Below are 54,970 nucleotides of genomic sequence, written 5' to 3'. Positions count from 1 at the left end.
GAACGTGATGAGCCTCCAGGACGTCTCCGCCCAGTCGCAGATCGTCGTCACCGGCGTTCTGCTCGTCGTCTCCGTGCTCGGCCCCCGGGTCGCACGGCAGATCTCCGTCGCGAGGGCGGGCCGACAAGCCGCCTCGACACCGACGTCGTAACCCGCTCCGTCCACCCTCGTAAAGGACTCACACCACCATGCGCAAGTCATCGCTGCGTCGCGCCTGTGCGACCCTCGCCGTCGTCTCCTCCCTCGCCCTCGCCGCCACCGCCTGCGGCGGCACCACCAAGGAGGACGTCAAGAACGACGGCGCCTCGGCCGCCGCCACCGGCAAGGCCGACCCGAACGCGGCCACCAAGAAGGGCCTGACCGTCGGCTTCCTGCCCAAGCAGGTCAACAACCCCTACTTCACCTCCGCCGACAAGGGCGGCGAGGCGGCCCTGAAGACGCTGGGCTCCAGCTACAAGGAGGTCGGTCCCTCCAGCGCCACCGACACCTCCAGCCAGGTCTCCTACGTCAACACCCTCACCCAGCAGCAGGTCGACGCGATGGCCGTGTCCGCCCAGGACCCGGGCGCCCTGTGCACCGCGCTCAAGCAGGCCATGAGCAACAAGATCAAGGTCGTCACCTACGACTCGGACACCAACCCCGAGTGCCGCAACGCGTTCGTCTCGCAGGCGTCCGCCGAGGACCTGGGCCGTACCGAGGTGCAGCTGCTCGCCGAACAGATCGGCTACAAGGGCGAGATCGCGATCCTGTCGGCCGCGCAGACCGCGACGAACCAGAACACCTGGATCGACTTCATGAAGGACGAGCTGAAGGACGCCAAGTACAAGGACGTCAAGCTCGTCAAGGTGGCGTACGGCAACGACGACGCCCAGCAGTCGTTCCAGCAGACCCAGGGCCTGCTCCAGCAGTACCCGAACCTGAAGGGGATCATCTCCCCGACGACCGTCGGCATCAAGGCGGCGGCCCAGTACCTGTCGGGCTCCAAGTACAAGGGCAAGGTCAAGCTGACCGGCCTCGGCACCCCGAACGACATGCGCACCTACGTCAAGAACGGCACCGTCGACGCGTTCGAGCTGTGGGACCCCTCGAAGCTCGGCGCGCTGGCCGCCCAGACGGCGGTGGCGCTCGTCTCGGGCCAGATCACCGGCGCGGAGGGGGAGACCTTCAAGGCCGACGGCACCACGTACACGATCGGCAAGGACGGCGTGATCAGCCTCGGCAAGCCGACCGTGTTCGACGCCAAGAACATCGACCAGTTCAACTTCTAGCCGGTTCCGGTCCCGGCTGATCCCTTCTGGTGGCCGGTCGGCTCACCCCCCCCACAGAGGAGCGGTACTTCATGCAGCGTGTCTGTTTCCTGCTCAAGGTCCGTCAGGACCGGCTCGCCGAGTACCGCGAACGCCATGCCGCCGTGTGGCCGGAGATGCTGGAAGCTCTCTCGGCCACCGGCTGGCACAACTACTCGCTCTTCCTGAGAGACGACGGCCTGCTCGTCGGCTATCTGGAGACCGAGGACTTCGCCGCCGCCCAGGCCGGCATGGAGGCCACCGACGTCAACGCCCGTTGGCAGGCGGAGATGGCCCCGTTCTTCGAGTCCCTCGACGGAGCCCGGCCCGACGAGGCGATGAAGCCTCTCACCGAGGTGTTCCACCTCGCCTGACACCCCCGGCTCCCCGCTGTCCCCACCGTCCCCCCGCTGCTGTTCCCCTCCGGTTCCCGCTCTCGCAGACGATGGAGTCCCCCGAGATGAGACGACGCACCCTGCTGGCCGGCGCTCTCCTCAGCGCCGCGGCGTCCCCCCTGCTCGCCGCCGGCACCGCCCGCGCCGCCGACCCCGGCCCTTCGGTCACCAGGAAGGCCACCACCCGACTCGACGCCACGGCCGTGTTCTTCGTGTCCTACGACGGCCTGGTCAACAACAACTCGTTCCAGAAGAACGGCCTGCTGACCTACAAGGGCTACCAGTACGCCACCTGGTACACCTCCACCGGCAACGCGGTCGTCGCCCGCCGCGTACTCGGCGGCACCGCCTGGTCGACCGTCACCCTCTCCCACGTCCTCAAGGCCAGCGACTCCCACAACGTCATCTCCATGGGCGTCTCCAAGGTCGACGGCAGGCTCCACCTGAACATGGACTCCCACAGCAACGGCTTCTTCTACGTGAAGTCGGTCGCCGGACTCCTGGACAACCCGGCGACCACCTCCTGGACGTCGTCCGTCTTCGGCGCCGTGCAGACCACCCTCGACGGCCTCACGCTCACCACCCAGTTCACCTACCCGCAGTTCGTCGCCACCCCCGAGGGCAAGCTCCAGCTGAGCTACCGGGTCGGCATCTCCGGCAACGGCCGCAACGCCCTCGCGGAGTACGACGGCTCCGGCTGGACGAACCTCGGCGAGTGGTCCAGCTCCACCGGCACCTACACCAGCGAGCACGGCTCCTCGACCGTGCGCAACATGTACCTGCACGGCATCGACTACGACGTCAACGGCCGGCTGCACTCCTTCTTCACCTGGCGCGAGCAGAACGCCGCCGTGATGTGCTCCAGCGGCGGCATCACCAACCACGACACCGGCTACGTCTACTCCACCGACCGCGGCCGCACCTGGCGCAACAACGCGGGCACCCTCGTCGGCACCACGGGCGGCTCCGACACGGTCGCCGTCACGGACGCCGGACTCGTCGTGGACGCGATCAACCCCGACCACTCCCTGATGAACCAGGAGAGCCAGGCCACCGACTCCACCGGCCTCCCGCACGCGATCATCAGCTACGTCCCCGGCCGCTTCGGCCAGTGCACCACCAACTACGTCAACGACCGCACCGCCAACGGCCGCGCCTTCCACCTCCGCAAGAACTCCTCGGGGACCTGGCAGAAGACGGAGATCCCCGTCGTCCTCGGCTCCAGCCAGCGCACCAAGCTGATCCTGGACAAGTACGACAACGCGTACGCGATCTTCCCCTTCGGCCGGATCGCCGGGGCCTCCAAGGACTCCGGCTACACGGACTGGACGGTGCTCTTCGACGGCAGCGGCCTCAACGCCTTCGGCGAGGTCGTGATCGACGAACTGCGCGTCAAGGCCGACAACGTCCTGTCGTTCATGTACCAGGAGAAGTCGAGCGGGACGACCCCCTCGGCGCTCCACGTCGTCGACTTCGCACTGCCCGCATGACCCGTACCCGTACCCGTACCCGGACAGGGGTGCGGTCCGGTGACGGTACTGTGAAGGCCGTCCCGCCGTACCCCGTTCACCTGGAGGTCCCCGCCTGATGGCCCAGCCGGTGGGAATCAAGGACGTCGCCCGTGCCGCCGGAGTCTCCGTCGGCACGGTGTCGAACGTGATCAACCGCCCGGACACCGTCGCCACCGAGACCCGGGCGCGCGTGCTGTCGGCGATAGACCGGCTCGGCTACGTCCGCAGCGAGTCGGCCCGCCAGTTGCGCGCGGGACGCAGCCGGATCATGGGGCTGCTCGTCCTCGACATGGGCAACCCCTTCTTCGTGGACGTCGCCCGCGGCGCCGAGCGGGCCGCCCGCGACGCCGGACTCGGCGTGATGGTCTGCAACAGCGCCGAGAGCGTCGGCGAGGAGGCCGAGTACCTGTCGCTCTTCGCCGAGCAGCGGGTCAGGGGTGTGCTGCTCACCCCGGCCGACGCGACCGGCCGCAACATCGCCTCGTTCCGCCGGCACGGCATCCCCTTCGTCCTCGTCGACCGGGTGTCCGAGGGCACCTCCGAGTGCTCGGTCTCCGTGGACGACGTGGCGGGCGGCGCGCTCGCCGTACGGCATCTGGTCGACGCCGGACACCGCTCCATCGCCTATGTCAGCGGCCCGCCCGGTTTCACCCAGGTCCGCGACCGCCGCACGGGGGCCCTGCACGCCCTCGCCGAGGCGGGTCTCGGCCCGGAGTGCCTGCGCGAGCTGCCCACCGAACGGCTCGACGTGGCCGCCGGACGGGACGCCGGCGCCCGGCTGCTCGGCCTGGCCGACCGCCCGACCGCCGTGTTCTGCGCCAACGACCTGCTCGCCCTCGGCGTGCTCCAGGCGATGTACGCGGCCGGGGTGAACGTCCCGGAGGACCTGGCCATCGTCGGCTACGACGACATCGAGTTCGCGGCCGCCGCGGCCGTCCCCCTCACCTCGGTCCGCCAGCCCGCCGTCACCATGGGCGCCCTGGCCGCCGAGATGCTGCTGGAGGAGACCGAGGAGGGAGCGGCACCCGGACGTCACGAACACCGGCGGGTGGTGCTCCAGCCGGAGCTCGTGGTGCGCCGCTCCAGCCTCTCGGCGCGCTGAGCGGTGGTTCAGTAACGTGCTGAGCGCCCGTTCAGTAACGTGCTGAGCGCCCGTTCAGTAACGTGCTGAGCGCCCGTTCAGTAGCTGTTCATGATCCCCCGGGCTCCTGCACCGCCCGGACATGTGCTGAACTGGGACGCGGCCCGTACTCCGATCGTCCCGGGAGCCTCCGTTGTCCGTCAGCTACCGTCAGCCCGGCGTAGTCCTCACCGACCGCCGCTTCACCGTGCCGCTCGACCACGCCGACCCGGACGGGGAGACGATCGGGCTCTACGCCCGCGAGGTGGTCGCGAGCGAGAAGGCGGACCAGGACCTGCCCTGGCTCCTGGCTGCTCTATCTCCAGGGCGGCCCCGGCTTCGGCGCCAACCGGTTCGTCGGCAGGCCCGCCTGGCTCGGCCGCGCGCTGGAGGAGTTCCGCGTCCTCCTCCTCGACCAGCGGGGCACCGGCCACTCCACCCCCGCCAACCGCCAGACCCTCCCGCTGCGCGGCGGCCCGGCCGAACAGGCCGACTACCTGACGCACTTCTGCGCCGACTCCATCGTCCGCGACTGCGAACTGATCCGTCACGAGGTCACCGGCGGCGCCCCCTGGACGGTCCTCGGCCAGAGCTTCGGCGGCTTCTGCACGGTCACGTACCTCTCGACCGCCCCCGAGGGCCTCGCCGCGGCCCTGATCACCGGTGGTCTGCCGAGCCTCGACGCCCACGCCGACGACGTCTACCGCGCCGCCTACCCGCGCATGGAGCGCAAGGCCGCCGCGCACTACGCCCGCTACCCGCAGGACGTCGACCGCGTGCGCCGCATCGCCGACCACCTCCTCCACCACGAGGTCACCCTCCCGAACGGCTACCGCCTCACGGTCGAGGCCTTCCAGACGCTCGGCATCCTCCTCGGCGGCGGCGAGGGCAGCCACCGTCTGCACCACCTCCTCGAAGAGGCCTTCGTCCCCACCCCGCACGGCCCGGCGCTGTCCGACGCCTTCCAGGAGGAGACGCAGGGTCTCCTCTCCTACGCCGGACACCCCCTCTACGCCCTGCTGCACGAGGCGATCTACGGGCAGGACGGCCGCCCCACCGCCTGGGCCGCCGACCGGGTGCGCGCCGAGTTCCCGCAGTTCGACGCGGCCAAGACGCTCACCGGCGACGGCCCGCTGCTGCTCACCGGCGAGACGATCCACCCCTGGATGTTCGACACCGACCCCGCGCTGCGCCCGCTCCGCGAGACCGCCGAACTCCTCGCCGCCCGCACCGACTGGCGGCCCCTGTACGACCCCGCGCGCCTCGCCGCCAACGAGGTCCCGGTCGCGGCGGCGATCTACCACGACGACCTGTACGTCGACACCGCCCACTCCCTGCGCACCGCCGGCGCCATCCGCGGCCTGCGCACCTGGGTCACCGACGAGTTCGAACACGACGGCGTCCGGGCCGGCGGCCCCCGCGTCCTGGACCGGCTGCTCGCCCTCGCCCGTGACGAGGTGTGACCTCCTGGTCACCGACTAGTCTGCGGGGCATGACCGAGCCGACGATCCCCCAGCTCCAGCCCATGCCCGAGGACTGGCGGCGCGCCCTGGCCGTGGTGGCGCACCCGGACGACCTCGAATACGGGTGCTCCGCGGCCGTCGCCGCCTGGACCGACGCCGGCCGCGAGGTCGCCTATGTACTGGCGACCCGGGGCGAGGCGGGCATCGATACCATGGCGCCCGCCGAGTGCGGTCCGCTGCGCGAGCGGGAGCAGCGGGCCAGTGCCGCTGTGGTGGGCGTGTCGAGCGTCGAGTTCCTGGACCACCACGACGGCGTCGTCGAGTACGGCCCCGCCCTGCGCCGCGACATCGCCGCCGCGATCCGCCGGCATCGCCCCGAACTGGTGATCACCCTCAACCACCGCGACACCTGGGGCGGCGTCGCCTGGAACACCCCCGACCACGTCGCGGTCGGTCGCGCCACCCTCGACGCGGCCGGGGACGCGGGCAACCGCTGGATCTTCCCGGAACTCGTCGAGCAGGGCCTGGAGCCGTGGAACGGCGTGCGCTGGGTCGCGGTGGCCGGCTCCGCGACGCCCACCCACGCCGTGGACGCGTCGGTGGGACTGGAGCGGGCGGTGGGCTCGCTGCTCGAACACCGCGCCTACATCGAGGCGCTGACCGACGAGGAGCCGGAAGGCTACGTCCGTGGGTTCCTGACGGGAGCGGCGAACTCGGTGGGCGAACGGTTCGGCGGCAGACCCGCGGTGGCGTTCGAGCTGTTCAACCGCTAGTCCGCCAGGTCAGTAGGCTGGGCGGCATGCAAGACAACACGGTGGACAGCACCGGGGCGGACCGGGCCGGGCCGGACGGAACCGGGGTGGACAGGGCCGGACTGCGCGGCGACTGCCAGAACTGTTTCGGTCTGTGCTGCGTGGCCCTGCCCTTCGCCCGCTCCGCGGACTTCGCGATCGACAAGCCCGCGGGCAAGCCGTGCCTCCACCTCGGTGCGGACCACCGCTGCGGGATCCACGCACGCCTGCGCCAGAGCGGCTTCACCGGCTGCACGGTCTACGACTGTTTCGGCGCCGGGCAGAAGGTCTCCCAGCTCACCTTCGGCGGCCGCGACCGGCATACGGCCGCGCCCGACGAGGCCCGCCGGATGTCCGAGGTGTTCCCGGTCGTCCGGCAGCTCCACGAACTCCTCTGGTATCTCACCGAGGCGCTCGGCCTCCCCGCCGCCCGCCCCCTCCACGGCGATCTGCGCCGGACCCTGGCCAGGACCGAGGAACTCACCCGGCTGTCCCCGGACGAGCTGCTCGCCCTCGACGTCCCGGCGCACCGTCAGGACGTCAACGTGCTGCTGCTGAGGACCAGCGAACTGGCCCGCGCCGGAATCCGCGGGCGCAAGAAGGAGCGGCGGGGCGCCGACCTGATGGGCGCCCGTCTCCGGGGCGCCGACCTGCGGGGCGCGAACCTCCGGGGTGCCTGTCTGATCGCCGCCGACCTGACCGGCGCCGATCTGCGCGGAGCGGATCTGATCGGCGCGGACCTGCGCGACACCGGTCTCGCCGACGCCGACCTGACCGGCGCGTTCTTCCTGACCCAGCCGCAGCTGAACGCGGCCCGGGGCAGCGCGGGCACCCGGCTGCCGGAGTCAGTCACCCGCCCGGTGCACTGGGCAGCGCGGCTCTGAGCCCGGCGCCGGCGCCCCCTCGTCGGACGGGCCGCCGGTCACCGGCGTCCGCCGTTCCAGATGGAGCCGCAGGCCGTCCGGCATCAGCGTCAGCCGTTCGGTGACCCGCAGCCGGTACGCGGGGTCCGGCCGCAGCTCGTAGCGCCGCAGCAGCAGTCCGAGGACCAGCGTGGCCTCGTGCAGCGCGAACTGCCGTCCGATGCACGCCCGCGCGCCGGTGCCGAACGGCTTGAAGGTGTGCGGGGCACGCGCGCGTACGGCGGCCGCGTCGAAGCGGTCCGGGTCGAACCGGTCCGCGTCGGGCCCCCAGGCCTCGGGGTCCCGGTGCAGCATGGCCGTCAGGATCAGCGCCCAGGCGCCCCGCCGCATCGGGTGCTCCCCGCCCAGCACGGTGTCCGTCCGGGCCTCGCGCGCGAACGCGGGCGCCGTCGGCCACAGTCGCAGCGCCTCGTCGAGGACCCGGCGGACGTAACGCAGCTTGGCGACCTGCTCGTACCCGGGTACGGCCGCGTCCCCCCACACCCGGTCCACCTCGGCGCGGGCGCGGGCCGCGACGCGAGGGTTGAGGGACAGGTAGTGCAGGGCGAAGGAGAGCGCGCCCGAGGTGGTCTCGTGGCCGGCGACCAGGAAGGTGACGACCTGACGCCGTACGTTCTGCGCCGACAGCCGTTCGCCCGTCGTGGGGTGGGCGGTGTCGAGCATCCGGTCGAGCAGGTCGCCGTCCCCGCCGCCGCCGTCGCGACGCGCCCGGACCAGGTCGTCGACGGTGCGGTTCAGATAGGCGATGTCGGCCTCGTTGCGGCGCGTGGCCCGTCGCAGCAGGGCGGGGGAGGGCACGGTGTTCAGGCGCTGCGCATAGGTGAGGGTGCCCACCATCGCGGTCACGAAGGGGTGCGGCCGGGCCCGCTCGAAGGACGCGAAATCGTGCCCGAACCCCGTGCGGGCGATCGTCTCCAGGGTCAGTTTGGTCATGTCGCCGGGCACGTCCACCGCCCGGCCGGCGGCCAGCTCGCGGTCCCAGTGGCCGGTGAGCCGCTCCGCCACGTCCAGCATCATCGGGTGGTAGGCCGCCATCGCCTCCCGGCTGAACCCCGGGGCCAGGACGTCGTGCGCCAGCTGCCAGTTCGGCTCGTGGTTGTACGCCGTGAACAGGGCGTCCCCGACGACGGGCCGCAGATTGGCGATGCCCAGCCCCACATGCTTGGCGAACCGCGTCTCGTCCGCCATGTCGGCGGCCAGCGCGGAGCCCCACACGAACACGAACTCGCGGTGGAACGCCTTGCGGCGGAAGATCGGCCCCAGCTGCCCGGCGTACCGCAGGGAGTCCTGGAGGGGGGTGCGCCGGCTCGCACCCAGGATGTCGCCGAGCAGGGGGAGCCGGCGCGGCGGATGCGGTATGCGCTCCAGCTCGGGCCAGCCGAGTTCCGCGCTGCGGAACCCCTTCGGCAGGGCGTCCGCCGCTGCGGTCCCCGTGGTCCCCGTGGCGGCCGGCTCGCCCGCCGTGCCTGCCGTCCCCGTCGTCCCCGTCGTCTCCGCCATGACGCGATCTCCCTTGATGCAGCGGCAGGTTGAGCATGTTGTACGTGGGTTCAATAGCGGGCTCAGTCTGGTGCCGCTGTTGAACCGGCGTCAAGTAAAGTGCGGGCATGGCCGCGAACCAGGGGGAGCGCGCCCGGCGCCGACTCAGCACCGGGGAGCGCAGGGAGCAACTTCTGTCGGTCGGCGCGCGGCTGTTCTCGGAGAGCCCGTACGACGACGTGTGGATCGAGCAGGTCGCCGAGATCGCCGGGGTCTCCCGTGGACTGCTGTACCACTACTTCCCGACCAAGCGGGACTTCTTCGCGGCGGTCGTGGAGCGCGAGAGCGACCGGATGCTGCGCATGACGGCGGCGGTCCCCGGCATCCCGGTCCGCGAACAGCTGGCGTCCGGCCTCGACACCTACCTGACGTACGTGGCCGCCCACGCCCACGGTTACCGGGCCTTCCACCGCGCGGACGCCTCCGGCGACCAGGCCGTGCGCCGGGTCTACCGGCGGGCGCTGGCGGCGCAGGAGCGGCAGATCCTCGCGGCGCTCGGGGCCGATCCGGAGTTCGGCCCGGTCTTCGAGCGGCGCCCCGACGTACGGCTGGCGGTGCGCGGCTGGCTGGCGTTCACGACGGCGGTCTGCCTGGAGTGGCTGCGGGGGTCGGACCTGTCGCGGGAACAGGTGGGGGAGCTGTGCGCGCGGGCGCTGCTGGGGGTCATCTCGTCCTCGGGGTGATCGTCGCGGGGGAGAATGGCACATGACCACCGCGCCCTCGCTCGCGAGCGTCGAAGAAGTGCACGCCCCGGGCAGCTGAACTCGATGCTGAGACGGCTCGGCATGTACGGGGGCGAGGGCGCTCTGTGGGCGACCTTCGCGCACCTGTCGTTCGTCGAGCGCGACACCGACGCCTGGCGGGAGCAGTGGCGGGTCTGGCTCGACCGTTCCCGCAGGAGCACGGGAGTCAAGGGCGTCTTCCGGGACATGTCGCCCGGCCGCCGGGCCGAGGACCACGATCTGGCGTCGGTGTACGCGGAGTTCGCGCGCAGGCGCGGCTGGCTCGAGCCGGACCGGATCCTGCGGACGGCGGACCACACGCGGGTGCGTGAGCGGGCGCGGGCGTGGGCGGCCGAGGACCGCACGTGGTCGGAGGTGACCGCGGAGTTCGGGGAGCCGGCCCTGCTGCTGGGCGGGACGAACCCGTACTACGGCAAGACCCTCGGCTACTTCGGGCCCGATCTCGCGGAGCCCGTGGTGTGGTTCCACCTCCACAACGGCTCCGGGCCGGACGGGGAGTGGCCGCCACGGCGGGCCGAGCCGGTCCTGCTCGCCGTGCGCTACGGCGACGACGGCCCTCTCGACCACACCTCCACCTTCACGCCGGAAGGTCGTCGGCTGCTGCCCGGGCCCGACGGGTGTGGCCACCACGGTTGGCGCGAGGACGGAACTCCTATAGGTTAGGCAAGGCTTACCTAAGGAGGATTCGGGATGGGTGACAGCCAAAGCTGGGCGGCCGTGCCGGCCGCCGCCGAGCGGGCCCGCTCGGTGCTCGCGGCCTCATGGTCCTGCGCGGTGACGGCGGACGGCGGGCGCGAGGAGTTCGTCGGCTCGCACACCGTCGACGCGGACGGCCGGGTGATCCTGCACGTGCCCGAGGACAGCGCCCTGCTCACGGCAGCGATCTGTGCGCCCCGGGGCGAGCCGTCCGCCGTGCTGGAGTTCGCCGACGTGGCGCCCGTTCCCGTACGAGGCCGCATCCGCGCCCGGCTCTGGCTGGCCGGCTGGTTCACGCCCGAGGACGGCCACCTCGCCTTCCACGCCACCCGCGTCGTGCTCAAGGAGCCCACCGGCGCGGTCGTCGTCGACCTCGAGGAGTTCGCCGGCGCCGAGCCCGACCCGCTCGCCACCGCCGAGGCGCACCTGCTCACGCATCTCGCCGACGCCCACCCCGACGCGGTGGAACGGCTCGCCCGGCTCGTCCGGCGGGACAGCCTGCACGGCGCCGTCCGGGTCGCGCCGCTCGCCGTGGACCGGCACGGCCTGACGCTGCGCATCGAGCGCGTCGGCGCCCACGGCGACGTACGCCTGCCCTTCCACGCGCCCGCCGACGACGTGGGCCGGCTCACCGAGCGCATGCACGTCCTGCTCACCCAGGCGGCCGCCGCCTCCTGCCCCCGGGCGCTACAGCGGCAGCGCACAGACGGCGACAGGTGACGCGAACGGCTCGCCCGCGAGCCGCAGCGTGCCGTCGCCGGCGCCCACCCGGAAGACGCTGACCGTGCCGGAGCGCTGGTTGGCGGCGAACAGCAGGCCGCCGTCCGGCGAGAGGGCGATCTGCCGGGGGAAGTCGCCTCCCACCGGCACCGTGCCGAGCAGCCGCAACCGGGCCCCGTCCGCCTCCACCGCGTAGCGGGCGAGGGTGTCGTCCCCGCGGTTGGCGAGGAAGGCGTACGCGCCGTCCGGCGTGACCGCCAGCTGCGCCGGGTAGTTGGTGTCCGCCTTCGCGCCGGTGGACTGCGGCCGCCCGATCGTCAGCCGGCCGCTCGTCGGCTCGTACGCGCAGACCGCGACCGTGTCGTCGGCCTCGTCGGCGAGGTAGGCGTACCGGCCGCCGGGGTGGAAGGTGAGATGGCGCGGACCGGCACCGGCCCGGGTGTGCGCCTGCGCGACCTCCGTGAGCGTCCCCGCCCGCTCGTCCAGGCGGTAGCTGTACACCGTGTCCGTGCCGAAGTCGACGGCGAGGACATGGCCGCCGTCCGGAGCGCTGATGAACTGGTGCGCGCGCGGTCCCTGTTGGCCCGACCGGGGCGCCGGACGGCTGTGTGTCACCCGGTCGGTGCGCTCACCGAGCGCTCCCGACGCGTCGATCGGGTGCACGGCCACGCTGCCCGAGCCGTAGTCGGCGCTCAGCAGCCACCGCCCGCCCGGATGGACCGAGAGATGGCAGGTGTTCGCCCCGCCCGTCGGCCGGCTGCCCAGCACCTTCTCGTCCGACAGCCGTACGGCGGTCACCGCGCCCCGCGTCCCTTCGTCGACCGCGTACAGCGTTCCGCCGTCCGGGTGCACCGCGAGATACGACGGGTCCTGGACACCGGTGATCGTGCCCCGGCCGGTGATCCGCCCCGAGGCGGGGTCGTACGAGGCCACCCCGATGCCCTTCCCGCCGCCCTCGGCGGAGGTGTAGGTGCCGAGGTAGAGGGGGCGGGGGCCGGAAGAACTCCGCGACGGCCCGGGGGCGGCGGACGCGGACGTCGACGGCTGTCCCGGCGCCGCGCCCCGCGCCGAGTCCCGCACCTGGGGGTCCCGGGCCTCGGACGTGCCGCCGTCGGCGTCGCCGCCGCACCCGGCGAGGGCGGGCGCGGCGGACACGGCGGCCGCGCCGCCGAGCAGACCGACGAACCGGCGCCTGCTCCAGGATCCGCCGAGCTCCCGGCCCCGCCCGGGCCGGGGTGACCCCTCGTGCGCCGCTTCCGTCCCACTGCCCATGCCCTCACCTCAGGTCGTCGTACGCCTCCGCCGTGACAGCCCACCTTGACCCGGGCGGGCCGTCGAACGCAAAAGCGGACCCCCGGCTCGTGCGGGGAGCAGGAGGCTGCCCACGCGGCCACCGGCCGCCTCCGTGACGGGCGCCCTCCGTGAGCCCCGGCGCGGGCCCCCGTGACCACGCCGCCCTAGCGAGAACGCCCGCTGATCCCCGTACGGTCCTGCCACAGCCGCTCTTGCACGCCCAGGCGCTCGCGCAGCCGGGTCAGGCGCGGCGTCCGGTCGCGGTCCTTCCCCGACACGCGGTCCAGTTCCTCCAGGAGGCGGCGGGAGCGGTGCTCGGTGTCGAGCTCGTCGATGATGCGGGTGGCCTCGGTCAGCATCGCGCCGTGTAGCTGCCACTGACGGGCGTCGTTCTGGAGCTGCTCCAGCAGCAGCTGGGCGAGTTTGTCGCGGGTGGCAGCGGCCTGCCGCAGCTCGGCGGTGAGCCGCTCCTCGGCGGCGTCCGCGTTGAGACTGACGCTCGTGGTCACCAGCACCGCGAAGCTCACCACCGCGTCGGCGATCTCGGACAGCAGCCGTTCCACCACCTCGCCGGTCCCGGCCGGGAACAGCGGCTCCGGCTCGCGTTCCTTGGCGAGATCGGTGAGTGTCCGGGCGAGCACCCGCAGCACCACCGTGCAGATCTCCACCGTGTCCAGACCGGTGCGCAGCACCACCCGGTGCAGCAGCCCCTCCCGCACGCGGGGGTTGAACCGCAGGCTGTCCTCGGCCTGCCGCAGCGCCGCGTCCACCTCGACGATGTCGTGGTCCAGGCGGCGCGCCTCGTGCAGCCGGGCGGCCGCCTCCTCCACCGGCGTACGGCCCGAGGCCTGCTCGCCGATGCGCAGCATCAGCTGGCGCAGCCGTCGGGCCAGCCCTTCGATCGACTCACCCGCCTCCTCCACCCAGACGGGGGGCGGCAGCAGCAGATTGCAGCCGAGCCCGACGAACGCGCCGATCAGCGTCTCCACCACGCGCGCCCACGCCGTGTCGCCGACGGTGGTCACGCCCAGCACCAGCATGGCGCTGATCGCCACCTCGGGGACGTACTCGTCGACCCGCACCAGATGCCCCACCGCCAGCGAGGACACGATCAGCAGCGCGAGGCTCCACCAGGTCAGACCCACCAGGAGGCTGAAGGCGATGGCCACGAGCACGCCGGCCACCACCGCGTTGACGCGGCGGATCCCGTTGGTGAGTGTCGCGTACAGGGTGACCTGGACGACCAGCAGCGCGGTCAGCGGCGCGGTCAGGGGCAGCGCCTCGGGACTCAGGCGCAGGGCGATGACATAGGCGATCGTCGCCGCGGTGGCGGACCGCAGTGCCTGGACGACGACGGGTTCCCGGTGGCGCTGTACCAATCGCACGAGCGGGGCCGCTCGCTCACGTACTTCTTCTTGCATCGACAGTTCAGTTCCCCTTACCCGGCGGCCTCGAACGTTTCTTCCTCACCTCGCGGCCCGCGGCGGACCATCCGATGCGGCGATCGGCTGTATCGAGGACCGAAACTGTCCGCAAGGAAGCCTGGATTGTTCTCGTCAGCCGGGAAGACGCCGGGGTGTGTGGGACAGCGGGGGAGGCTCCATGGTGGACAAGGCGGCGGGGACCGAGGAGAGCGTCACGACGGGCCGGGCCGACGCGTCGGGCACGCCGGGCACGTCGGGCACGTCGGACACCGAGGTCCTCACGAGGGCGCACGCGTACCTGCGTGAGGTGGTCGCGGCGGTCGGCGACGAGCAGTGGGGCGCGGCGACGCCGTGCGACGGCTGGACGGTGCGCCAGGTGCTGAACCACGCCCGCATCGACCAGCAGGGCTACGGCCTCGCGCTCACCGGCGGGCAGCCCGACAGCGACCCCTTCCACCCGGCCGACGCGCTCGACGGCGACCCGGTGGCCGAGCTGGCGAAGGTGCTGGACGCGGTGGCCGAGGCGTACGCCGCGCTCCCCGCCGACAGCGAGCAGGTGCCGACGCCGCTGGGCCCGCTGCCGCTGCCCCTCGCCGTCGGCGCCGCCGCGATGGACGCGGCCGTGCACGCCTGGGACATCGCCGTGGCCACCGGCCAGGACCGCCCCCTCCCGGCCGAGACGGCCGAAGGGATCGGCCCGACGGCCGAACAGCTCGTCGATCACCTGCGCGACGCGTTCAAGGTCTTCGCCCCGGCGCGGGAGACCCCGGACGCCCACGACCGTTCGGCGACCCTGCTGGCCTTCCTCGGCCGCGACCCCCACTGGTCCCCGCGCACGTCCTGAACGAACGGCCGACCCAACGGCCTCCGTCACCGCGCGCCGTCCACGACGTCACCAGGAGGCGGGGGTGAGGGCAAGGGCGGCGGCGGGGGCGGAGGCTGTCCGCACTCCGCCGAGCAGCTCGGGCATCCGAGCCTCGGCCGGAGGCCGCGGGGCGCGCTTCACCCCTGGACGGGAAACGCCGCCTGCCAGGCCAGCCGCAGGTCCGCGCCCTCACCGACTTCGGTCAGGAACTCGTCCAGGTCCAGGAACTCCTGCCAGACGGGCCGCCCGCCGGCCCGCGACAGTTCGGCCACCACCAGGTCCTCCAGGTCGGTCACCCGCTTGTTCTTCCACACCTTGTCGGCCAGGCTCACCAGCAGATCCTCCAGGGCCACACCCGGCTTCCCCCAGGAGGCGTGCGTCCCGGCGAACCGTGCCGTCTCGGGCCGCACTCCGTGGGTCAGCAGCAGTTCCCGCCCCGCCTCCTCGTGACGGGCCCCGGGACCGGACAGCTCCTCGGGGTGCAACGCCTTGCCGATGTCGTGCGTGGCGGCACCGAACAGCACCGCCTCGCGGTCCACGGCCGACGCCGGGCAGTGCCGTCCGACCCAGTCGACGAGACGCACCGCGACGTCGTGGACGGCCCGGAGATGCGCGACCAGCCGCGGCGGCGCACCGACCTCGGCCAAGAGCGCCGCCACCCCCACGGGCAGCGGGCGCAGCGGCGGGTCCGAGGTCTCGTCCAGGGCGATGGACAGCACGGTCGAGGTGGCGGTCATCGGCCCAGCCTAGTGACGCGTCCCCTGCACCCGCGTGGATCACGCTGAAGCCCCGTACGTCCTCGCGGCCGGGGCCGGTTGACGTCACGGCGGGTCCGACGAGGTGCGGCGGTGGTCGGCCGCCGGAGCCCGCGGGACCGGTGCGGGGACGGTTTTCCGGAGCGCGCCGGGCCGTTCGGGAGGTGTCCGTACCCTGTGCCGGGTGCGTCGGCCGGCGAGGGCGGCACGGGTGCCGGGGCGGAGGGCAACGGGCTGCTCGTGGAGGCCGTAACGCCGAGGTCGTTGACGTGCACGTGGACGACCTCGGCTGACCGGAATATGGTCGCCCCGCAGCTCGTGGCCGCGCCGGACGGGATCGAGTCCGCGGACGTCTCTTAGCTCACATCGTGAACTAAGGGTTGGAGGAATGTCGCGTGCCGCCCGCCACAAGGGTATGTTGCAGGTCGGGCAGGGTGCGAAGGGGAGCGACATGACGGGGCGGAACGGGCGCACGGTACGCGACCTGAGGCGGGCCAACCGTACGGCCGTGCTGCAACGGCTCTACTTCGACGGACCGCTCAGCCGCTTCGAGCTGGGCCCGGTCACCGGCCTGAGCTCCGGCTCGGTCAGCAATGTCGTCGCCGACCTGGTCGCCGACGGGCTGGTCGAGGAGGCCGGCAGCGTCGACTCCGACGGCGGCCGCCCGCGCATCCTGCTGCGCGTCGTCCCCACCAGCGGCCACATGATCGGCGTGGACGTCGGCGAGACCCGGGTGCGGATCGAGCTGTTCGATCTGACGCTCACCGAACTCGCTCGGGTGGAACGGCCGTTGGAACAGCGGCGGTACGAGGTCGACGGGATCGTCGGGCACATCCGGGACGGCGTCGCCGAGGTGCTGGGCGCCGCGGGCCTCGGTCCGGAGCAGCTGCTGGGGGTCGGTATCGGCGTCCCCGGCATCATCGAACACACCCCGGGGCAGGGCGCCGTCGTGCACGGCCAGACGATCGGCTGGGACGCCGTCCCGCTCGAGGCGCTGCTGCGCGAGGGCTCCCTCCTCCCCGAGAGCGTGCCGTACTTCATCGACAACGGCGCCAAGACCCTTGGCCAGGCCGAGATGTGGTTCGGCGGCGGACGGGGTGCGCACAACGCGGTCGTCGTCCTCTTCGGCTCGGGTGTGGGCGCCTGTCTCGTCACGCCCGAGGTGGAGCACGGCCGGGCCGTCGAGTGGGGGCACCTGACCGTACGGGTCCGGGGCCGCCGCTGCCGGTGCGGCGCCCTCGGCTGTCTGGAGGCGTACGCGGGCGCCGAGGCGCTGCTGGAACGCTGGCGGGAGCAGGGGGGCCGGCCGCCGGAGGGCGCGGACGAGGAGAGCGCGCTGACGGCGATGCTCGGCGCCGCCTATCCCCGGGAGAGCGCGGAGGCCGCCGATCCCGTGGCGCTCGAGGTTCTGGAGGAGACGGCCGAGTACCTCGGCGCCGGCCTCTCGGACCTGATCAACCTCTTCCAGCCCGAGCGCATCCTCATCGGGGGCTGGGCCGGACTCCAGCTCGGCGCCCGCTTCCTGCCCGCCGTGCGGCGCCACGCCACCGCGTACGCGTTGCGGCACCCCGCGCAGAAGGTCACCGTCGAGCTCGGGCGGCTCGGCCCCGACGCGGTCACCGTCGGCGCGGCGATCCTCCCGCTCGCCGACTTCTTCGCCCGCGGCGGCCGCCGCCCCGAACCCACCCCCGCCGGCCCGGCCCCCGCCTGGCGCACGGTCCTGGAGGAACGCGCCCCCCGCTGAGAGGTCCCGAGCCCGGGCCGAGCCAGCCCGGGCCGAGCCAGCCCCGGCCGTGCCGGCGCCGAGCCGAGTCCGCGCCCCCCCCGCACGGTCCGCGCCGCCGGGACCTGCCTCCGCACACCTGCCCCGCCCGCAGCAAGCTCCCTCCGCACACCCGGCCGCGCCGCCACGTTTCGCTGATCACCACAGAGGTACTCGCTTCCGCGTCCGGACGATCGCCGCCCGGTCGAGTCGCCCGCGTCCGGCGCGGCGCGACGGTGAAAGGAGGACGTCGTGTCCGCACAGCGCCCCGAAGGCCCCGGCGAGAGCGGCACGCCGATCCCGCGCGATCCGCCGGACCAGCAGGCCGACGGGGGAGAGGATCCCTGGGACGTCGACACGCCCGAGCAGTCCGGCCGTTCCGGCGGGACCGGCGGCTCCGACGGATCGGCGGAGGAAGCCGAAGCGCAGGACGTTCCCGACACCGACGAGTCGGGCACCGGCCGGCAGGGCGCGCCCCGCGCGGGCAGCGGTCAGTCCGACCACCCCGTACCCGAAGAGCCGTCCGCCTGAGGAGCAGCTCTCATGGGCACGGCAGACCGCATCCGCTCATGACCCGTCCACCGTCAGCTCACCGGTAGCGACCGCACCGCCCGGGGAAGCGCCGCGAAATCCGCGCGCACCGAGCGGCTGCGGCCCCGCACCGAGACCGCCGACCGCGTCGTCCCGTCCGTCTGCCCGTGCTGCGCCGTCGGCTGCGGCCGGCAGGTCTACGTGAAGGACGACCGGGTCGTGCAGATCGAGGGCGACCCCGCCTCCCCGGTCAGCCGTGGCCGGCTGTGCCCCAGCATGGGCTCGTGGCTGCTGTCGGCCTACGCGCCGGCGGCGGGGGCGGCCGCCTTCGCCGCGGTGACGGGCCGGCTGCCGCGGCTCGGGGGCGCGGCAACCGGCGTCGCCGCCGTCCTGGGCCCGCCGGTCGCGACCTACACCGCCGTCCTGGCCGCGGACACCGCGGTGCCCGCCTGGCACGGCGTCCACCGGGAGCTGCCCCACCTGTTCGCGGCGTCGGCCACGGCCGCGGCGTCCGGCATGGCCCTGGTGGTGTCCCCGGCCCGCGAGAACACCCCCGCGCGCCGCGCCGCCACCCTGGCCGCGCTCGCCGACGCGGCGGTGTCGAAGGCGGCGGAACGCCGGCTCGGCCTCGTCGCCGAGACCTGGCGAGAGGGGCGCGCGGGCACCCTGCTGCGGGCCGCCCGCGTGCTGACGACGGCGGGCGGGGCGGGGGCGGCGCTGCTGGGCCACCGGCGTGGCGCCGCCGTCACCTGCGGCCTCGCCCTCCTCGCCGGCTCCGTCTGCACCCGCTTCGGGGTGTTCGCCGCCGGAACCGCCTCGGCCCGGGACCCGAAGTACACGGTGCTGCCGCAGCGGCAACGACTCGACGAGCGCGCCGCGGGGACGGGCTGACCGGCGCGGCCGTCCGACGGCGCCCCGACCGTCGGACGCCCGGATCCCTCGCGACCGACGGGACCGCGACCGGGACCGACCGAGCGCCCGGCCCGACGGACGGCCCGGACCGGGGCCCGCCGACGCACGTCCACGCCATGACCTGGGAGGTAATCGACGCGCGCGGCTCCGGCCGGAAGCATGGACGACGTGCCCGGCCACCGCGTCCCGCCTCACCCCAGGAGAGCGACCCATGCCGTACTTCACGAGTCCCGTCGACGGCGCACGACTGCACCACGTCGATCACGGGCCCGCCGACGGGCCCGTGATCGTCTTCGTGAACAGCATGTACCTCGGTACCGAGATGTGGGAGTACCAGATGCTGCCGCTGGCCGAGGAGGGCCACCGCTGCGTGGGCTTCGACCGGCGCGGCCACGGACGCTCCGACGACGTGTGGGGCGGCTTCGACCTGGACAGCCTCGCCGACGACGTGCAGGGCCTGCTCGAACACCTCGACCTGAGCGGGATCACCCTCGTGGGGCACTCCCTCGGAGCCGCCGAGATCGTCCGCTGCCTGACCCGGCACGGCGTCGACCGGGTGGCCCGGGTGGCGCTGATCGCCGGCATGACCCCCGGCCCGGCCCGGTCGGCGAACCACCCCGAGGGACGCGACCCGCAGCTCATACGGGCGGGCACCGAGGCCTTCCGGCGCGACCGCTCCGCGTTCTTCGCCGACGGCGCGCACGCCTTCTTCGCCCTGGACCGGCCGGGCAACGACGTGTCCGAGGCGTACGTCGAGTCCATGATCCGGCGCTGTCACGGCGCGACGGCACGGGCCGGCGTCGCGCTCGGCGAGCTGATCGCCGAGCTGGACGTGGCTCCCGAACTGGCCTCGCTGGACCTGCCCGTGCTCGTCGTCCACGGCACCCACGACACCTCCGCGCCCATCGAACTGACCGGCCGCCGCGCCGCGCACCTCGCGCCGAACGCCACCCTGGAGGTGTACGAGAACGCCGGCCACGGCCTCTTCGCCACCCACGCCGACCGCCTCACGGCGGACCTGCGGAAGTTCGCGGCCGGGGGCTGACCCGGCGGCACGGGGCTACGCGAAGGCGTTCACGCCGGTCAGCCGCGCCGACAGCTCCCACAGCCGGGCCGCCTGCTCCGGGTCCGTCGCCCAGTCCTTGACGCCGGTCCGCTCGCCGTCCGCGGGGGCGGGCTCGGCGATGTCGCAGTCCTCCAGGTAGACGCCGCCCCTACCGGCCAGCTGCGGCGAGGTCGCCGCCCACACCTGGGTGGCCGCGCCCTGCTCCGGGGTCTTGAACCCCTCGGGGTTCAGCACGTTCCCGTCCTCGTCGATCCAGCCGCGGTCCACCATCTCCTGTGTCGGCAGGTGCCGCTGGAGGGGTGTGATGATGCCGCCGGGGTGGAGCGAGAACGCGCGGACCCCCCGGTCCCGGGCCAGCCGGTCGAGGTGGCCGGCGAACAGCACGTTCGCGGTCTTGGCCTGCCCGTACGCCTCCCACTTGTCGTAGCCGTCGCGCCAGTGGACGTCGTCCCAGCGCATCCCCGAGAAGTGGTGGCCACGCGAGGACACCGAGACGATCCGGGCGCCGCCGGGCTCGATCGCCGGCCACAGCCGGTTGACGAGGGCGAAGTGGCCGAGGTGGTTCGTGGCGAACTGGGCCTCCCATCCGGGGCCGACCCGGGTCTCCGGGCAGGCCATGATCCCGGCGCTCCCGACGAGGAGGTCGACGCTCCGCCCGGAGGCGAGGAACCGGTCGGCGAAGGCGCGCACGCTCTCCAGGTCACCGAGGTCGAGGGTGTCCGTCTCGACGCCGTCGAGGCCCGCGAGGTTCTCGCGGGCGGTGTCCGGGCGGCGCGCGGGCACCACGACCCGGGCGCCGGCCTTGACCAGCGCGCGGGTGGTCTCCAGGCCGAGGCCGGAGTATCCGCCGGTGACGACGGCCAGCTTCCCGGTGAGGTCGATGCCCCGCAGGACGTCGTCGGCGGTGCTCGTGGCGCCGAAGCCCGAGCCGATCTTGTGCTGTGCGGTGTCGCTCATGTCCGGAACGCTACGGATTGGAGTGCGCTCGAAGTCAAGTGCCCCGTGCCCGCACGGCGCGGCCGGGGGGCCCGCGCCGTGCGGACGGAGGAAAGCCCCGACCGGACGGGGGAATCACGGTCGGGGCGGTTCGAGTGTGGGCGCGGACGGCGGTCGCCTCTCGGCGAAAGGCTCCACAGGGCTTCAGCCGAACGATCGTCCCTGTGGGCAAAAGGTGAGGCCCGGGGACACTGTCCCGTCCGCACCCACGAATGGTTCAACGGGTAACTTCCTGCGGGTGTTCCCAGGTCCGCAGCCGTGCCCGGTGACGTGTGTCACCCGCCCCGACGGGCCCGCGCGGACCACCCGGCCTCACCGCGCACCACCCCGCCTCAGGCCAGCGGGCTGTCCGACAAGGACGCCAGGAGCTCGGCGGGGTCGGCGTAGACCGCCTCCGCGCCCGCCTCCAGCAGGTCGGCACGGGGGATGCCGCCGCACAGGACTCCCACGCAGCGCACCCCGGCCCGGCGGCCGGCGCGCATGTCCCACACGGTGTCCCCGACGAACACCGCCCCCTCGGCGGGCGCCCCGATCAACTCCAGCGCGTGTTCCACGGGCTCCGGGGCGGGCTTGCCCTCCTCCACGTCGTCCGCGCTCGCGGTCGCGGCGATGACGTCGTCGGCGTCGATGGCCCGCCTGAGGGCGGACAGTTCGGCCCCGCCGGCGGAGGTGGCGAGCACGACCGTCCAGCCGTCCTCGTGCAGCCTGCGCAGCAGCGCACCGGCGTCCCGCAGCGCCGGCAGCCGGTTGAAGTACTGCCCGTAGAGCGCCTTGTGGCCGGCACTGATCCGGGCGTCCTCGTCCTTGTCCCGGTCGTCGCCGAGCAGGTGGGCGAGGAGGTCGTCGGAGCCCAGCCCGACCGCCCGGTGCACGGCGTGCATCGGGACCCGGTGGCCCGCCTGCCGGAAGGCCTCCCACCAGGTGGTGACGTGCAGGTGGTTGGTGTCGACCAGGGTGCCGTCGACGTCGAACACGGCGGCGCGTGTCATGCACGGGTCCTTTCTCTCGAGCCCCCGGGTACCACGTCAGGCACCCGTCACGCCCGCCGGTACCCGTCTCTCCCGGGTCCAGGCCAGAAGGTCGGCCAGCGGCCAGCCGTTCACGATCCGTCCCTCCGGCACCTCGCACTCCTCGGCCCGCGCGCAGCCCAGGATCTGCCAGTCCAGCTGGCCGGGCGCGTGCGCGTCGGTGTCGACCGAGAACAGCGTCCCCGCCTCCACGGCCCGGCGCAGCAGTCGGCGGGGCGGGTCGAGCCGCTCGGGCCTGCTGTTGACCTCGACGGCGGTACCGGACTCGGCGCACGCGGCGAACACCGCGTCCGCGTCGAACTCCGACTCCGGCCGGCCCCGCCCGGTCACCAGCCGCCCGGTGCAGTGGCCGAGGATGTCGGAGTGCGGGTCGCGCACGGCGTTCACCATGCGGCGGGTCATCGCGCGGGACTCCATGCGCAGCTTGGAATGGACGGACACGACCACCACGTCGAGCCGCTCCAGCAGCTCCGGCTCCTGGTCCAGCGAGCCGTCGTCGAGGATGTCGCACTCGATGCCGGTCAGCAGCCGGAACGGCGCCCAGGTCGCGTTGAGCTCCTCGACCACCTCCAGCTGCCGGCGCAGCCGCTCGGGCGAGAGTCCGCGGGCCACCGTCAGACGGGGCGAGTGGTCGGTCAGCACGGTCCACTCGTGGCCGAGCGCGGCAGCCGCCCGGCCCATCTCCTCGATGGGGCTGCCGCCGTCCGACCAGTCGGAGTGGACATGGCAGTCCCCCCGCAGCAGCGCCCGCAACCGGGCGCCCGCGCCGTCCGTGAGCGGCCGGCCCGCCTCGCCCTCCAGCTTGTCCAGATACGACGGCACCTGCCCGGCGAGCGCCTCGCGCACCACCTGGGCGGTCTTGGGGCCCACGCCCTTCAACGACTCCAGCGTCCCGTCGGCCGCCCGCTGCGCGACCTCCTCCGCGGACAGCGGGGTCAGGACGCGGGCCGCGGTCCGGAAGGCGCGGACCCGGTACGTCGGCGCGAGGGACCGCTCCAGCAGGAAGGCGATCCGGTCCAGGGCTTCGACGGGCTCCATCGCCACCTCCTGGCTCCAGAGTTCCCCACCCGCGCGCGGACCGCACCAGGAAATCGGGTGATTCGTACCGGCAGATTCCGCTTTACCCTCTATGTCATGACCGAAATCGCGAGTCTCCGTATCTCCCACCCGCGGATCATGGTGCTCGGGGTGCAGCCGGGCCCCGCGCCGTTCCGCATCGTGGAAATCGATTCCGAGGTGGTCGGCGAGGCGAGGGACGTCACCGACGTCCTCGAGATCGCCGCCGCGTTCGGCATCACGGTGCACGACCTCGACGACCCCGACGTCGTGCGATGGGTGGGCGGGGACCGCTACACCTGGTCCCCGCGCTGACGGCCGTCAGACCCTCTCTCGGGCACCCCGTCGCAGGTGCCGTTCCCGTGCGTGCACCGCACGGCTCATCCGGCGGCCCACGAGCAGGTACCCGATCAGGGCGCCCGTGGTGTTGAGGATGACGTCGTCGATGTCGAAGGCGCGGCCGGTCACCAGCGCGCCCTGGGCGATCTCCACCAGCAGCATGACGATCGCGGTCAGCAGCAGCACCCGCAGCAGCCCGCGCGCCCGGGGCGCGACCACCGGCACCAGGACCCCGAAGGGCACGCCGAGCAGGATGTTCCCCCCGATCTGCTTCACCGCGTCGCGCAGTTCGGGCTGGTCGAGGTAGGCGCGCAGGGAGTCGCCCGGACGCAGGTTGGAGTGCACCAGCGCCGCGGACGCGGGCGACGGCTCCAGGGTGAGCCGGGCGAGCACGACGGCGAACGCCACCATGAACGCGAAGGCGAACAGCATCGCCAGCAGCCGGAGCGGAAGCGGCCACGGCCGGCGCTCGGCGCGCGCCGCCCTCTTCGACGAACCGGTCCTCGGGCCCGCTGTCGAGCGGGGCTTCGGAGCGGGCTTCGGGCCCGACTTCGCGCGCGGCTTGAAGGAGAAGCCGCGCCTCGGGCCCGGCTTCCCGGCCCCGTTCTCGGGCGGGGCGGGCTCCCGAGATCCGCCGCCGCGCGGGCGGAACACGGCAAGCGGACGTAGGGCTGCACGGGCCATCCGGTCCTCCAGGTCTTCAACTTCCCTGCGTGGTAGCGCGATTACCCCCGAACGGCCGAGGGATGCGGTCCGCCTCGCCGTGGCCGCGCCTGCCGCACCTCGCGCGGCAGGCGACGGACACCCCGCGTGGCCGCTCAGGTGTGGTACGTCACCTTCACCTCCTCGAAGCCGAGGGAGTGCAGCAGCCCCTGGAGCATGTCGGTGGTGTTCGTCTCGGCGCGCGCGATCAGCTCGCTCTCCTTCGCCGCCTCGCCGATGTGCTTGACCGCGAGCTTCTGCACGGCCTGCTCACCGCTCGGGTTGTCCGAGAAGAGGTCGCCGAGGCGGTCGAGGAGACCGCGCTGCTTGGAGACCGCGTAGGAGCGGTCGGGGTCCAGCGCCGGTTTGCCCAGCAGGGCGTGCGGCAGCCGGAGCGTCGCCGAGGTGCGGTCCGCGTCGACCGTCACGTCCTTGTCGCCGACCTTGCCGAGGTCGACATAGGCGTCCACGGTGCCCGCCCCGACGTACAGGGTGCGGGTGCCGCGGATCGCGTCGGGGAGGTACTTGGCGTCCTTCTCCAGGTCGACGACGACCTGGAAGTTGCCGGAGGCGGCGTCGTAACGGCTCATGTCCTGGATGGATTCCAGCAGGGCGGGGCCCGAGCGGTCATGGGTCTCGGTGCCGAAGAAGTCGCGTAGTCCCGGCAGCAGGCTCAGCCGGATCCCGGCGAACATCACGACCAGTACGACCACGACGGCGGTGAGCACCTTGGCCCAGCCGGGCATGCGCCGGGGGAGGCGCGTGGTGGGCTTGTCGGGCTTGATGGAAGTCGTCATGCGAACGGCCCTCCTTCCTGCTGTCCGGATGCCCGTCAATGGCCCGGTCAGACCGCGCTGTTGGCAACCTGTGACAGTGGGACACGGACGACGGACCCGCCGGGGTGGGCGCGCCGGGAGGTGGCCCCACGGGCCGCCGGGCGACGTCCGCGACCCGGCGGCCCGCCGACCCGGCGCCCGCGCCCCCGGCAGCCTGGCCACCCCGACGACCCGTCCACCATGGCGACCCGGCCCACGGCGACCCGGAGGCCGGCCGCCCCGGCAACCAGGCCACTCCGATGGCCCGGCCACCCCGCGCCCCAGTGGCCGGTGGCCCGGCCGTACCGACGACCCCGACCGGGTGGACACCTCCGGTGCGGTCGCGGCCGTCCACCCGGTTGGCCGCGCCGAGGGCCCCGGGGCCCGGCGCCGGGACCGGCCCGCTTTCCCCGGGGCCCCGGGGGGCTCCGGGCGACCGCGAGCGAGGGGGTGGGGCTCCCGCGCGGTCCTGAGGGTGGGCAAAACGGACCCGGTCCGTAGCATGAGAGCTCCCGCCCCAGCCGGACATGATCAGCGAGGAGCCGATCGTGCGAGACATCTCCGTGTTCAGCGGCAGTGCCCATCCCGAGCTGGCCGCCGAGGTCTGTGCCCACCTCGGCGTGCCCCTGAGCCCCACCCGGCTCAGCAGGTTCGCCAACGACTGCCTGGAGGTCCAGCTCCAGGCGAACTGCCGGGAACGGGATGTCTTCCTGGTCCAGCCCCTGGTCCGGCCCGTGCAGGAGCACCTCGTCGAGCTGCTGCTGATGTGCGACGCGGCGCGGGGGGCGTCGGCGGGCCGGATCACCGTCGTCATGCCGCACTACTCCTACGCCCGCTCCGACAAGAAGGACGCGCCCCGCATCTCCCTGGGCGGGCGCCTGGTCGCGGACCTGATGGCGGCGGCCGGTGTGCACCGGCTCCTCACCATGACCCTCCACTCGCCGCAGGTGCACGGCTTCTTCTCGATGCCCGTGGACCATCTGCACGCCCACCGGGAACTGGCCGCCCACTTCCGCCGCTACGACCTCACCCGCACCACCGTGGTCTCGCCCGACCTCGGCAACGCCAAGGAGGCCGCCGCCTTCGCCCGGATGATCGGCGCCCAGGTGGCGGCCGGCGCCAAGCAGCGGTACGCGGACGACCGGGTCAGCATCAGCGCGGTGATCGGCGAGGTGTCCGGGCGCGATGTCATCGTTCTCGACGACGAGATCGCCAAGGGCAGCACGGTCCTGGAACTACTCGACCGGCTGCGGGAGTTGGAGCCGAGGTCCATACGGGTGGCGTGCACGCACGGTCTGTTCGCGGACGGTGCCCTCAAGCGGCTGAGCGAGCAGCCCGACGTGCTGGAGATCGTGTGCACCAACACCGTGCCGGTGCCCGCCGAGGAGCACACCGACAAACTGCGGATCCTGTCCATCGCGCCCGCCCTCGCGGAGGCCGTACGCCGTATCCACAACGGTGAGTCCGTCAGCGCCCTGTTCGACGCGGCACGCGGTCAATAGCCGGGGACCGGTAAGGGGGACCCGGGGGCTGGATGGCCGGGGGCCAGGGAGCCGGGGGGTCGGGGCCGGCGACAGGCCGCTCGGCTACCGGGTGCGGGGTGCGGGGTGCCGGGTGTCGCGTGGTTCCGCGGTACGGAGAGGAGCGCGTCGAGCGCCGTCATAACGTGCCGGAGGTGGCCTCGGGCCGCTCCAGGGCCGCGTCCAGCGTCGCGGCGGGCGGCAGCAGCCGGTACAGCCCCGTGGCGCGCAGGATCCGCAGGGTGAGCCGATGGGTGCAGACGAGGTGCAGATGCCCGCCGTGGTCGAGGACGCGGCCGCGCGCCCGGTACAGCAGGCGCAGCCCGGAGCAGTCGAAGAACTCGATCCGGCTCAGGTCGATCACGATCCGGGGCGCCGGGCCGCCGGTCGCGTAGTCGAGGTGCGGGGTGATCTCGGTCGCCGCGACGATGTCGATCTCGCCGCGGAACTCCAGCACCGTGTACCCGCGGTCCTCGCGGACGCGCAGATGCGGGGTGTCCGCTGCGGGTTTCTCCAGCACGACGACATCGCCTCCAACCCGCTCCACCGGTCGGGAGCCTCCAACGGCCGGGGAGCAGACAGCAGTTCCCCGCCCCAGCAAGTTACCCCCGATCGAGTGAATTCCAGCATGTTCGATTGACATATGTCTTCGAAATGCAACCGACTCTGCCAGAGTTTTTTCTCGCCGTGAGCGAAGGGGTGCGCCGCGTGCTACGACAGTGCGTGCCACGCCTTCGTGAGCGCAGTGCGCAACTGCTCCGTCTGGTGGGCGGTGAGCTCCCGCACCATGCGCTCCTCCAGCTCCCGCACCGGCCCGGCGTGCCGGTCGAGCAGTTCGCGGCCCTCTGTGGTGAGCAGGATCAGCAGCTCGCGCCGGTTGCGGGGATTGCGTTCGCGGCGGATGAGCCCGCGTGTCTCCAGGGAGCGCACCAGGTCGGCGATGGACTGGGCGGTCACGAACGAGTCCCGGGCCAGCTGGGCGGCGGACAGGCCGTCGTGCCGTTGCAGCACGGTGAGCGCCGTGTACTGCAGGGCCGTGATCCCGGACGGCTTGACCAGCTCGTCCAGGTGGGATCGCACCACCAGCTCCACCTGCTTCACCATGTAGAGCAGGGACGGAGGTGCCTTGTGGGGCTGGGGTGCGGACGTTGTCTTGGTTGTCTGGGTGCCGGCCATGAGTCCGAGCGTAGACCATTGACAGGAAACCTGTCTGTAATGAGACTGCGGACCAACAGGAATCCTGTTGGTTGAAATCTTGGCGACGATGCTGAGGAGTGGTGATGACCACCTTCGAGATCGACCCCGGTCGACTCTTCATCGGGGGACAGTGGCGTGAGGCCGCGGACGGAGCGCGGACCGAGGTGGTCGACCCGTCCCGGGGCACGGTCGTGACCACCGTCGCGGAGGCGGGCGCCGCCGACGTCGACGCCGCGGTACGGGCCGCGCGGGCGGCCTTCGACACCGGGCAGTGGTCCGGACTGAGCGGCCGGGAGCGCGGCCGCGTCCTGCTGCGGGTGGCGGAACTGATCCGTGCGGAGGCCGACGAGATCGCCCGGCTGGAGAGCCTGGACGTCGGCAAGCCGATCACCCTGGCGCTGGCGGTCGACGCCACGAACGCGGCCAACGACTACGAGTACTTCGCCTCCCTCGCCTTCTCCCTGGACGGCGCGACCCGCGACATCCCGATGAACGCCCTCGCCTACACCAGGCGGGGCCCGCTCGGCGTGGTCGCCGCGATCACCCCGTTCAACTTCCCGCTGATCCTGGCCGGTTCGAAGATCGCCCCGGCGCTCGCCGCCGGCAACACGGTCGTCCACAAGCCCGCCGACGAGACGCCGCTCAGCGCCCTGTACATGGCGGGACTGTTCCAGCGGGCCGGCGTGCCCGACGGTGTGGTCAACGTCGTCACCGGCGCGGGCCCGGTCGCCGGTGAGGCGCTGCTCCGGCATCCCGGCGTGGACAAGATCGCCTTCACCGGCTCCACCGCGATCGGCCGGCACGCCGCGAGCGTCGCCGGTGGGAACCTCAAGCCGGTCACCATGGAGCTCGGCGGCAACGCCGCGCACATCGTCTTCGAGGACGCCGACCTGGAGAAGGCCGTCGGGGCGGTCATCAAGGGCTTCGTCTTCAACACCGGCCAGTTCTGCATGGGCGGCCCGCGGCTGCTGGTGGCCCGTCCGGTCTACAGCACCCTGCTGAACATCCTCGCCGAGGCCGTCCCCGGTGTGCCGGTAGGCGACCCCCGGCAGGTGGAGACCGTCGTCGGTCCGATGGCCGGGGAGAAGCACCTGCGCAAGGTCGAGGAGTACGTCGAGCTGGCCCGCAAGGAGGGGGCCCGCATCGTCTGCGGCGGCGAGCGGCTCGACCTCGACGGCGGCTACTACTACAAGCCCACCGTGATCGCCGACCTGGCGAACGACTCCCGGGTCGTGCAGGAGGAGATCTTCGGTCCGGTCCTCACCGTGCAGCCCTTCGACGACGAGGACGAGGCCGTCGCGCTGGCCAACTCCACGCCGTACGGCCTGGCTTCGGGCGTCCAGACCGGCAACCTGGCGCGCGCCCACCGCGTCGCCGACCGCCTCCAGGCGGGCATCGTCTGGGTCAACGACTGGGCGATGCTCGACCCGGCCGTCCCCTTCGGCGGCGTCAAGGACTCCGGCTTCGGCCGCGAGTACGGCCCCGAGGCGCTCAACGCGTACACCAAGGTCAAGTCCGTCGTCGTCTCGCTCGACTGAACGCGCCGCGAAACACAGGGAGTTCAACCCATGTCCATCACCACACGCGCCGCCGTCGTCGAGTCCGGCGGGGCCCCCTTCACCCTGTCCGACGTCGTCCTCGACGACCCCGCCCCGCACGAGGCGGTCGTCCGTCTGGTGGCGGCCGGACTGTGTCACACCGACCTCGGGGTGGCGAGCGGCGGGCTGCCCTTCCCCCTGCCCGGAGTCCTCGGCCACGAGGGCGCGGGCGTCGTGGAGTCGGTCGGCTCGGCCGTCACCGGGGTGGCACCGGGCGACCATGTCGTGCTGTCCTTCACCTCCTGCGGCGACTGCCGCAACTGCCATGGCGGCCACCCCGCCTACTGCGCCACCTGGCTGCCGCTGAACCTCCTCGGCGGCCGCCGCGCCGACGGCACCAGCACCATCAGCCGGGACGGCGAGCCCCTCGGCGGCCACTTCTTCGGCCAGTCCTCCTTCGCCGAGCGGGCCCTGGTCGACGAGCGCAGCCTCGTCAAGGTCGACCCCGCCGTACCGCTGGCGTCGATCGCCCCGCTGGGCTGCGGGGTCCAGACCGGTGTCGGCGCGGTCTGGAACGTGCTGAAGCCGGCGACCGGCAGCACGGTCGTCGTCCTCGGCGCGGGCGCCGTCGGCCTGTCGGCGGTCATGGCGGCCGCCCTCACCCCGGCCACCACGATCATCGCGGTCGACCGGGTCGCCGAACGCCTCCAGCTGGCCAAGGAGCTCGGCGCCACACACACCGTCGACGCGGGTACGGTCCCGCTGGGCGAGGCGATCGCGGAGATCACCGGCGGGCAGGGCGCCGACGGCGTCGTGGAGACCACGGGCAACACGGCCGTGCTGCGCCAGGGTGTCGACGCGCTCGCCGCCCGCGGCACCCTCGTCGTCGTGGGCGCACCGCCCTTCGGCAGCGAGGTCGCCCTCGACGTCAACGGGATGCTGGGCGGCAAGCGGGTCGTCGGGCTCACCCTCGGCGACAGCGAGACGCAGTCCTTCATCCCCGCCCTGGTCGAGCTGGTCAAGGCGGGGCGGCTCCCGCTGGACCGCCTGATCGGCACCTATCCGTTCGCGGACATCGACCAGGCGGTGCGGGACATGACCGAGGGCAGGACCATCAAGCCCGTGCTCCTGTTCTGATCCGACGGGCGGGTCCGTCAGTCGACCGTCAGGACCAGCTTCCCGGTGGTCCGGCCGGTGTCGCCGAGCGCGTGTGCCTCGGCGGCATCGGCCAGCGGGTACGTCCCCGCGATCGTGGCACGCAGCTTCCCCGTCTCGACCAGTTCGGCGATCGTCCGCATCCCCGCCCGGTCGGCGTCCACGAGCATCCGCACCGCCCGCACCCCGAGCCGCTCGGCCTCCTCGGTGAACTCCGCCGACCCCACCGGCAGGATCGACACCACGATCCCGCCCGGCCGCAGCACGCCCAGGGACCGCACGGAGGTGTCCCCGCCCAGCGTGTCCAGGACCACGTCGACGTCCTTCACGGCGTCGGTGAAGTCGCTCTCCCGGTAGTCGATCACCTCGTCGGCGCCGAGCTCCCGCAGGAAGTCGTGCTTGCCCGCGCTCGCCGTGCCGATCACGTACGCGCCACGCGCCTTGGCGATCTGTACGGCGACATGGCCCACGCCGCCCGCGGCCGCGTGGATCAGTACCCGCTGCCCGGCCTCGAGGCCGGCGTTCTCCACCAGGGCCTGCCAGGCGGTCAGCGAGACCAGCGGCAGCGCGGCCGCCTGCACGTGGTCGATCCCGGTCGGCTTGTGCCACAGGGCGCGGACGGGGGCGATGGCGTACTCGGCGTGCGAGCCGTGCCCGTAGGGGTACGGCAGCATGCCGAAGACCTCGTCGCCGGGGGCGAAGGCCGCCACGCCGATGCCGACCGCCTCGACGGTCCCGGAGAGGTCCCAGCCCAGGACGAAGGGCGGCTCGCCGAGGAAGCCGCCCGTCGCGCGGTGCTTCCAGTCGGTCGGGTTGACGCCGGCGGCGCGCACCCGGACCAGTACCTCGTTCGGACGCGGCGCGGGCCGCTCCACTTCCGTTTCCCTCAGGACCTCGGGACCGCCGAGGACGTTCTGGCCGATGACGCGCATGGTGTTCACAGTGCTCATGGTGAACCAGCCTGCCGGGCGGCACCCGGGCGGGAAATGGCAAGATTGCCAAGCTTCGATAGGATCGTGCCATGCAGGCACAGCAGCGCAAGCACCGGGTGGTCGTCCTCGCCCTCGACGGCGTCTACCCGTTCGAACTCGGTATCCCCAGCCGGATCCTCGGCGCGGCCGACGGCCACTACGAGACCCTGACCTGCACGGTCGACGGCCGTCCTGTGCAGACGAACGCCGACTTCACGATCGGCGTGCGGCACGGCCCGGAGGTGCTGGCCACGGCCGACACGGTCGTCGTCGCCCCGGTGGCGTCCGACTGGATCACCGCGGCGCTGCCCGACGGGGTCGCCGAGGCGCTCGCCCGGATCCGCCCCGACGCGCGCATCGTCTCCATCTGCACCGCCGCGTTCGTCCTCGCCGCCGCCGGTCTCCTCGACGGCCGCCGGGCCACCACCCACTGGCAGGTCGCCGAGGCGTTCGGCCGGATGTACCCGCAGGTCGACCTCGACCCGGACGTCCTCTTCGTGGACGACGGCCGCGTGCTGACCTCGGCGGGCGCCGCCTCCGGGGTCGACATCTGCCTGCACCTCGTCCGCAAGGACCACGGCAGCGAACTCGCCAACAAGGTGGCCCGCCGCTGCGTGGTCCCGCCGTTCCGCGACGGCGGGCAGGCGCAGTACATCGAACAGCCCGTTCCCGAGACCGGCCCGGCGAGCACGGCGGCCACCCGCGCCTGGGCCCTGGGGCGCCTCGACGAGCCCCTCGCCCTGGCCGACCTCGCCGCGCACGCCCGGATGAGCCAGCGCACTTTCGCCCGCCGCTTCCACGACGAGGTGGGCATCAGCCCCGGCCGCTGGCTGATCCAGCAGCGCGTGGTGCACGCCCGGCACCTGCTGGAGGCCAGTGACCTCTCGGTCGACCAAATCGCCGGCCGGGTCGGCTTCGCCACCGGAGCCTCGCTGCGCCAGCACCTGCACGCGGCCATCGGGGTCTCGCCCCAGGCGTACCGCAGGACGTTCCAGACGGCCCGCTGAACGTTTCGGATCGCTTCCGCGTCACAGGAGCGGACGCGAAAGGGCGTCCACCGGATGGCGGCGGGAACGGGGCGGGGACGGGTATGCGCGGACGAGTCGTGGTGTGGGGACTGCTGGTGGGACTGGCGGCCGTGGGATGCGGTGCCGGGGTGGACGGGAAGGACGTGGTGGTCGAGGGCACGCCCCCGGCGACGCCGTACGCCGGCCCGCTGGACATCGCCACGAAGGACCTGGACGCGAGCACACCGGAGGCCCTGCGCAGCGTGTCGGGCGCCGCGGGCCGGGCGCTGGAGTGCGACGGGGAGATCTCCTGGGGCGGCGGCCCGGACGGCTGGAGCGAGAGCGACGGCGGTGACACCCCGGAGGAGGGACTGCGGCTCTGGTTCGACCTGTTCGAGCCGACGGGCCCGCGCTCCGGCTTCCGGGTGGAACGCGCGTCGGGGGACCGGGTGCTGTACTCGTACGACGTGACCGGCCGGACGAAGGTCGCGGTCGTCGTCGCCCGGGACCAGGAGGACCGGCCGGGCTGGGGTCCGGAGACCCACGCCTCCTGTGATCCGGCCGAACTCCCCGCGAGCGTCACCGGCTCCGGTGACCCGGAGATCTGGACCGACCGGCACGGGAAGCGGGTCGCGACCACGACGGTGAGCAGCTACCCCGGCGCCGAGCACTGCGACTGGCAGTCGGCGCACTTCCTGGTGATGGGCCGCGGCGAGGACCGACGGCAGTACGTCCGCGACCCCGACGGTGTGATCGAGGAGAACCTGCTGACCTCGCCGTACGACGGTGACGCCGAGATGCCCGCCGACGCCCACGACACCGGGTACCGCCACGGCGAACGCCGGTTGTGGCTGACGGACGACGCCTCGACGGCGTACGTCCGCACCTCCGGCGGCGTCGAGGCGTGGCCCCTGGCGAAGACCACGGTGGCGTGCATGTGACCGCCGGTCAGCGGCTCGCGTGCAGGGCGACCAGCAGCTGCCACACCTGGTCGGCGATCTCGTGCGGGGTGCCCCCGAGATCGCCGTGCAGCCAGTCCGCCAGCACCCCCGCGAAGGTGGCGGCGACGGCCGAGGCGACCAGGGGCGCGTCGGCCGCGCCCGCCCGCTCCCGTTCCCGCAGGCTGTAGGCCCGCAGATCCCGGTGCAGGACGCGGCCGAGCGGCCCGCCGCCGCCCGGCGCGAGCAGGGTGCGGTACAGCGCGGCGTGCGGTGTCAGCGATCCGAAGAACTCGGGCAGCGCGGCCGGCGCCCGTACCGGGTCCGGTCGCCCCTGCCAGGCGTGCAGCGCCTCCACGGCCTCGCGCACGACGTCCGCGCAGGCGTCGACCGCGAGTGCCTCCAGGTCGGGATAGTGCACGTAGAAGGTGGCCCGGCCGACCCCGGCCCGCCGCACCAGGGCGGCGACGCCGACCTCCTCCAGGGGCCGTTCGGCGCATTCCTCGAGCAGCGCCGAACGCAGCCTCGCCCTGGTGCGGGCGGCGCGCGGGTCCTCGGGCTCGCCGCGGCTCACCGCGCGATCAGGACGGCGGCCAGGGCGAGCGCGCCGGGCAGGGCCTGCGCGACCAGGATCCGGCGGTTCGCCGTGGCCGCGCCGTATACGCCGGCGACGATGACGCAGGACAGGAAGAACACCTGCGCGCGGAATCCGGTCGGGTCGGCCGCGATCAGCCCCCACACCAGGCCCGCCGCGAGGAAGCCGTTGTAGAGGCCCTGGTTGGCGGCCAGCGCGGCGGTCCGTCGTGCCATCTCCGCGTCCAGGCCGTGGAAGGACATCCCCGGCTTCCTCTGCCACAGGAACATCTCCATCACCAGTATGTAGAGATGCAGCGCGGCCACCAGCGCGACCAGCACGTTCGCCAGGATCTCCATGGTCTCCCTCAGTTTCTTGGACAGGTGTCCACTATAACGGGACACCTGTCCAGGAAGTCCAGGTCTTCGGCGGCACGCGTGATCCCGGCGCGGAACTCTTGGTGCGAATCGGGCGGCGACGGCCACACTGAAACCATGACGCCAGCAGCCCCACGCCCCGCGAAGCAGCGCAGACTCGACACCCTCCACCGGCTGGAACACGACGTCGACGCCTGGGTCGCCACGGCCGCCGAGGGCGGCGCGGCGCCCTACCTGGTTCCCCTGTCCTTCGTCTGGGACGGCGCGACCCTGCTCTTCGCCACACCCGCCACGAGTCCCACCGGACGCAACCTGCTCGCCACCGGAGTCGCCCGCGTCGCCGTCGGGCCGACCCAGGACGTCGTGATGATCGAGGGCACCGCCACGGCCGTGCCGCCCGTCGAACTGCCGGAGGAGGACGCCGAGATCTTCGCGGGCAAGACCGGTTTCGATCCGCGCGAACTGGCCGCGCCCTACCTGTACTTCCGCGTCCTGCCCCGCCGGATCCAGGCCTGGCGGACTGCCGGTGAGATCCGGGGACGGGAGCTGATGCGGGACGGCACGTGGCTGGTGGCCGACTGAAACCGGGGTATCCGCAAGGTTCGGGGGGCGGGACTCGCCCGCCCCGGTCCGGATCTCGCGGAGGAGACGACGACATGGCATTGGTGAAAGCGGGCGTCGTGGTGCTCGACTGTGCCGAGCCCGAGAAGCTCGCCGAGTTCTACAAGGGGCTGCTGGACGCCGAGGAGATCATCGCGTCCGCCAACCGGGTGGAGATCAGGGGCGGCGACGGGACCCGGCTGGCGTTTCGGCGGGACGTGAACGCGACCCCACCGAGCTGGCCCCGCCCCGAGAACTCGTTTCAGGCCCACCTGGACTTCCTCGTCGACGACCTCGACGAGGTGGAACGCCGGGTCGTGGGCCTGGGGGGCCGCCCCCTGGAGACCAAGGGTGCCCCCGGCCCGCACGAGGAGCGCGGCTACTCCGACCCGTCCGGTCACTCCTTCACCATCCGCCTCGAACCCTCCACGGCACCGAAGCAGGGCTGAGGCCGGACACGGGAGCGGCCCGGCCCCGCCCGGATGGTTCCGGGGAGGGCCGGGCCGTCGCGGTACCGGCGGCGGCCCGGCGGGAGCCCCAGGGGGCGCCCCGGCTCATCACCGGCCGCGGTCGATCCCGGTCGGGCCGCTCAGTCGCGGCCACCCTTGTCCTGGGCCGGCCACACCCCCGTCGACCGCTCGATCGCCTTGGCCCCGGTGCGGTCCGCGGCGCTGCGGACCGCCGCGAAGATGGCGCCCTGCACCGCCGCGGCCAGCAGGATCTCGCCCCAGCCGCGGTCCCGGTCCAGAGCGTCCGGAGCGTTGTCCTCGTGTCGGATGGCCTTCCACGCCTTGCGGAACGCGGCTCCCGCCAGGGCGCCGCTCGCCCAGCCGAGCACGAATCCGACGGGCTTGTAGGCAAGGGGGAGCTTCTTCTTCTTGGCCACGTGTGTCTCACTCCTTCTTCCGGTGTTGCGTGGATGGGGCTCTCAGGGGCGTCCCCGCGCCGGAACCTCTTCGTCGGCGCGGACCGGACCCGGCGGTGTCCCGGTGCCGAAGGGGCGGCCGCCGAGCTCCTCACGGTGGTGGGGGGAGAGCCAGCCGGCCGGGTCCGGGCCGAGGGGGACGATCCGGGTCGGGTTGATGCCGGTGTGCACCTGGTAGTAGTGCCGCTTGATGTGATCGAAGTCGACGGTGTCGCCGAAGCCGGGTGTCTGGAAGAGATCCCGCGCATACGCCCACAGAACCGGATTCTCCGTCACCTTCCAGCGGTTGCACTTGAAGTGACCGTGATAGACGGCGTCGAAACGCACCAGTGTGGTGAACAGCCGGATGTCCGCCTCGGTGATCGCGTCACCCACCAGGTAGCGCTGCCGGGCCAGTCGGGACGTCAGCAGCTCCAGCCGCCGGAACACACCCGCGCAGGCCTCCTCGTACTCGTCCTGCTCACTGGCGAAACCCGCCCGGTACACCCCGTTGTTGACGTCCTCGTACACCTCGGCCATGACCGTGTCGATCTCGTCGCGCAGCCGGTCGGGATAGAGGTCGGGGGCGCCGGGGCGGTGCAGGGCCGTCCACTCGGTGGCGAGGTCCAGGGTGAGCTGCTGGTAGTCGTTCGTCACCAGCTCGCCGCTGGGCACGTCCACGATCGCCGGCACGCTGATACCGCCCCCGTGACCGCGCTCCCGTCGCTCGTACGCCTCGCCGAGACGGCGGATGCCGAGGACCGGGTCACGGCCGTCCGGGTCGAGGGTGAAGCGCCAGCTGCGGTCGTCCTGGATCGGGTCGGCGATCGCCATCGACAGCGCGTCCTCCAGACCCAGCAGGCGCCGGGAGATCACCGCCCGGCTCGCCCACGGGCAGGCGCGGCTGACCACCAGCCGGTAGCGGCCCTCCGCCACCGGCCAGCCGTCCCGGCCGTCCGCGGTGATCCGGTCGGTGAAGTGGCTCTTGGACCGGTGGAACGCCTTGTGGCCGTACGCGCTGTTGCCGTCGCCCCCGCCGCTCATGGTTCCTCCCGCTGACGTCGCCCGTCTCGTGCGTGTCCTGTTCCCGTGTACGTCCTGCTGAACGCGTTCCCCGATTTCCGCCGACGGCACGGTATGAGCGCGACCGGCCGGGGCAGTCGGCGAAGGTGACAGGGACATCCTCAGAGCGCCGCACCGAACCGACCACCGAATCGAACGCCGACCGCAAGACCCGCGTCACCGTCCTGGTGGCGCTCGCCGCCAACCTCGTGATCGCCGTGGCCAAAGCGCTGGGCGGTCTCTTCGCGGGCTCGCCCGCACTGCTGTCGGAGGCCGCGCACTCCGTCGCCGACAGCCTGAACGAGGTCTTCCTCCTCGCCGCACTGCGCCGCAGCCGACGCCCGGCCGACGCGCGGCACCCCTTCGGCTACGGCAAGGAACGCTTCTTCTGGTCGCTGCTGGCCGCCGTGGGGATCTTCGTCATGGGCGGCTGCTTCTCCTTCTTCCAGGGCGTCGAGGCACTCCGGTCGGGCGCCGACGAGGAGCTCAGCGGCTATGTGGCCGGCCTGATCGTGCTCGGCGTCTCCTTCCTCGCCGAGGGGGTCTCGCTGCTGCGGGCCCTGCACCAGGTACGCAAGCAGGGCGGTGGCCTCGCGGGCCTGCGCGACCCGGCCCTGCGCACGGTCGTCGCCGAGGACGGCACCGCCGTGCTCGGCGTGACCCTGGCCGCGATCGGCATGTTCCTGCACATGGTGACCGGGCAGGTCGTGTGGGAGGCCTCCGCCTCGCTGGCGATCGGCGCGCTGCTCGTCTACGTCGCCTACCGGCTCGGACGCGAGGCGCGTGACCAGCTCATCGGCGAGGCCGCCGACCCGGAGACCGGGACGCGGATCCGCGCGCTGCTCGACGCCCAGCCCGAGATCGACAGCGTGGAAGCGCTGTTCACGATGAAGATGGGCCTCGACGCGGCGCTGGTGGCCGCCCGGATCGACCTCATGCCCGGACTGGACAGCGAGCGGGTGGAGGAGATCGCCGTGCGCATCAAGCGCTCGATCGCGGCGACGGTGCCCCAGGCGGACCAGATCTTCCTCGACGTGACCGACCGCGGCGCGCGCGAGGCAGCAGAAAGCCCCGCCGCGACGGGGGAGCGCGGCGGGGCCTGACAGTCGGGTGCCCGGGGGGAGCACCGTCATGCCTCTTCTCGACAGATTTTTCTACGACACGATCGAGGAACCCTCGAAGGTCACTCGATCGCTCCCCGGAGAGACCCCCTCCGCACCCGGGCCGAGGGCGCCGTCTCAGCTGCCGGCGGAGGGTTCCACCACGAACACCGGGATCTCCCGGTCCGTCTTCTTCTGGTAGTCGGCATACGTCGGGAACGCGGCGACGGCGCGCTCCCACCACTCGGCCTTCTCCGCGCCGGTGACCTCACGGGCCGTCATGTCCTGCTTGAGCGGCCCGTCCTGGAGCTCCACCCGCGCATCGGCCTTGACGTTGAAGTACCAGACGGGGTGCTTCGGCGCCCCGCCCAGAGAGGCGACCAGGGCGTAGCGGCCGTCGTGCTCCACCCGCATCAGCGGCGTCTTGCGGAGCTTTCCGCTCTTCGCGCCCCGGGTCGTCAGCAGGATGACGGGCAGTCCCGTATCCAGCAGTGTCGTCCCCTCGGTGCCGCCGGAGCGCTCGTACCGCTCCACCTGTTCGCGCACCCACTGCGTCGGGCTGGCTTCGTACTCGCCTTCGAGAGGCATGGCATCCGTCCCCTTCGTCATCGCGCCGCGTCGCTCGCGTCACGTACGTCCGACTCGCAACCCCCTTCAACACCGGTGGTCGCGAGATTCATCCGCCTGGAGGCCGACTAGATCACCATCCGCAGCGCCAGCACCGTCATCACCCCGCTCGACACGAACGCCGTCGCCAGCCGCCCGCGGTGGCCGGTCAGTGCGCGGCCCAGCAGCGCGCCGCCGCCGGCGAGCGACACCTGCCAGCTCGCGGACGCAAGGAAGGCGGCGAGCACGAACACGGCTTGTTCCACGGGCCGTACGGGCTCGGTGGTGCCGTTGCCGAGAACGAGAGCGGCGAAGTAGACGACGGTCGTCGGGTTGAGGAGGGTGATGCCGAACAGGCTCAGACAGGCCCGGGCCGGACTCGGCGGTGGGGGCACGGACCGGGTGCCGAGCCGCCGGGCCCGGTACCGGCGTACGGCCGTCACCGCGCCGCGTGCCGCCAGCGCCAGCAGGACCAGCGCCGAAGCCCAGCGCAGCGGTGTCAGTACCGGACGCAGCACGGCGGCGACGGCGGCGCCCCCGGCGGTGGCGACCAGGGCGTAGACGCCGTCCGCGAGGGCGACGCCGAGCGCGGCGCACACGCCGGTGCGCAGGGAGGTGCGGGCGGTGAGGGAGACGAGGTAGGTCGCGACCGCGCCGACGGGTACGGCGATGCCGTAGCCCGCGACCATGCCCGCGACGAGCGCGGCCGTCACGGTCGCGCGGTATCGGGCCTCCGGGGACGGCCGGGCTGCTGTCGGCCGCACACCGTCGGAGCGGTGGCGGACGTCAGCGGCACGGGGGCGTCGAAGGTGGACATGGCCGGATCCTGCGGCTGAAGGCGGGGCCGCGGCAACCGGTTTTCCCGTCGCCGTCCCAAGAGTGCCGCTTCGGAGCGAGTGATTCCGGCCGGATCGCCCCATTGGTCGATCTGGCCGAACTGTGCGTCACCTCATAGATGCCCGGGGCATCTAATGGAGATCGGCAGGACGCACTCTTCGTCTGCGAGGCACCCATGACGGACACCACGGACACCACGGATACGACGGACACGACGGACGCCATCCACCCGGCGCATTCGGCCGACGCCGCGGAGGTGCGGCGAGAACCCGATCCCGTCGCCTTCCCCCAGGACCGCACCTGCCCCTACCGGCCGCCCGCCGCCTACGACCCCCTGCGCGACTCGCGCCCGCTGGCCCGCGTCACCCTCTACGACGGCCGGGTCGCCTGGCTGGTCACCGGGCACGAGGCGGCCCGCGCCCTGCTCGCCGACTCCCGGCTGTCGACCGACCGCACCCGCCCCGGCTACCCGGCCACCTCGCCCCGCCTGGTGGCGCTGCGCGACCGCCGCTCGGCCCTCCTCAACGTCGACGACCCCGAGCACCACGCGCAGCGCCGGCTTCTGGTCGCGAGCTTCACCCTGAAACGCGCCACCGCCCTGCGACCGGCCATCCGGCGGATCGTCGACGAGCGCATCGACGCGATGCTCGCGCAGGGGCCGCCCGCGGAACTCGTGAACGCCTTCGCCCTGCCCGTGCCGTCCACGGTGATCTGCGCCCTGCTCGGCGTCCCGTACGCGGACCACGAGTTCTTCGAGGAGCAGTCACGACGGCTGCTGCGCAGCCGGGTGCCGGCGGAGGTGAGTGCGGCACGCGACCGGCTGGCCGCCTACCTCGGCGCACTGATCGACCGGAAACTGGCGGCGCCGTCCGGCGACGGCGTCCTCGACGCCCTGGTCCACGAGCAGGTGCGCGACGGCACGGTGGACCGGGAGGAGGCGATCTCCCTGGCCATGATCCTGCTGGTCGCGGGCCACGAGACGACCGCCGACATGATCTCGCTGGGCACCTACACCCTGCTCCGCCACCCCGAGCGGCTGGCCGAGCTGCGCGCCGACCCGGCGCGGCTGCCGGCGGCCGTGGAGGAGCTGATGCGGATGCTCTCCATCGCGGACGGGCTGCTGCGGCAGGCCACCGAGGACATCGAGGTGGCGGGGACGACGATCCGGGCGGGGGAGGGCGTGGTCTTCGCGACCTCGGTCATCAACCGCGACGAGAGCGTCTATCCCGAACCGGACACCCTCGACTGGCACCGCTCCGCCCGCCACCACGTGGCGTTCGGCTTCGGTATCCACCAGTGCCTTGGCCAGAACCTGGCCCGCGCGGAGCTGGAGATCGCCCTGGGCGCCCTCCTGGAGAGGCTCCCGGGCCTGCGGTTGGCCGTGCCCGCCGACGAGGTCCGGTGGAAGCCCGGCGACACCATCCAGGGGATGCTGGACCTCCCCGTGACCTGGTAGGGGGGCATCCGTGACGGACATTCACATCGACACGGACGTCTGTATCGGCGCCGGCCAGTGCGCCCTCGCCGCCCCGGGCGTCTTCACCCAGGACGACGACGGCTTCAGCACCCTCCTGGCCGGCCGGGAGGGCGGCGGCGGTGACCCGATGGTCCGGGAGGCCGCGCGGGCCTGCCCGGTCGGCGCGATCAAGGTGTCCGGGACGTCCCGGTGAGGCCCGCCGGTCGTCGGTGACATCGCCCCGACCGCGCGCCCGCACCTCGAAGCCCGAAGCCCGAAGCCGTAGCCCGTAACCCCTTCAACTGTCCTGCGTCGAACGGCATTCGTGTACATCCTGGGATGCGGGAAGGCGAGCCGGGGCGGACGATGGAAGGGGCGGGTCTCTTCCCGGAGCGGCGTGCGTCGCCGGGGGGAGACGGCGCGGGGCCGTCGGCCCCGGGGCCCTTCATCCGCGCGGCACCCGCTCCACCTCGCCGGCAGGCGATCCGGGGCCGGTTCACCTCGCGGAGGCACACCATGCCCGTGCTCTTCTTCGATATCGGGGCGACCTTGGCGGATACCCGTTTCGAGGCCGACGGCTCGCTGACGTTCGTGCCCCGACCGCGTGTATTCGCCGTGCTCGACGCCCTCGGCGACGTACGCAAGGGCATCATCTCCAACCCGGGCCCGAGCGCCGCCGAGGTGCAGCGGGCCGCGTCGGCCCTGCGGGGCGCCTTCCCCGGCCGGTTCACGGACGGCACCCTCGTGCACTGGGGTGCCAAGGACAGCCGGGAGATCTTCGACCGGGCGGTCGCCAGCACGGCGGATGCGACGACACCTGCCGCGGTGGCCGACGAGTGCGTCTTCGTGGGCGAGAACGCCCAGGAGCGCGCGTTCGCCGGGGAAGCCGGGATGCGTACGGCGGCCCACCCCGTGTTCACCGCCGCCGCCGTGGAGAACCGGCCCGTCCTCTGGGCGAGGATCGGGCTGCCCGAGGGCACGGGGCTGTCCGCGCTGGAGGGCGTCGCGAACCTGACCGAGGTCGTCCCCGTCCATGTCGCGTCCACGCGGCTCGTACTGGCCATGGCGACCATGCGTGGCACCGCGGTCCTCGAACAGGCCGGGTTCACGGTCGACCCGCGGGGACCGGTGCAGGACACGGCGGCCTTCCTGATCCGCGACGACCGTCCGCTCGCCCCCGGCCGCGGCACCGTGGACACCCGGGACGGGGCGACGACGCGCGCCACGGCCGCTTTCGGCCTCGTCGCCGACAAACTCGCCGCGGCCGCCGCCCCGCCACTCCTTCCCCTGGGGTCCGCGCCGGGCGGCGTGTACCTCGCGGTGCCCGCCGGGGTGCCGGTGGAGGACGTGCACCTGCCGGGTGCGAAGCCCGGTCACACCGAACGGCTGCTGCCGGACCCGGCGTTGCTCTCCCGCCTGGGTGAGGGACGGGCGGCAGGACTCGCGGCCGGCCCGGCGGAGGGCGGCGCCGGACCGGATCCCGCCGCGGGCGCGGCGACGGACGGCCACCCGTCACCGGAGACGATCGCGGCGGTGCGCGCGGCCGTGACCCCGGAGGTGCTGCGCGGCCATGTCGCGCGCCTCTCCGGTGTCGAGCCGTTGAGAGACGGCGAGGGGCTGCTGGTGCGCAGCCGGGACGCGTCCGCCGAGGACAATCCCCGGGTCGTCGAGGCGCTCGCGGACCGTTTCCGGGACCTCGGTCTGAGGGTGCGGCTGCACCGCTTCCGGTGGCGGGGGCACGAGTTGTTCAACGTGGAGGCCGAGCACCGCGCCGACGGGGCGCAATCCACGGTGCTCATCACCGCACATCTGGATTCCACCGCTTCCGGCGGCGAGTTCGTCGACGCGGACGGCGATCCCCGCCCCTACGACCCCGCCGTGGACCCCGCTCCCGGCGCCGACGACGACGGGAGCGGAACCGCCGCCGTGATGGCCGCCGCCGAGTGCCTGCACGCGCTGCTGGCGGACGGCGGGAACCCCACCCGGAATGTGCGCTTCGTGCTCTTCAACGCCGAGGAACAGGGCCTGGTCGGAAGCAAGTTCTACGCCAGGGCCGCCGCCGCGGCGGGAGAGCGGATCGCGGGCGTCTTCCAGATGGACATGATCGCGGGCCACCGGCAGGGCAGCACACCGACCGTGGAGATCCACGCCGGTTCCTCGGTGCCGGGCCCGGTCGTGGACGCCTCCGACGCGCTGGGCGCTCTCGTCGCGGACGCCGTCCCGGCCATCGAGACCGGGGTGACGGTCCAGCAGCTCACCGGTCCCGACGATCCCGCGATCGGGCGCAGCGACCACGCGAGCTTCCACGAGCGGGGTTGGGCGGCGGTCGCCGTGTCCGAGGACATCTTCGCCTCCGACGGCGGGCCGGGCACGGGCACCCGGCAGTACCACACCCAGGGAGACACGCTCCTCGACCAGGACCACAGCACACGGTTCGCCGCCACGGTCGCCCGCTCCGTCACGGCGACCGCCCTGACGTTCGCGGGTCTGTGATCCCGGTCCGCGGGTCCGCCGGGCGGAGACGGCCGGGGCGGCCGGGGCGGCCGGGGCGGCGACGGGGGGTCCCGGGGTCGGGCCGCTCCGCCAGGCCGCCCCGCCGGGTCCGGCCCTGACCTCGGAGGTCCTGCGAAGAGGCTCAGCCCATCAGTCGCCGCGCCGCCTCGCGTGCCTCCGTCGCCGCGGTGGCGCCGCCGTCGATGCCGGCGGTCACCATCGCGCCCTCCGCGAGCAGGAACAGCGGCCCGGTGAGGGCGTCGGGCAGCCCCGCGTCGGCCACGAGAGCGCCGAGGTACGCGCGGAAGGCCCGCTTGTGCGCCCGTACCCGGCCCGCCACCCGCTCCGAGGTCGCGCCCAGTTCGCCGTACGCGTTGATCCAGGCGCAGCCGCGGAAATCCGGCTCGTCGAACCACTCCGCCAGCCAGTCGAACACGGCCAGGATCCGCGCCCGGGGGTCCTCTTGCCGGGCGACGGACTCCGCGAGCAGCCCGCGCCAGCGCACGTCGCGCCGCTCCAGGTACGCCTCCACCAGGTGTTCCTTGGCGGGGAAGAGCTGGTAGAGGCGCTTGAGCGACACTCCCGAGGCGCCCCGGAGGTCGTCCATCCCGACGGACTGCACGCCGCGCCCGTAGAACAGCTTCTCCGCGGCGTCGAGCGCCTGCTCGCGGGCTGTCGCGCTGTCCATGGGCCACCACCGGTCTTCGGGTTGCTTGACGGGAGAACGTGCGTTCTCTACGTTAGCAGCCACACCGGAGAACGATCGTTCTCGTCGGCTCAGGAGTCAGGAGACGCCATGTCGGACGCCCGTCCACCCCTGCCGCCCTTCACCCGGGAGACCGCGGCGCGGAAGGTCCAGGCCGCCGAGGACGCCTGGAACACCCGTGACCCGCACAAGGTCGCCCTCGCCTACTCCGAGGACTCGGTCTGGCGCAACCGCGACACCTTCCTCACCGGCCGTGCCGCGATCGTCGAATTCCTCACCGCCAAGTGGGCCCGCGAGCACGAGTACGCGCTCCGCAAGGACCTCTGGGCCCATGACGGCCATCGGGTCGCCGTCCGCTTCCAGTACGAGTCGCGCGACGCGGCCGGGCAGTGGTGGCGCAGCTACGGCAACGAACTGTGGGAGTTCGACGAGCGCGGGCTGATGACGCGCCGTGAGGCGAGCATCGACGATCGGCCGATCGAGGAGGCGGACCGGCGGTTCCACGGGCCGCGCCCCGAGGCCGAACGGGGGCTGTCCTTCCCGCTTGAGTAGGGTGCGCGAGGTGACCGAACAGGACGAACAGCCGCCCTTTCTCTACGTCGTCGTCTGTGCCGCCGGCATCGCCGCGGACGTCGGCAGGCTGATCACCGCCGCCCAGCAGCGGGGATGGCACGTGGGCGTCATCGCGACCCCCCACGCCATGAACGGCTTCTTCGACACCGCGGCCGTCGAGGCGCAGACCGGTCGCCCGATCCGCTCCGCGTGGCGGCGCCCCGGCGACCCCCGCCCGTTCCCCGAGCCCGACGCGGTCGTCGTCGCCCCGGCCACCTTCAACACCATCAACAAGTGGGCGGCCGGCACCGCCGACACCCTCGCCCTGGGCACCCTGTGCGAGGTCTCCGCGCAGGGCGTCCCCCTCGGGGTCCTGCCCTGCGTGAACGAGACCCTCGCGGGCCACCCCGCCTACCAGGACAGCCTGATACGGCTGCGCGGCATGGGCGTGCGCTTCGGGTACCCCTACGACGGCGCCCGGGGCGAGGAGTTCGACTGGGAGCGGGCGCTGGACCTGATCGAATGAGGGAGGCGGCCCGTGGCCGCCTCACCCGCGACCGGGGTACGGAGACCGGCCGCAGCTCCACGGACGGCTTCGGCGGCTCCCTCTGCCCGGAGGGCGACCGCGGCCTCGTCGAGGCGGTCACCCGCAGCGCGGCCGGCCGGGGCGTCCCCCGCGCCCGGGTCGCCCTCGCCCGGCTCCTCCACCGGCCCACGGTGACCGCTCCGATCGTCGGGGCCGCGAAACCCCGGCACATCGACGACGCGGTGGCGGCCACCGAACCGGCCCTGTCCGAGGGGGAGTCGGCGGAACTGGAGGAGCTCTGCACGCCCCACCCGATCGCCGGCCACCGAAGCTCGCCGCCGGACCCGTGGTCGAGGAACGGACCCCACGCGGGAGCGCTAGTGCGGGCCTCGCGGTGCGAACTCGGTGCCGCAGGGCCCCGCCCCCTCGCTGACCGCCAGCGGCACCCGCTGCCCACCCATCGACACCGTCCGGTAGTACTGCCCGATGCGCCGCGCCGACTGCCCGGCATAGTGGCCGATGAACGACCGCCGGAACCGGTCCGTGCTGCGGTTGGGGCCCGAGCCGTGCACCAGGCTGCCGTTGAAGAACAGCACGTCACCCGGGGCCATGTCGACCGGCACCGCGGCGAGTCCGGGCGGCGGCGGCACGTACTCGCGCGCGAACGACACCTCCGCGTCCGCCTCCTCCGGGCAGAGCAGTCCCATCCGGTGCGTGCCGGGCACGACCTCCAGGCCGCCGTTCTCCCGGTCGATCACGTCACAGGCCAGCCAGGCCGCCACGCACGTGCCCGGCTCGACCCGCAGATAGAAGTTGTCCTGGTGCAGTGCCTGGCCCCGGGCACCCGGCGGCTTGAAATAGAACATGCTCTGCGCGGCCAGCACGTCCTCGCCGAGCAGTTCCTCCAGCACGCCCCGCAGCCGCGCGTCCAGCAGCACCCGCCGGGCGAGGGGACTGATCTCGTGCGGGTGCATCACCCTCGGGTACGCGCGCAGCGGATCGGCGGCTCCGGGACGCGGCTCGAAATGCCCGGGTACCGGCCGCCCGGCCGCGTGCAGCCGCGTGAACTCCTCGCACAACCGGTCGACCTCGTCGTCCCCGAACAGCCCGCGTACGACGGTGAAGCCGTCCTCCCGGTACTGCCGCAGCCCCGCGCGGGTCAGGACGGGTGCCCCGGCGGCGCCGGTGTCCGTGACGGTCATACTTGCCCTCCTCGGTCCACTGGTCTCGACCCGTCACGCTAGGCCGACGCACTTCCCGGGAGGATGCCCATGCGTGCTGACGACCTGCCCAGGACTGCCGAACCCGCGGATCCGTCCCCGCCGCCCGGCCTGGTGGTGGTCGGCCACTTCGACGAAACGACCGGGTACGGCGTCAACCGCCCCCAGGGGTCCGACAGTTGGCTGTTCACCTGGACGACGGGCGGGCGCGGCCGACTGCGGCAGGGCGACAGCGAGGCAGCGGCGGGCGCCGGGGACCTGGTGGTGCTCGCGCCCGGCGTCCCGCACGCCTACACCGTCGAACCCGGCGCGCGGCACTGGCGGTTCTGGTGGGCCCACTGCCAGGCCCGGCCCGCCTGGTCACCCTGGCTTCGCCCGTACGCCGCCGGCGACGGTCCGGACGGCCTGTACGCCGTCGGCCCCGTCCCGGCCGCTCTGCACGACCGGATGGAGGGCGCCTGGCGGCGGACGCACGCCGACGCCCGGTGGACCGGTGCCGAAAGTCCGGCTGGCGAGCGGGGGATCGGGGTGGCCCACGGCTCCGCGGCCCGGGAACTCGCCCTGTGCGGGCTGGAGGAGGCCGTCCTGCTCGCGGCCGCCTCGGCCCGCGCTCCCGTCACCCCGCCCGGCCTCGACGATCGCGTCCGCCGGGCCCAGGCGCGGATGACGGCGGACCCCGGCGCCCCGCACACCGTCCGCTCGCTCGCCGCGGAGGTCGCGCTGTCGCCCTCGCGCTTCGCGCATCTCTTCACGGAGCAGGTCGGCCGCTCCCCGATGCGGGCCCTGCTCGAGACGCGACTGTGCCACGCCGCCCGGCTGTTGGAGGGCACCGACCTGTCCGTGGAGCGTGTGGCGTCGGCGTCGGGCTTCGCGAGCGCGTTCCACTTCAGCCGTGTCTTCCGCGCCCGCCACGGCACACCGCCGGGCGCGTACCGCGACGGAATGCGCCCGGCAATTACCGTCCCGAAAGGCATCCCGAAAGGGGCACCAAAAGGGACACCGATACAGTGACCACCCCACAGGGGTTCCGCCGTTGACGTTTCGTCAAGACAATTCGAGCGGTGCGGAATGCACGAAACCGCGAGATCTCTTGTTCTGCCTGGTCCGGCTGTGCAAAGGTGAGCCCTGTCGGCGCACGGACAACGATTTTCCCGGTGCGCGCGAGACACCTCCCGTTCACACCCCCCACGCTTCAAAAGAGCGGTCCCCCCGCGGACGTCAGAGGTGCCGAACCCTGTGCGAGTCGATCCCGCTTCGTGGGCGGGATCCCATACCCATTGGTATGGACTTTATGCCGCATGCCCCCGGAAGGAATGCAGCCCGTGAATGACGCAGGCCTGTCGAATTCCCCTTCGGCTCGCCGCTTCGACGCGACGGACGAACAGCTGAGCTCCGAGCTGAAGAAGTGGACGGGGGCGTCCCCCGCACTGCATCCCGTCGGTGAGCTGCTGGACCGTCACTGGGCGGCCGCTTTCGCCTATGCCCGGCTGTGCGCCGACGGCGAGCGAGCGGCCGGCATGCTCACCACCGCCGCCTTCACCCGGCTGTTCGGGGAGAGCCTGCGGCAGAACGGGCCGACCTCCGCGTGGCGCCCCCACCTGCTGGTCACCGTGCGCCGCATCGCCGGTGAATGGGACGCGGACGGCCGCCGCGACCTGCTGCACCCGGAGCTGCGCTCCGAGGGCGAGGACCGCGACCGCACCGCCGCCCGGCTGCTGCCGCCGCTGAACCGGCGCATCCTGTCCCGGGCGTTCCAGCGGCTCCCCCAGTCCGCGCGCTGCCTGCTCTGGCACATCGAGGTCGAGGCCGAGCCCCTGGCGGTGCCGGCCGGACTGCTGGGCATCGAGGACGAGGGCGCCCGGGTCGAACTGCGCCGGGCCCGCGAGCGGCTGCGCGAGGAGTGCCTCCAGGTACACCGTGAACTCGCCACCGACGACGAGTGCCACCGCTACGACCGGCTGCTGGACGTCACCTGCCGCCGCGGCGGCGCCGACCTCGACCCCGATCTGCGCGCCCACCTGGAGCAGTGCCGGCACTGCCTGCACACCGCCGACCAGCTGCGGCAGTTCGAGGGCGTGCTCGGCACCGCCCTGGCCGAGGGCGTCCTGGGCTGGGCCGCCGCGGCTTATGTGGAGGTCAGGGTGGCCGGCGACGGCGAACCCGTCGAGACCCCCGCGCGGCAGCCCCGCGGCTACGCGGGCGAGGCCTTCACCGACGGGGCCCCCGCACCCTCGGAGCCCGCCACGGAAGCCGATACCAGGTCCCTCGGCGGGCTGCGTGCCGGGGTGATCTCCCGCATCGGGTCGCGGGGCGCCGCCGCCGTGCGGACCGGTGCCGTGTCCGGCGCCGACTCCCGTCCCGGAGGGAGCCGTTCGGCGCAGAAGGCGGCCCGCCGCGCCCGCCGCCGCAACCTCGCCGCCGCCGTCCTGACCGTGAGCGGACTGGTCGTGCTGCCGCTCGGTGTGTGGGCCGCCGTCGGCTCCGGTGACGGAACCGCGCCCTCCGCCGGCAGCGAGTCGGCCAAGACCCCGGCCCCCGGGACGGACACGGCCACGTCCGACCCGTCCTGGATCGACGTCGGCGAGGACGCCCAGGGCACCCTGCGCGGCCGTCTGCACAACGTGGCCTCCGGGCTGTGCATCGGCATCGCCGGCACCAAGGCCGTCAGCGGTGCCGAGACCGAACTCGCCGCCTGCTCCTCCGCGGCCGGTCAGCAGTGGTCGTACGAACCGGACGGGCTGGTGCGCAGCGCCGCCGACGCCGATCTGTGCCTCGACTCCCACCTGGGCTTCTCGGTGCGGCTGGGCCCGTGCGGGGGCGCCTCCCAGTCCGAACCCAAGAACGTCCGCTACGACTTCACGCTCCAGGGCACGCTCGTCCCGCGCTCGGGTCAGAACCTCGCGCTGGCGCCCGCCGCCACCGACGGATCGGGCGACCTCGTCCTGAAGAACCGGGTGGACAGCGCCGCCCAGCGCTGGGTGATCGACACCTCGCAGCCCGACCCGCAGATGCAGTTCGTCAACTGGGGCGCCGACAGCACCGGGTCGGCCACCCCGGAGCCGACCCCGACGCCCAAGTCCGCGAAGCCCCCGACGCCCACGCCGAAGCCGTCCGCCACCCCGACCGCCACGAACCCGACGGGCTCCTCCGCGGGCTCGAACACCACGTGCTCGTACTACGCCACCACCTCCTGCTCGTGGGACGGTCGGTCCGGCTCGTCCGGCGGCTCGGGATACGGCTACGGCGGTTCCGGTTACGGATACGGATACGGCGGATACGGCTCGGGCTACGGCGCCGGCAGCGGGCACAACTGACCCGAGCGGTCAGACGCCGACCACCTGGAGCGAGGCCCACAGCGCCACGACGGCCGGCACCAGCGCGGCCGGCACCGTGAGCAGACCCAGCCTGGTGAACTCCCCGAGATCCACCCGCTCCTCACGCGCCTGCACCACGCGCCGCCACAACAGCGTCGCCAGCGATCCGGCGTAGGTGAGGTTCGGGCCGATGTTCACCCCGAGCAGCACCGCGAGCACCGCCCCGGTCCCGGCCGGGGCGGCCAGCGGCACCAGGACCAGTACCGCGGGCAGATTGTTGATCAGGTTGGCCAGGACGGCGGCCAGCGCCGCGACGGCCAGCAGGGCGAGCAGACCCGAGCCGTCCGGCAGGGCGTGCCGCAGCGCGCCGGCGAGTCCGTTGTCGACGACCGCGCGCACCACGATGCCGAGCGCCAGCACGAACGCCAGGAACCCCGGCGCGGCGGCCCGCACCACGGCGACCGGCGTCACGCGCCGCCGCACCAGTGCCCGTCCGGCCATGACCAGGGCGCCGGCGAACGCGGCCCAGGCCGGTTCGATCCCGACGGCCGACGCCACCACGAACCCGACGAGCGTGCAGGCCACGGTGACCAGCGCGAACAGCGGCAGCCCGGGTGCCGGGCCGTCGGCGGCGGCGGGCTCGGCGGCGGGCAGGTCGGCGGCGAAGAAACGCCGGAAGACCAGGTACTCGGCGCCGATCGCGACCACCCAGGGCAACACCATCAGGGCGGCGAACCGGGTGAAGCTCAGCCCGCTCGCCTCGAACGCCAGCAGGTTGGTGAGGTTGGATACCGGCAGCAGCAGCGAGGCGGTGTTCGACAGGTGCGCGCAGGCGTGGACGTGCGGTCTGGCGCGCACGCCCATCCGGGCGGCGGTGGCGAACACGACCGGCGTCAGCAGCACCACGGTGGCGTCCAGACTGAGCACGGCGGTGATCACCGAGGCCAGCGCGAACACCGCGACCAGCAGTCGCCGGGGGCTGCCCGCCGACTTCCGGGCCATCCACGCGCCGCACGCGGTGAAGAGTCCCTCGACGTCGCACAGGTGCGCCAGCACGAGCACCGCCGCGAGGAAGCCGACCACCGGTCCGAGCCGCTCGGCCTCCGCCAGCGCGTGTTCCGGCGAGACCGCTCCGAGGGCGATCACCACCGCGGCGGCGGGGACGGCGACGAGGGCCTCGGACCGCCCGGCAGGGCGCAGCACCGCCCAGCCGAGGGCGGCGGCGAGCAGGACGACGGACAGTGTTTCGGCGAGCGGGGCGTTGATGCGGATCTCCGGGAGCGGGGTGCTGTGGTGCCCGCCCATCTGACTGGTCCGGGTGTCCGTCCATATAAACATGCCGGGGTAAAACGCCTGCCAAGTGAGGGGGAGGGCGCCTCACTCCTCGTCGAGCAGGCTCAGCTCCGCCCAGATCGTCTTGCCCTCGGGAGTGTGCCGGCTGCCCCAGCGCTGGGTGAGCTGGGCGACCAGCAGCAGCCCGCGCCCGCCCTCGTCCCAGGTTTTCGCCCGACGCAGGTGCGGGGCGGTGTGGCTGGTGTCGGACACCTCGCAGATCAGCGTCGTCGCGTCGTGGATCAGCCGGAGCCGGATCGGGTGGGCGCCGTACCGGATGGCGTTGGTGACCAGTTCGCTCACCACGAGCTCGGTGGTGAAGGACGCCTCGCCCAGTCCCCAGCGGGAGAGCTGCTCGACCGCCTGTTTGCGGATCGGCGCGACCAGCGCGGGGTCGGCGGGGATGTCCCAGGTCGCGACCTGGGAGGCGGGCAGGCCCCGGGTGCGCGCGAGCAGCAGGGCCACGTCGTCGGCGGCGCCGCCGGGCGGGAGCAGGGCGTGCAGGATCCGGTCGCAGGTCTCGTCCAGGGAGTCCGAGTAGGCCGCCAGGGTCTCGCTCAGCAACCGCAGACCGGCGCTCACCTCGCGCTCACGGGACTCGATCAGACCGTCGGTGTAGAAGGCGAGCACACTGCCCTCGGCGAGCTCCAGCTCGGCCGTCTCGAACGGCAGCCCGCCCACGCCCAGCGCGGGACCGGCCGGCACCTCGACCCGCCGGGCCGGGCCGTTCGGCCGCAGCACCACGGGGGCGGGGTGCCCGGCCCGGGCCAGCGTGCAGCGTCGCGACACGGGGTCGTAGACCGCGTACAGGCAGCTGGCGCCGACCTCGCCGGGGTTGCCCTCGCCGCCGGCCTCCTCCGACAGCCGGACGACCAGGTCGTCGAGATGGGTGAGGAGTTCGTCGGGGGCGAGGTCGATGTCGGCGAGGGTGCGTACGGCGGTGCGCAGTCTTCCCATCGTGGCCGAGGCCTGGATGCCGTGCCCCAGGACGTCGCCGACGACCATGGCGACGCGCATCCCGGACAGCGGGATCACGTCGAACCAGTCGCCGCCGACCCCGGCGCGGGCCGCCGGGAGATAGCGGGAGGCGGCGTCGACGGCGGCGGTGCGGGGAAGGGTGCGCGGCAGCAGGCTGCGCTGGAGGGCGAGGGCCGTTTCGCGCTCGCGGGAGAACCGGCGCGCGTTGTCGACGCAGACGGCGGCCCGGGCCGTGATCTCCTCGGCCAGCAACACGTCGTCCGGGGTGAACGGGTCCGGTCGGCGGAACCGGGTGAGGACGGCGACGCCGAGCGTCACACCGCGGGCCTGGATCGGCACGGACATCGTGGAGTGGATGCCGATCTCCCGCACCCGGGCGCCGCGTACCGGGTCCCAGGCGAGCCACGCGTCCAGGCCGCCCCCCGCCAGGGAGCCGATGATGGTGTGCCCCGCGACCAGCGAGTCCGCCTGCGGTGATCCGGTCGGGTACTGCTGGACCTCGCCGGGCTTGGCCACCGCCTCCGGGCTGCCGGGGTTCACCGAGTGGTGCGCGGCGCGCCGCAGTCCCACCGGCGGGCTGAACCGGCTCGGCGGTTCCCCGCCGTCCTGCGGGTCGAGCAGGTCGACGCTGACGAAGTCGGCGAGCGCGGGCACGCAGACCTCCGCCAGCTCCTGAGCCGTCCGGGTGACGTCGAGGGTGCTGCCGATGCGCACGCTGGCCTCGTTGACCAGTTGGAGCCGCTCGCGCGCGAGGTAGTTCTCGGTGAAGTCGTGGGCGGTCAGACACACGCCCCGGATCCGCCCGTCGGCGTCGGTGACGGGCGCCATCCGGGCCAGCCAGGCGTGGGCGCGCGCCTCGCCGCCGGTGCGGGTGTACGTCTGCACGTCCTGCGCCCGGCCGGTGGTGAGCACCCGCAGCATGTGCTGTTCGAGTTCCGTGCTCTGCGGTGCGCCGCCGATCTCGGCGAGCCGCAGGCCCCGGATGCGCTCCTCGGGCAGTCCGATGACCTCACGCATCGCGTCGTTGATCCGGCGCAGCCGCAGCCGCTCGTCGTAGACGGCGATGGCGCAGGGGGACTGGACCAGTCCCGCCGCGGCGAGCAGAGCGTCCGAGGAGCCGGGTCCGTCGCCGGACAGCGGGGTGACGACGAGCCAGTGTCCGGGGTCGTCGGCCCGGGCGGGGAGGCGGTGGGCCAGCAGCCAGACCCGGACCGGACGGCCGTCGCGATGGCGCAAAGTGACCGTTCCGTCCCAGCGCGCACCGGTGAGGTCGGGTGTGCCGTCGGCCAGCAGATCCCGTGCGGGCCGGCCCAGGACGTCGGCCGGGGCCCAGCCCAGGAGGGTCCGGGCGCCTTCGTTCCACGCGGTCAGCGCGCCGGAGTCGTCGATGACCGCCCGGGCCGTCGCGGCCTCGTCGAACGGATACTCCGGGCTCATCTCGGCACTCCATCGCGGACACTCACAGTGAACAGGCACGTCACTTCCGTTCCAGCCTAGTGTGTCCCGCTCCCCTGCGGACGGGAACCCCCACGGCTCGGCCGAACAGCGAGTTCCCGCCGAGGTCAAGGGATAAAACCGGCCTATCCCCGGCGATCCCGTGTGCCGGAGCCCGTGTCGGCGCTCCCGGGCGCCGCAGAACGGGCGGGCGCCTCCGGACCCTTGACGGGCGGGAGTGGACCGTCGTCAGATTCTGTTTGTTCACGATCAGTTGTGAGTACTTCTGGTTCCTGATGAGCTGGTTCCTGATGAGGGAGAGCCGACCATGACGGTCACCCGCAGATCGGTCCTTCTCGCGACCGCGGCCGCACCGGCCGCCGGAGCGCTCCTCGGCACACCGGCGGCGCGGGCCGCCGCGGCCGCCGTGAGCGCCACCGGCCGCCGCACGGTCGCCCTGCGCGACGGCTGGCGCTTCGCGCTGGCCGACCCCGGCGGGATCACCGACCCGACCGGGCGGTACGCGGACGCCGCCGACCCCGGCCACGACGACTCGACCTGGCGTGCGGTGGCGGTCCCGCACGACTGGAGCATCGAGCAGACGCCCACCACGCAGAACGGCACGACCAGCGGCACCGGCTTCTTCCCCGGCGGCCTCGGCTGGTACCGCCTCGCCTTCACACTGCCGCCCGGCCACGCCGGCCGGCGGATCTCGGTCGAGTTCGACGGCGTCTACATGGACTCGTACGTCTATTGCAACGGCACCGAGGTCGGCCACCATCCGTACGGCTACACCGGCTTCGCCTTCGACCTCACCGACCTGCTGCACACCGACGGCACCACCGAGAACGTGCTCGCGGTCAAGGTGCAGAACCGGCTCCCGAGCAGCCGCTGGTACTCCGGCAGCGGCATCTACCGTGAGGCCCGCCTGGTCGTCACCGAACCCGTGCACGTGGACCGCTGGGGCACCCACGTCACCACCCCCGAGGTCACCGACGAACGGGCCGTCGTCCGGGTCGCGACCACCGTGGCGAACGCGTCCGGCGCGAGCGCGGACGTCGAGGTCGTCTCCCGCGTGCTCGCCCCCGACGGCCGCACCGTCGCGCGCGCGTCCTCCACGGTCGCCGTCGCCGAACGGGCCACGCAGACCCACGAACTCGTCGTGCGCGATCCCCGGCGATGGGACTTCGAGACCCCGCACCGCTACACCCTGGAGACCGAGCTGCGCGTCGCCGGCCGGACCACCGACACCTACCGCACCCCGTTCGGCATCCGCACCTTCCGCTTCGACCCGGACGAGGGTTTCCACCTCAACGGCAGGTACGCCAAGATCAAGGGCGTCGACCTGCACCACGACCTGGGCGCGCTCGGCGCCGCGATCAGCGTCGACGCCGTCCGCAGACAGATGACGATCATGAAGTCGATGGGCGTCAACGCGTTCCGCACCTCTCACAACCCGCCGTCGCCGGAGATGATCCGGATCTGCGAGGAACTGGGCATCGTGATGCTGGTGGAGGCGTTCGACTGCTGGCGCACCGGTAAGACGCGGTACGACTACGGGCGGTTCTTCGACGAGTGGTGCGAGCGGGACGCCACCGAGATGGTGCTCGCGGCCCGCAACTCGCCCGCAGTCCTGCTGTGGTCCATCGGCAACGAGATCCCCGACTCCACCTCCACGGCCGGTCTCGCCATGGCCGACCGGATCATCACCGCGATCAGGGCGGCGGACGACACCCGGCCGCTCATCATCGGCTCGGACAAGTACCGCACCCCGCCCGCCAAGGGCTCCGCCGCCGACCTGATGCTCGCCAAGCTGGACGGCCTCGGGCTGAACTACAACAC

Annotated in this window: 53 protein-coding genes and 3 pseudogenes (2 of these 56 cut by a window edge); 34 read left to right on the top strand and 22 right to left on the bottom strand. The window is 73.0% G+C overall.

Annotated features, from left to right (window positions below; genetic code table 11):
• The 8 genes and pseudogenes from OG440_RS03930 to OG440_RS03895 all read left to right on the top strand — a co-directional run.
• Window positions 1-151: the 3' portion of an ABC transporter permease gene (locus OG440_RS03930; protein ID WP_406005409.1), read on the top strand. The gene continues 839 nt to the left of window position 1, outside the view; only the last 151 of its 990 coding nucleotides appear in the window; its start codon lies off the left edge, out of view; its stop codon occupies window positions 149-151.
• A 37-nt stretch (window positions 152-188) separates the two neighbouring features.
• Window positions 189-1,268 (top strand): rhamnose ABC transporter substrate-binding protein, encoded by a 1,080-nt coding sequence (gene rhaS, locus OG440_RS03925; protein WP_406005408.1) that lies wholly within the window; start codon window positions 189-191, stop codon window positions 1,266-1,268.
• A 71-nt stretch (window positions 1,269-1,339) separates the two neighbouring features.
• Complete coding sequence (locus tag OG440_RS03920; RefSeq protein ID WP_171401047.1) at window positions 1,340-1,660, top strand: L-rhamnose mutarotase; 321 nt, start codon at window positions 1,340-1,342, stop codon at window positions 1,658-1,660.
• 86 nt (window positions 1,661-1,746) lie between these two features.
• A complete protein-coding gene (locus tag OG440_RS03915; protein WP_406005407.1) occupies window positions 1,747-3,171 on the top strand; it encodes a BNR repeat-containing protein in 1,425 nt (474 codons plus the stop codon).
• A gap of 97 nt (window positions 3,172-3,268) precedes the next feature.
• Window positions 3,269-4,294, top strand: coding sequence for a LacI family DNA-binding transcriptional regulator (locus OG440_RS03910; RefSeq protein WP_406005406.1), 1,026 nt, complete (start codon window positions 3,269-3,271; stop codon window positions 4,292-4,294).
• Between the two features lie 172 nt (window positions 4,295-4,466).
• Window positions 4,467-5,775 (top strand): annotated as a pseudogene (locus OG440_RS03905) (alpha/beta fold hydrolase).
• Between the two features lie 29 nt (window positions 5,776-5,804).
• The gene (locus tag OG440_RS03900) at window positions 5,805-6,548 is read left to right on the top strand and encodes a PIG-L deacetylase family protein (RefSeq protein ID WP_406005405.1); all 744 of its coding nucleotides are present in this window, start codon (window positions 5,805-5,807) and stop codon (window positions 6,546-6,548) included.
• A 26-nt stretch (window positions 6,549-6,574) separates the two neighbouring features.
• Window positions 6,575-7,450: a pentapeptide repeat-containing protein gene (locus tag OG440_RS03895; RefSeq protein WP_406005404.1), complete on the top strand. Its 876-nt coding sequence runs from the start codon at window positions 6,575-6,577 to the stop codon at window positions 7,448-7,450.
• Here OG440_RS03895 and OG440_RS03890 read toward each other — a convergent pair.
• A complete protein-coding gene (locus OG440_RS03890) occupies window positions 7,412-8,989 on the bottom strand; it encodes a cytochrome P450 (RefSeq protein WP_406005403.1) in 1,578 nt (525 codons plus the stop codon). The genes OG440_RS03895 and OG440_RS03890 overlap by 39 nt on opposite strands.
• Before the next feature lie 107 nt (window positions 8,990-9,096).
• Here OG440_RS03890 and OG440_RS03885 point away from each other — a divergent pair, with 107 nt between their 5' ends.
• The 3 genes from OG440_RS03885 to OG440_RS03875 all read left to right on the top strand — a co-directional run bounded on the left by OG440_RS03885 (window position 9,097) and on the right by OG440_RS03875 (window position 11,187).
• Window positions 9,097-9,711, top strand: a complete 615-nt coding sequence (locus tag OG440_RS03885) for a TetR/AcrR family transcriptional regulator (RefSeq protein ID WP_406005402.1) — start codon at window positions 9,097-9,099, stop codon at window positions 9,709-9,711.
• 84 nt (window positions 9,712-9,795) lie between these two features.
• A complete protein-coding gene (locus OG440_RS03880; RefSeq protein ID WP_406005401.1) occupies window positions 9,796-10,434 on the top strand; it encodes a hypothetical protein in 639 nt (212 codons plus the stop codon).
• A gap of 27 nt (window positions 10,435-10,461) precedes the next feature.
• Complete coding sequence (locus tag OG440_RS03875; protein ID WP_406005400.1) at window positions 10,462-11,187, top strand: DUF2470 domain-containing protein; 726 nt, start codon at window positions 10,462-10,464, stop codon at window positions 11,185-11,187.
• Here the strand turns inward: OG440_RS03875 and OG440_RS03870 are convergent.
• Entirely contained in the window at window positions 11,155-12,459 is a 1,305-nt protein-coding gene (locus tag OG440_RS03870; RefSeq protein ID WP_406005399.1) for a lactonase family protein, read from the bottom strand. The two genes, OG440_RS03875 and OG440_RS03870, sit on opposite strands and share 33 nt — an antisense overlap.
• A gap of 185 nt (window positions 12,460-12,644) precedes the next feature.
• Window positions 12,645-13,901, bottom strand: coding sequence for an FUSC family protein (locus tag OG440_RS03865; RefSeq protein ID WP_406005398.1), 1,257 nt, complete (start codon window positions 13,899-13,901; stop codon window positions 12,645-12,647).
• A 181-nt stretch (window positions 13,902-14,082) separates the two neighbouring features.
• Between OG440_RS03865 and OG440_RS03860 the strand changes: the two genes are divergently transcribed.
• Window positions 14,083-14,748, top strand: a complete 666-nt coding sequence (locus OG440_RS03860; RefSeq protein WP_406005397.1) for a TIGR03086 family metal-binding protein — start codon at window positions 14,083-14,085, stop codon at window positions 14,746-14,748.
• Between the two features lie 158 nt (window positions 14,749-14,906).
• On the opposite strand, the gene OG440_RS03855 is transcribed toward OG440_RS03860, so the two are convergent.
• Window positions 14,907-15,506, bottom strand: a complete 600-nt coding sequence (locus OG440_RS03855) for an HD domain-containing protein (RefSeq protein ID WP_406005396.1) — start codon at window positions 15,504-15,506, stop codon at window positions 14,907-14,909.
• Window positions 15,507-15,975: 469 nt separating this feature from the next.
• Between OG440_RS03855 and OG440_RS03850 the strand changes: the two genes are divergently transcribed.
• From OG440_RS03850 to OG440_RS03835, 4 genes and pseudogenes are all read left to right on the top strand, one after another.
• Window positions 15,976-17,268, top strand: a complete 1,293-nt coding sequence (locus OG440_RS03850; protein WP_406005395.1) for an ROK family protein — start codon at window positions 15,976-15,978, stop codon at window positions 17,266-17,268.
• A gap of 270 nt (window positions 17,269-17,538) precedes the next feature.
• Window positions 17,539-17,817, top strand: coding sequence for a hypothetical protein (locus OG440_RS03845; RefSeq protein WP_406005394.1), 279 nt, complete (start codon window positions 17,539-17,541; stop codon window positions 17,815-17,817).
• Between the two features lie 42 nt (window positions 17,818-17,859).
• A pseudogene (locus OG440_RS03840) lies at window positions 17,860-18,129 on the top strand (hypothetical protein); the annotation flags it as partial.
• Window positions 18,130-18,940: 811 nt separating this feature from the next.
• Window positions 18,941-19,774 (top strand): alpha/beta fold hydrolase, encoded by an 834-nt coding sequence (locus OG440_RS03835; protein WP_406005393.1) that lies wholly within the window; start codon window positions 18,941-18,943, stop codon window positions 19,772-19,774.
• Window positions 19,775-19,789: 15 nt separating this feature from the next.
• Here the strand turns inward: OG440_RS03835 and OG440_RS03830 are convergent, their stop codons facing one another.
• From OG440_RS03830 to OG440_RS03820, 3 genes are all read right to left on the bottom strand, one after another.
• Window positions 19,790-20,752, bottom strand: a complete 963-nt coding sequence (locus OG440_RS03830) for an SDR family NAD(P)-dependent oxidoreductase (RefSeq protein ID WP_406005392.1) — start codon at window positions 20,750-20,752, stop codon at window positions 19,790-19,792.
• Window positions 20,753-21,123: 371 nt separating this feature from the next.
• Window positions 21,124-21,780 carry an HAD family hydrolase gene (locus OG440_RS03825; RefSeq protein ID WP_406005391.1) on the bottom strand — a complete coding sequence of 219 codons (657 nt, stop codon included), beginning with the start codon at window positions 21,778-21,780 and terminating at the stop codon, window positions 21,124-21,126.
• Between the two features lie 36 nt (window positions 21,781-21,816).
• Window positions 21,817-22,857 (bottom strand): PHP domain-containing protein, encoded by a 1,041-nt coding sequence (locus tag OG440_RS03820; protein WP_406005390.1) that lies wholly within the window; start codon window positions 22,855-22,857, stop codon window positions 21,817-21,819.
• Window positions 22,858-22,953: 96 nt separating this feature from the next.
• Here OG440_RS03820 and OG440_RS03815 point away from each other — a divergent pair, with 96 nt between their 5' ends.
• Complete coding sequence (locus tag OG440_RS03815; protein ID WP_406005389.1) at window positions 22,954-23,190, top strand: hypothetical protein; 237 nt, start codon at window positions 22,954-22,956, stop codon at window positions 23,188-23,190.
• Window positions 23,191-23,196: 6 nt separating this feature from the next.
• On the opposite strand, the gene OG440_RS03810 is transcribed toward OG440_RS03815, so the two are convergent.
• Window positions 23,197-23,898 carry a VanZ family protein gene (locus OG440_RS03810; protein WP_406005388.1) on the bottom strand — a complete coding sequence of 234 codons (702 nt, stop codon included), beginning with the start codon at window positions 23,896-23,898 and terminating at the stop codon, window positions 23,197-23,199.
• Between the two features lie 134 nt (window positions 23,899-24,032).
• Window positions 24,033-24,713, bottom strand: a complete 681-nt coding sequence (locus OG440_RS03805; protein WP_406005387.1) for a DUF4230 domain-containing protein — start codon at window positions 24,711-24,713, stop codon at window positions 24,033-24,035.
• A gap of 566 nt (window positions 24,714-25,279) precedes the next feature.
• On the opposite strand from OG440_RS03805, the gene OG440_RS03800 reads away from it, so the two are divergent.
• Window positions 25,280-26,233 carry a ribose-phosphate diphosphokinase gene (locus OG440_RS03800; RefSeq protein ID WP_406005386.1) on the top strand — a complete coding sequence of 318 codons (954 nt, stop codon included), beginning with the start codon at window positions 25,280-25,282 and terminating at the stop codon, window positions 26,231-26,233.
• Between the two features lie 157 nt (window positions 26,234-26,390).
• Here OG440_RS03800 and OG440_RS03795 read toward each other — a convergent pair whose 3' ends face one another.
• Window positions 26,391-26,798 carry an anti-sigma factor antagonist gene (locus OG440_RS03795; protein ID WP_406005385.1) on the bottom strand — a complete coding sequence of 136 codons (408 nt, stop codon included), beginning with the start codon at window positions 26,796-26,798 and terminating at the stop codon, window positions 26,391-26,393.
• Between the two features lie 164 nt (window positions 26,799-26,962).
• Entirely contained in the window at window positions 26,963-27,427 is a 465-nt protein-coding gene (locus OG440_RS03790; RefSeq protein ID WP_406005384.1) for a MarR family winged helix-turn-helix transcriptional regulator, read from the bottom strand.
• Window positions 27,428-27,531: 104 nt separating this feature from the next.
• On the opposite strand from OG440_RS03790, the gene OG440_RS03785 reads away from it, so the two are divergent.
• Together OG440_RS03785 and OG440_RS03780 are read left to right on the top strand one after the other, a co-directional pair.
• The gene (locus tag OG440_RS03785) at window positions 27,532-28,986 is read left to right on the top strand and encodes an aldehyde dehydrogenase family protein (protein ID WP_406005383.1); all 1,455 of its coding nucleotides are present in this window, start codon (window positions 27,532-27,534) and stop codon (window positions 28,984-28,986) included.
• A gap of 30 nt (window positions 28,987-29,016) precedes the next feature.
• Window positions 29,017-30,123, top strand: a complete 1,107-nt coding sequence (locus OG440_RS03780; protein ID WP_406005382.1) for an NAD(P)-dependent alcohol dehydrogenase — start codon at window positions 29,017-29,019, stop codon at window positions 30,121-30,123.
• 17 nt (window positions 30,124-30,140) lie between these two features.
• Here the strand turns inward: OG440_RS03780 and OG440_RS03775 are convergent, their stop codons facing one another.
• Entirely contained in the window at window positions 30,141-31,091 is a 951-nt protein-coding gene (locus tag OG440_RS03775; protein WP_406005381.1) for an NADP-dependent oxidoreductase, read from the bottom strand.
• 71 nt (window positions 31,092-31,162) lie between these two features.
• Here OG440_RS03775 and OG440_RS03770 point away from each other — a divergent pair, with 71 nt between their 5' ends.
• Together OG440_RS03770 and OG440_RS03765 are read left to right on the top strand one after the other, a co-directional pair.
• Window positions 31,163-32,119, top strand: coding sequence for a GlxA family transcriptional regulator (locus OG440_RS03770; protein WP_406005380.1), 957 nt, complete (start codon window positions 31,163-31,165; stop codon window positions 32,117-32,119).
• Between the two features lie 83 nt (window positions 32,120-32,202).
• Window positions 32,203-33,060, top strand: a complete 858-nt coding sequence (locus OG440_RS03765; RefSeq protein ID WP_406005379.1) for a hypothetical protein — start codon at window positions 32,203-32,205, stop codon at window positions 33,058-33,060.
• A 7-nt stretch (window positions 33,061-33,067) separates the two neighbouring features.
• On the opposite strand, the gene OG440_RS03760 is transcribed toward OG440_RS03765, so the two are convergent.
• The gene (locus OG440_RS03760) at window positions 33,068-33,631 is read right to left on the bottom strand and encodes a TetR/AcrR family transcriptional regulator (RefSeq protein WP_406005378.1); all 564 of its coding nucleotides are present in this window, start codon (window positions 33,629-33,631) and stop codon (window positions 33,068-33,070) included.
• Entirely contained in the window at window positions 33,628-33,990 is a 363-nt protein-coding gene (locus OG440_RS03755) for a DUF1304 domain-containing protein (RefSeq protein ID WP_406011246.1), read from the bottom strand. Before OG440_RS03755 ends, OG440_RS03760 begins: the two co-directional genes overlap by 4 nt.
• Window positions 33,991-34,125: 135 nt before the next feature.
• Between OG440_RS03755 and OG440_RS03750 the strand changes: the two genes are divergently transcribed.
• Both OG440_RS03750 and OG440_RS03745 read left to right on the top strand, forming a co-directional pair.
• On the top strand, window positions 34,126-34,590 hold the full coding sequence (locus OG440_RS03750; protein ID WP_406005377.1) for a pyridoxamine 5'-phosphate oxidase family protein: 465 nt from the start codon (window positions 34,126-34,128) through the stop codon (window positions 34,588-34,590).
• A gap of 74 nt (window positions 34,591-34,664) precedes the next feature.
• Window positions 34,665-35,057, top strand: a complete 393-nt coding sequence (locus OG440_RS03745) for a VOC family protein (RefSeq protein WP_406005376.1) — start codon at window positions 34,665-34,667, stop codon at window positions 35,055-35,057.
• A gap of 140 nt (window positions 35,058-35,197) precedes the next feature.
• Here OG440_RS03745 and OG440_RS03740 read toward each other — a convergent pair whose 3' ends face one another.
• Window positions 35,198-35,494, bottom strand: a complete 297-nt coding sequence (locus tag OG440_RS03740; protein ID WP_406005375.1) for a DUF4235 domain-containing protein — start codon at window positions 35,492-35,494, stop codon at window positions 35,198-35,200.
• 42 nt (window positions 35,495-35,536) lie between these two features.
• Window positions 35,537-36,556, bottom strand: a complete 1,020-nt coding sequence (locus OG440_RS03735; protein ID WP_406005374.1) for a glutathione S-transferase family protein — start codon at window positions 36,554-36,556, stop codon at window positions 35,537-35,539.
• A 125-nt stretch (window positions 36,557-36,681) separates the two neighbouring features.
• Between OG440_RS03735 and OG440_RS03730 the strand changes: the two genes are divergently transcribed.
• Complete coding sequence (locus OG440_RS03730; protein ID WP_406005373.1) at window positions 36,682-37,677, top strand: cation diffusion facilitator family transporter; 996 nt, start codon at window positions 36,682-36,684, stop codon at window positions 37,675-37,677.
• A 135-nt stretch (window positions 37,678-37,812) separates the two neighbouring features.
• On the opposite strand, the gene OG440_RS03725 is transcribed toward OG440_RS03730, so the two are convergent.
• Complete coding sequence (locus tag OG440_RS03725; RefSeq protein ID WP_406005372.1) at window positions 37,813-38,262, bottom strand: nitroreductase family deazaflavin-dependent oxidoreductase; 450 nt, start codon at window positions 38,260-38,262, stop codon at window positions 37,813-37,815.
• A 107-nt stretch (window positions 38,263-38,369) separates the two neighbouring features.
• Window positions 38,370-38,993, bottom strand: a complete 624-nt coding sequence (locus OG440_RS03720) for a LysE family transporter (RefSeq protein ID WP_406005371.1) — start codon at window positions 38,991-38,993, stop codon at window positions 38,370-38,372.
• A gap of 299 nt (window positions 38,994-39,292) precedes the next feature.
• Here OG440_RS03720 and OG440_RS03715 point away from each other — a divergent pair, with 299 nt between their 5' ends.
• The 3 genes from OG440_RS03715 to OG440_RS03705 all read left to right on the top strand — a co-directional run bounded on the left by OG440_RS03715 (window position 39,293) and on the right by OG440_RS03705 (window position 43,066).
• On the top strand, window positions 39,293-40,573 hold the full coding sequence (locus OG440_RS03715; RefSeq protein WP_406005370.1) for a cytochrome P450: 1,281 nt from the start codon (window positions 39,293-39,295) through the stop codon (window positions 40,571-40,573).
• Window positions 40,574-40,583: 10 nt separating this feature from the next.
• Window positions 40,584-40,787 (top strand): ferredoxin, encoded by a 204-nt coding sequence (locus tag OG440_RS03710; RefSeq protein ID WP_406005369.1) that lies wholly within the window; start codon window positions 40,584-40,586, stop codon window positions 40,785-40,787.
• A 302-nt stretch (window positions 40,788-41,089) separates the two neighbouring features.
• The gene (locus OG440_RS03705; protein ID WP_406005368.1) at window positions 41,090-43,066 is read left to right on the top strand and encodes a M20/M25/M40 family metallo-hydrolase; all 1,977 of its coding nucleotides are present in this window, start codon (window positions 41,090-41,092) and stop codon (window positions 43,064-43,066) included.
• A 142-nt stretch (window positions 43,067-43,208) separates the two neighbouring features.
• On the opposite strand, the gene OG440_RS03700 is transcribed toward OG440_RS03705, so the two are convergent.
• Window positions 43,209-43,754 carry a TetR/AcrR family transcriptional regulator gene (locus OG440_RS03700; RefSeq protein ID WP_406005367.1) on the bottom strand — a complete coding sequence of 182 codons (546 nt, stop codon included), beginning with the start codon at window positions 43,752-43,754 and terminating at the stop codon, window positions 43,209-43,211.
• Window positions 43,755-43,862: 108 nt separating this feature from the next.
• Here OG440_RS03700 and OG440_RS03695 point away from each other — a divergent pair, with 108 nt between their 5' ends.
• The 3 genes and pseudogenes from OG440_RS03695 to OG440_RS03685 all read left to right on the top strand — a co-directional run.
• Window positions 43,863-44,324 (top strand): DUF1348 family protein, encoded by a 462-nt coding sequence (locus OG440_RS03695; RefSeq protein WP_406005366.1) that lies wholly within the window; start codon window positions 43,863-43,865, stop codon window positions 44,322-44,324.
• 10 nt (window positions 44,325-44,334) lie between these two features.
• Entirely contained in the window at window positions 44,335-44,850 is a 516-nt protein-coding gene (locus OG440_RS03690; protein WP_406005365.1) for a flavoprotein, read from the top strand.
• A gap of 8 nt (window positions 44,851-44,858) precedes the next feature.
• Window positions 44,859-45,176: pseudogene (locus tag OG440_RS03685) on the top strand (aldo/keto reductase); the annotation flags it as partial.
• 51 nt (window positions 45,177-45,227) lie between these two features.
• Here OG440_RS03685 and OG440_RS03680 read toward each other — a convergent pair.
• Window positions 45,228-46,052 (bottom strand): phytanoyl-CoA dioxygenase family protein, encoded by an 825-nt coding sequence (locus OG440_RS03680; RefSeq protein ID WP_406005364.1) that lies wholly within the window; start codon window positions 46,050-46,052, stop codon window positions 45,228-45,230.
• A 69-nt stretch (window positions 46,053-46,121) separates the two neighbouring features.
• Between OG440_RS03680 and OG440_RS03675 the strand changes: the two genes are divergently transcribed.
• Window positions 46,122-47,081 (top strand): helix-turn-helix domain-containing protein, encoded by a 960-nt coding sequence (locus OG440_RS03675; RefSeq protein WP_406005363.1) that lies wholly within the window; start codon window positions 46,122-46,124, stop codon window positions 47,079-47,081.
• 302 nt (window positions 47,082-47,383) lie between these two features.
• Complete coding sequence (locus tag OG440_RS03670) at window positions 47,384-49,384, top strand: ricin-type beta-trefoil lectin domain protein (RefSeq protein WP_406011245.1); 2,001 nt, start codon at window positions 47,384-47,386, stop codon at window positions 49,382-49,384.
• 9 nt (window positions 49,385-49,393) lie between these two features.
• Here the strand turns inward: OG440_RS03670 and OG440_RS03665 are convergent, their stop codons facing one another.
• Together OG440_RS03665 and OG440_RS03660 are read right to left on the bottom strand one after the other, a co-directional pair.
• Complete coding sequence (locus OG440_RS03665; RefSeq protein ID WP_406011244.1) at window positions 49,394-50,689, bottom strand: SLC13 family permease; 1,296 nt, start codon at window positions 50,687-50,689, stop codon at window positions 49,394-49,396.
• Between the two features lie 72 nt (window positions 50,690-50,761).
• On the bottom strand, window positions 50,762-53,131 hold the full coding sequence (locus tag OG440_RS03660) for a SpoIIE family protein phosphatase (RefSeq protein ID WP_406005362.1): 2,370 nt from the start codon (window positions 53,129-53,131) through the stop codon (window positions 50,762-50,764).
• 325 nt (window positions 53,132-53,456) lie between these two features.
• On the opposite strand from OG440_RS03660, the gene OG440_RS03655 reads away from it, so the two are divergent.
• A protein-coding gene (locus OG440_RS03655; RefSeq protein ID WP_406005361.1) for a glycoside hydrolase family 2 TIM barrel-domain containing protein crosses the window boundary here: on the top strand, window positions 53,457-54,970 show its start. Its footprint extends 1,573 nt past the window's final position; 1,514 of the gene's 3,087 nt are visible here — the first part of the coding sequence; the start codon lies at window positions 53,457-53,459; its stop codon lies beyond the right edge, outside the window.

The sequence above is a fragment of the Streptomyces sp. NBC_00637 genome, assembly GCF_045161545.1.
Taxonomy (GTDB): domain Bacteria; phylum Actinomycetota; class Actinomycetes; order Streptomycetales; family Streptomycetaceae; genus Streptomyces.
Note: the sequence above shows the minus strand (reverse complement) of the source record. Positions and strands in the feature narration are given on the sequence as shown.

What these genes read in the sequence shown, in the direction of transcription:
- OG440_RS03665 (WP_406011244.1), bottom strand. Translation starts at nt 50,689, where the DNA reads ATGGGCGGGCACCACAGCACCCCGCTCCCGGAGATCCGCATCAACGCC.
- OG440_RS03825 (WP_406005391.1), bottom strand. Translation starts at nt 21,780, where the DNA reads ATGACACGCGCCGCCGTGTTCGACGTCGACGGCACCCTGGTCGACACC.
- OG440_RS03755 (WP_406011246.1), bottom strand. Translation starts at nt 33,990, where the DNA reads ATGGAGATCCTGGCGAACGTGCTGGTCGCGCTGGTGGCCGCGCTGCAT.
- OG440_RS03915 (WP_406005407.1), top strand. Translation starts at nt 1,747, where the DNA reads ATGAGACGACGCACCCTGCTGGCCGGCGCTCTCCTCAGCGCCGCGGCG.
- OG440_RS03700 (WP_406005367.1), bottom strand. Translation starts at nt 43,754, where the DNA reads ATGGACAGCGCGACAGCCCGCGAGCAGGCGCTCGACGCCGCGGAGAAG.
- OG440_RS03670 (WP_406011245.1), top strand. Translation starts at nt 47,384, where the DNA reads ATGCAGCCCGTGAATGACGCAGGCCTGTCGAATTCCCCTTCGGCTCGC.
- OG440_RS03895 (WP_406005404.1), top strand. Translation starts at nt 6,575, where the DNA reads ATGCAAGACAACACGGTGGACAGCACCGGGGCGGACCGGGCCGGGCCG.
- OG440_RS03660 (WP_406005362.1), bottom strand. Translation starts at nt 53,131, where the DNA reads ATGAGCCCGGAGTATCCGTTCGACGAGGCCGCGACGGCCCGGGCGGTC.
- OG440_RS03875 (WP_406005400.1), top strand. Translation starts at nt 10,462, where the DNA reads ATGGGTGACAGCCAAAGCTGGGCGGCCGTGCCGGCCGCCGCCGAGCGG.
- OG440_RS03890 (WP_406005403.1), bottom strand. Translation starts at nt 8,989, where the DNA reads ATGGCGGAGACGACGGGGACGACGGGGACGGCAGGCACGGCGGGCGAG.
- OG440_RS03770 (WP_406005380.1), top strand. Translation starts at nt 31,163, where the DNA reads ATGCAGGCACAGCAGCGCAAGCACCGGGTGGTCGTCCTCGCCCTCGAC.
- OG440_RS03785 (WP_406005383.1), top strand. Translation starts at nt 27,532, where the DNA reads ATGACCACCTTCGAGATCGACCCCGGTCGACTCTTCATCGGGGGACAG.
- OG440_RS03880 (WP_406005401.1), top strand. Translation starts at nt 9,796, where the DNA reads ATGCTGAGACGGCTCGGCATGTACGGGGGCGAGGGCGCTCTGTGGGCG.
- OG440_RS03820 (WP_406005390.1), bottom strand. Translation starts at nt 22,857, where the DNA reads ATGGAGCCCGTCGAAGCCCTGGACCGGATCGCCTTCCTGCTGGAGCGG.
- OG440_RS03675 (WP_406005363.1), top strand. Translation starts at nt 46,122, where the DNA reads ATGCGTGCTGACGACCTGCCCAGGACTGCCGAACCCGCGGATCCGTCC.
- OG440_RS03810 (WP_406005388.1), bottom strand. Translation starts at nt 23,898, where the DNA reads ATGGCCCGTGCAGCCCTACGTCCGCTTGCCGTGTTCCGCCCGCGCGGC.
- OG440_RS03885 (WP_406005402.1), top strand. Translation starts at nt 9,097, where the DNA reads ATGGCCGCGAACCAGGGGGAGCGCGCCCGGCGCCGACTCAGCACCGGG.
- OG440_RS03715 (WP_406005370.1), top strand. Translation starts at nt 39,293, where the DNA reads ATGACGGACACCACGGACACCACGGATACGACGGACACGACGGACGCC.
- OG440_RS03780 (WP_406005382.1), top strand. Translation starts at nt 29,017, where the DNA reads ATGTCCATCACCACACGCGCCGCCGTCGTCGAGTCCGGCGGGGCCCCC.
- OG440_RS03910 (WP_406005406.1), top strand. Translation starts at nt 3,269, where the DNA reads ATGGCCCAGCCGGTGGGAATCAAGGACGTCGCCCGTGCCGCCGGAGTC.
- OG440_RS03920 (WP_171401047.1), top strand. Translation starts at nt 1,340, where the DNA reads ATGCAGCGTGTCTGTTTCCTGCTCAAGGTCCGTCAGGACCGGCTCGCC.
- OG440_RS03790 (WP_406005384.1), bottom strand. Translation starts at nt 27,427, where the DNA reads ATGGCCGGCACCCAGACAACCAAGACAACGTCCGCACCCCAGCCCCAC.
- OG440_RS03860 (WP_406005397.1), top strand. Translation starts at nt 14,083, where the DNA reads ATGGTGGACAAGGCGGCGGGGACCGAGGAGAGCGTCACGACGGGCCGG.
- OG440_RS03695 (WP_406005366.1), top strand. Translation starts at nt 43,863, where the DNA reads ATGTCGGACGCCCGTCCACCCCTGCCGCCCTTCACCCGGGAGACCGCG.
- OG440_RS03765 (WP_406005379.1), top strand. Translation starts at nt 32,203, where the DNA reads ATGCGCGGACGAGTCGTGGTGTGGGGACTGCTGGTGGGACTGGCGGCC.
- OG440_RS03705 (WP_406005368.1), top strand. Translation starts at nt 41,090, where the DNA reads ATGCCCGTGCTCTTCTTCGATATCGGGGCGACCTTGGCGGATACCCGT.
- rhaS (WP_406005408.1), top strand. Translation starts at nt 189, where the DNA reads ATGCGCAAGTCATCGCTGCGTCGCGCCTGTGCGACCCTCGCCGTCGTC.
- OG440_RS03775 (WP_406005381.1), bottom strand. Translation starts at nt 31,091, where the DNA reads ATGAGCACTGTGAACACCATGCGCGTCATCGGCCAGAACGTCCTCGGC.
- OG440_RS03750 (WP_406005377.1), top strand. Translation starts at nt 34,126, where the DNA reads ATGACGCCAGCAGCCCCACGCCCCGCGAAGCAGCGCAGACTCGACACC.
- OG440_RS03815 (WP_406005389.1), top strand. Translation starts at nt 22,954, where the DNA reads ATGACCGAAATCGCGAGTCTCCGTATCTCCCACCCGCGGATCATGGTG.
- OG440_RS03805 (WP_406005387.1), bottom strand. Translation starts at nt 24,713, where the DNA reads ATGACGACTTCCATCAAGCCCGACAAGCCCACCACGCGCCTCCCCCGG.
- OG440_RS03900 (WP_406005405.1), top strand. Translation starts at nt 5,805, where the DNA reads ATGACCGAGCCGACGATCCCCCAGCTCCAGCCCATGCCCGAGGACTGG.
- OG440_RS03865 (WP_406005398.1), bottom strand. Translation starts at nt 13,901, where the DNA reads ATGCAAGAAGAAGTACGTGAGCGAGCGGCCCCGCTCGTGCGATTGGTA.
- OG440_RS03745 (WP_406005376.1), top strand. Translation starts at nt 34,665, where the DNA reads ATGGCATTGGTGAAAGCGGGCGTCGTGGTGCTCGACTGTGCCGAGCCC.
- OG440_RS03680 (WP_406005364.1), bottom strand. Translation starts at nt 46,052, where the DNA reads ATGACCGTCACGGACACCGGCGCCGCCGGGGCACCCGTCCTGACCCGC.
- OG440_RS03855 (WP_406005396.1), bottom strand. Translation starts at nt 15,506, where the DNA reads ATGACCGCCACCTCGACCGTGCTGTCCATCGCCCTGGACGAGACCTCG.
- OG440_RS03870 (WP_406005399.1), bottom strand. Translation starts at nt 12,459, where the DNA reads ATGGGCAGTGGGACGGAAGCGGCGCACGAGGGGTCACCCCGGCCCGGG.
- OG440_RS03735 (WP_406005374.1), bottom strand. Translation starts at nt 36,556, where the DNA reads ATGAGCGGCGGGGGCGACGGCAACAGCGCGTACGGCCACAAGGCGTTC.
- OG440_RS03725 (WP_406005372.1), bottom strand. Translation starts at nt 38,262, where the DNA reads ATGCCTCTCGAAGGCGAGTACGAAGCCAGCCCGACGCAGTGGGTGCGC.
- OG440_RS03830 (WP_406005392.1), bottom strand. Translation starts at nt 20,752, where the DNA reads ATGAGCGACACCGCACAGCACAAGATCGGCTCGGGCTTCGGCGCCACG.
- OG440_RS03835 (WP_406005393.1), top strand. Translation starts at nt 18,941, where the DNA reads ATGCCGTACTTCACGAGTCCCGTCGACGGCGCACGACTGCACCACGTC.
- OG440_RS03850 (WP_406005395.1), top strand. Translation starts at nt 15,976, where the DNA reads ATGACGGGGCGGAACGGGCGCACGGTACGCGACCTGAGGCGGGCCAAC.